The organism is Actinomadura macra NBRC 14102 (assembly GCF_001552215.1).
Classification (GTDB): Bacteria; Actinomycetota; Actinomycetes; order Streptosporangiales; family Streptosporangiaceae; genus Spirillospora; species Spirillospora macra.
On record NZ_BCQT01000011.1, the window covers coordinates 230,687 to 288,357 of the forward strand.

Below are 57,671 nucleotides of genomic sequence, written 5' to 3' on the forward strand. Positions count from 1 at the left end.
ATCCGGGCCAGTCGCTCACGCGGCCGCCGGGGCTCGGGTGGGAGTGCGCGGGCGTCATCTCCGCCGTCGGTCCGCGCGTCCAAGGCCTGGCGGTCGGGGACGAGGTGGTCGCCATCGCCGAAGGCGCCCTCGCCACCGAGGTCCTGGCGAAGGCCGCCCTCGTGGCCCCCAAACCCCGCCGGCTCGGCCCGGCCGAAGCGGTGACCCTGCCGGCGGCGTACCTGACCGCCTACTACGCCCTCTGCCATCTCGGGCGCATCGACGCGGGCGACAAGGTTCTCATCCACACCGCCACCGGCGGCGTCGGGCTGGCCGCGTTGCAGATCGCCCGCTGGAAGAGGGCCCGCGCCTTCGGCACGGCGAGTACCGCCGAGAAGCGCCGGCTGCTCGCCGACCTCGGGATGGAGGCGACCTCCGACTCCCGTTCCCTGTCCTTCGTCGACGACTTCGCCGGGGTCGGGTTCGACCTCGTCCTCAACACCCTGACCGGGCCCGCGGTCGCCGGCAACCTGTCACTGCTCGCCCCCTACGGCCGTTACCTGGAGATCAGCAAACGCGACATCCTCGAAGGCAACCAGGTCTCGCTGGCACCGTTCGCCCGCAACCTCAGCCTGCACGCGATCGACATCGTCGCCATGATGGCCGAGCGTCCCGAGCTGACGGGCCGCCTGCTGCGTGAGGTGTGCGCCTTGGTGGACCAGGGCGCTCTCGATCCGCTTCCGCACACCGTCTACCCGTCCGCGCGGGCGACCGAGGCGTTCCGGCTCATGAGCCAGGCCCGGCAGATCGGCAAGGTCGTCATCTCCTTCGACCAGCCCGCGGCCGTCCCCGCGCCCGCGTCCGTGGACATCGGAGAGGACGGTGTCTACCTGGTCACCGGGGGCCTGGGCGGCATCGGTGCCAAGGTCGCCGGGTGGCTCGCGGACCAGGGCGCCCGGCGGCTCCTCCTGACGGGCAGGAGCCCCGTCGCCGAGGATCACCCGACGCTGACCGCGCTTCGGGCCCAGGGGGCGGAGGTGACCTATGCCGCGCTCGACGTCGCGGATCTGCCGGCGATGAAGGGCCTGCTCTCACGCCACCCCGATCTTCGCGGGGTGTTCCACGCGGCGGGCACCGTGGACTATGCCCCGCTGCGCGACCTCGGTCGCGACGAGCTCTCCGGGCTGTTGAAGGCCAAGGTCCGCGGTTCGATGAACCTTGACCGCCTGGTCGGTGACGGTCTGGACATGTTCGTCCTGTTCTCGTCCGGCTCGGCGCTGGTGGGCTCGCCGTTCCTCGGCGGATACGCCGCCGGCAACGCCTTCCAGGACGCCCTCGCTCACCGACGGCGAGCCAGGGGAGCCGTCGCGACGGTGGTCAACTGGGGCTTCTGGGACGAAGTCGGCATGGTCGCGCGGCAGCAGAGCCAGGAGGGGCGCAGCCTCGTCCCCCAGGGGATGTCCGGCTTCACCCCGGAGGAGGGGCTGGACGTCCTCGGCAGACTCTTGGCGGAGAACGCCACCCAGACGGCCGTCCTTCCTGCTGACTGGGACGTGTGGGCCCGCGCCTATCCCGAGGCCGCCGGAAGTCCGCTGCTGAGTACTCTCATCGGCCGGACGCCCACGCCATCCGGCCCGCGTCACCAGCCGCAGCCGCCCAAGAAGCCCGCCGACGCTGCCACGACGCGTCCCGCAGCGGCTCCTCCAGCATCGCAGCCGGTGCAAGCCGCGCCAGCCATGGTGGTGCCGCCCAGCACCGCTCCCGCCATCGCCGCGCCGGAGGGCCCGGTGCCCGCCGACCCGGCAGAGCCCGTCAGGCACCATGCACCACAGGACAAGCCGGCGGGGGACAAGCCGGCACCATCGGTTCCGCCGACCGCCACGGGGTCTGACTTTCCGGCACCGGCGAGAACCGGCAACGAGAACGATGCCCAGGTCGAGGACCTCTTCGTCGAGAGAGTCGCCGAAGTCCTGGGTCTGAAGGCCGAGCGGATCAACATCCGGCGGCCGCTCAACAAGATGGGGCTCGACTCGCTGATGGCCGTCGAACTGCGCAACCGGCTGGAGCGCGACCTCGGCGTGAAGATCCCCATCGTCAGCATCCTCAAGGGAGGCAGCATCGCCTCCGTCGCGGCGACGATCCGTGATTCTCAAACACAGGGGTAGAAGTGAAGACCACGGGGATACACATCGCGGGGCTGGGTTCGTTCATCCCGCCCATTGTCGATGCGAAGAAGGCCGTGGAGCTGGGGCTCTACGACGCCGAAGACTACGAGTGGTACGGCTGGACGGGGGCGGCGGTCGCGGGAGACACCCCCGCACCCGACATGGCCGTCACCGCGGCGCGGCGGGCGATGGCCCACGCCGGCATCCCAGGCGACGACCTCGACCTGCACATTCACGCCTGCGGCCATGAACAGGGCCCGGAAGGGTGGTCGGCGCAGCACTACATCCTGCACCACATCACCGACCGGGACCTCCCCTCCTTCCGGGTCTGGCAGGCGTGCAGCGCAATGATCGGCTCGATGGAGCTGGCGGCCTGCCATCTCATGGCGAGCCCGGAACGCAAGGCGGCTCTCGTGACGGGCGCCGACAATGTGGGGACGCCGGGTTTCAACCGGTGGGCCTTCGGTATCCAGAACGGCGTCGTGGGCGACGCGGCGAGTGCGGTCGTGCTGTCCACCCGCGGCGGATTCGCGCGGTTGCTCGCCATCACCACCGGCTCCACCGCCGAGGTGGAGGCGCAGTACCGGGGGACGGAGCCGTTGTTCCCGCCGCGTCCGGCGGACGGCGGCCAGGTGGACTTCCGGGAACGGCTCGCCGCGAACGGAGGTCTCGACGAGACCGTCGCCGAGGTCGTGCGGCGTCAGGGGGAGTTGAGGACCGAACTCGCCCTGCGCACCGTCGCCGAGGCCGACATCGACATGACCGACATCAAACGTGTCGCCCATGTCTTCACCGGCCAGGAGAGCTATCTGAAGGTCATCCTGGACCCGATGGGCCTCAGCCCCGCCCAGGGGTTGCTCGAATTCGGCCGCGGGCTCGGCCATCTGACGGTCAACGACCAGATCGTGGGACTGGAGCATCTTGTGTCGACCGGTCAGGTCGGTCCGGGGGACCACGTCCTGATCGTGGCGCACGGCGGCGGCGTCTCCATCACGTGTGCGGTGGTGGTCATTGACGAGCTGCCGGGCTGATCGGAGTGGGTGAGCTTTTCGATGCCGAGCAGGCCGTCACGAGTTTCGGCCTGCTCGGCTTCACTCTGCTGATCTTCGCTGAGTCGGGAATCCTGATCTGCGCGCTGCTGCCGTTCCTGCCCGGCGACTCTCTGCTGTTCACCGCCGGCCTCCTGGCCGCGGACGGCGCGTTCGCGGGAGGCCGGGTCTGGTTGCTGTGCCTGGTCGCCACGGTCGCCGCGGCGGCCGGCGACCAGGTCGGATACATGTTCGGCCGCAGGGTGGGGCCGAGCCTGTTCCGCCGCCCCCGGTCGCGGTTCTTCAAGCCGGAGAACGCCGAGCGCGCCCACGAGTTCTTCGCCCGGCGAGGCGCCCGCGCTCTGATCCTGGCCAGGTTCGTGCCCGTGCTGCGAACCCTCACTCCGATCGTGGCCGGCGTGGGACGCATGGACTACCGGATGTTCACCCTGTACAACCTGCTCGGTGCGGCGCTGTGGGGTAGCGGGTTGGTGATACTCGGTTTCTTCCTGGGCCAGGTGGCCCTTGTCCGTGACAACATCGAAATCGTGCTCATCGGCATTGTGCTGTTGTCCTTCGTGCCCCTGATCGTGGAACGAATACGGCGGCGCCGGCGCCTGGCCAGTGACGAAGGAGTCGAGAAGTGATCGCAGCCGAGGACTTCTGCGCCGGTCTTACCGACCAGGGCTTCACCCTTGCGACCGGTGTTCCCTGCTCCTCGTTCGGCGGGCCGATCGCCTTGCTGGGCGCCCGCGGGGATGCCTACGTGCCGGCCGCCAACGAGGGCGCGGCACTCGCCATCGCGGCCGGAGCGGTGCTGGCCGGCGGCCGGCCGTACGTCATGCTCCAGAACTCGGGTCTGGGCAATCTGGTCAACCCCCTGACCTCCCTCGTCCAGACCTATGGGCTTCCCGTGCTCACGTTCGTGAGCCTGCGCGGCTGGCCCGACCCCTCGACCGACGAGCCGCAGCACGAGGTGATGGGGCCGGCGACACGAGCGGTGCTGGAGGCGCTCGGGGCTCCATGCCAGATCCTGCGGGCCGACTGCACCGACGACGGGTTCCGGGAGATCCTGGCGAACGCGGCCAAGGAACTCGACGCCCGCCGCGCCCCGTTCGTCCTGGTCGAGCGGGGCGCCATCGGTAAGGCCGAACCGCCGGCGGCCGGCCAGGACGCCGGTCTGTCGAGCGCGGAGGCCATCCGGATCGTCGCGGAGACCGCGCCGACCGCCGCGCTCATCGCCACCACCGGCTACACCGGCCGGGAGTTGTTCGCCGTCGCGGACCGGCCGGGCAACTTCTACATGCAGGGATCCATGGGGCACGCGTCCGCGATCGGTCTCGGTGTCGCACTGACCCGCCCGCGTCAGCCGGTGATCGTGCTGGACGGGGACGGCGCGCTGCTGATGCACCTCGGCACGCTCTCCACGATCGGTCACGAGGCTCCGCCCAATCTCCTCCACGTCGTCCTCGACAACCAGGTGCACGAGTCGACCGGCGGCCAGTGCACCACGTCGAGCACCACGTCGTTCTCGGGTGCGGCGACCGCGGCCGGCTACCGTACCGCGGTCGATTGCCGTACCCAGAACGAGGTACGGGCGGCGGTGGCGGATGCGATCGCCGCGCCGGGCCCGCACTTCTGCGCGGTCCGCGTCGGACGTCGCACGGGCGTGATCCCTCCTCGCGCGACCAGTGCCGCGAGCGCGATGGACCTCGGAGACCGTTTCGCTACGACCCTGGCTCAGGGCTGAGCTTGTTCGAGGTCGGTGACCAGTGCGTTGATGCCCTCCGGAGTCAGGGACGCGAGCCCGGCCAGGATCTTCACCGGCTCGATCAGTGCCGTGCAGCAGAGCGTGTAGACGTTGCTGCGCCCGCGTGGCACGGCCTCCACCAGCCCGTGCTCGCGCAGCGGCGCGAGGTGGTGGCTCACCAGGGTCTGGCTGAGTCCCGTGGCCTCTTGCAACTGCTTGACGGTGTGGGGCCCCTGGGCGAGAAGGAGCAGGAGAGTGAGCCGGTTCTCGTCCGCCACCGCGCGGAGCTTGGGGGCGAGGTCCTTCGCGCGGGCGTGCTCTTCGAGCAATTCGCGAGGGACGCCGCTCTCGCCCTCCGGTCTCGACGGCTGTGCCATCGCCGTACCTCCGTCTTCCTGCCTGCGCCGAGTCTATGCGCCGGTGCGGGCCTGTTCGCCATGCAATGATCCTGCGGACGACTCCTCGGTCCGGCTCCGGGGCAGGACCACCGCTGAGAAGGCGGCGCCGACGAGGGTCGTTCCCACAGCGATCAGCGCGGCCCAGCTGAAGCCGTGTGTGAACGCTTCCTTGGCGCCCAGCACGACCTGCTCGGGCAGCTGTCCCGCCAGGCCGGAGGCCCCGGCCACCGATTCGCGGACGGCGTCGGCCGCCGCCGGGGGCAGCGCGCCCAGGTCCGGCAACTCGTCCCGGTAGACGCTGACGCTCACGCTGCCGCTGACCGCGATGCCCAGGGAACCGCCCACCTGCATCGCGGTGTCCGCCACGGCCGACCCCGCGCCCGCCTGGTGCTCGGCCGAGACGACGAGCAGCGCGTCCACGGCCGCGGGCAGGGCGATGCCCATCCCCAGCCCGAACACCGCCAACCCCATCAGCGCACGCCCGTCCGAGCCCACGTCGAGAGCGGCGAGGAATCCGAGCCCCGCGGCGCACAGCAGGAGACCGGAGGTCACCACGGCCCTCAGCCCGGCGCGCTCGACGAGCTTGGGCGACAGCGGCGCACCGATCATCATGGTGCCGATGGCCAGCATGCGCACCCCGGCCGCCAGCGGCGACAGATCCAGCACCGCCTGAAGATGCAGCGTGAGCAGGAAAAGGCCGCTGTACAGGCCGAACGACACGCAGGTGATGATCAGAGTCGATCCGCCGTAGCGTGCGTTCCGCAGCATCCCGACGTCCAGCATGGGGTGCGCGGTGCGGCGCTCGTGCACGATGAACAGGATCAGCAGCAGCAGGCCGAGACCGAGCGACCCCAGCGACAGGGGCGATGCCCAGCCGTAGTGCGGAGCTTCGACGAGGCCATAGACGACGGCCGTGAGTCCCGCGACCGACAGCAGCGCGCCTATCAGATCGAGTCCAGGGTGGTTCGGATCGCGGGACTCGGGGATCAGAGCGGCGCCGGCGATGAGGGCGACCGCGGCCAGCGGCACGTTGATCAGGAACAGCGAACCCCACCAGAACTTCTCCAGCAGCAGCCCGCTCACGACCGGTCCCAGCGGCACGCCGACGGCCGCGGCTCCGGACCAGATACCGATGGCCTTGGCCTGCTCCTCCACCGGGAAGATGTCCTTGATGATCGCCAGGGTGGCGGGCATCATCAGCGCGGCGCCGACGCCCATGAGAGTACGGAACGTGATCATCGCTTCGGCCGACGTGGACAGCGCCGCGCCCAGCGAGAAGAGCGCGAAGGCGCTGACTCCCAGCGCGAGCAGCCGTTTGCGGCCGAACCGGTCCGCCAGCCCGCCGGCCATGAGCAGGAGCCCGCCGAAGGCCAGCGCGTACGCGTCGACCGTCCACTGGAGCTGGCTGGTCGTCGCGTCCAGGTCACGCTGGATGCTCGGCAGCGCGAGGTTGAGGATCAGCGTGTCGAGCCCGATGAGAATCAGGCTCAGGCACAGCACGGCAAGGATCGTCCAGCGTCGCTGGTACGCGGTCGTACGGTCCACTGTGGCTCCCTAGGATGACGGGCCTCTTCCTATTCAGTAGCAGATGCTGTCTTCAACAGCAACAACTGTTGTTAGCAGAGTTGATATGTGTAAGACTGGGTAGAACGTCGGCTTAGACCATGCAGGGGGATGTTTTGACCGTCGCGACCCGGCCCCGTCTCGCCCTCGTCGGCGACCGGGGCAACCACAACGAACCGGCTCACCCGAAAATCGAGCGTCTGCTGTCATCGGAGGAGATCGACGCCGCCTGGGTGCCGACCACCGACGTCCACGATCAGAGCCCGCTCGAAGGCTTCGGCGCGGTCTGGCTGGTGCCTGGTGCGCCCTACAAGAACCAGCGCGGGGTCCACATCGCGGTGCGCTACGCCCGGGAGACGGGGCTGCCGTTCCTCGGCACCTGCGGGGGATTCTTCAGTGCCCTGATCGAGCACGCCCTGAACGTGCAGCGCCTGCCCGAGGTCCAGGGCGTGGACGAGGATCCCGAGAAGCTCCTGCCCCTGGTCATCCCGCTGGTCTGCTCGCTCACCGGGGAGAAGGCGCCGCTGACCATCGATCCTGGCACGCGCATCGCCGAGATCTACGGGGGAGCCACCGAGGCGCAGGAGGTCTTCCACTGCTCCTACGGCCTCGCCGCCGACTTCTTGACCACCGCCGGAGGGCACGAGGGCCTGCGTTTCACCGCCTGGGACGCCGAGGGGTCCCCGCGGGCGCTCGAACTGAGCGATCATCCCTTCTTCCTCGGCACGCTCTTCCAGCCCGAACTCGTCTCCGCGCCGGGAAGCCTGCACCCGATCCTCGCGACCTTCCTCAGTGCCGTACGCGGTCAACGGAGTACGGCCGACGTCCCCGAGGGTGCCTGATCCGGTCCCGGACGGGGAGAGCGGTCATTCATGGGCCCGGCGGTGAACGATGACGTTCCCGCCGGGTGCCACCGGTCAGCGCGGGCCCATGGCACGCATCCAGATGCTCACCGCCGCCGTGCGGGACCGGATGTCATGCCGTCGGAACACCCGTTCCAGGTAGGTGCGCACCGTGGCGGTCGAGAGACCGAGCCTGGCGGCGATCTCCTTGTCGGCCAGGCCCTCGGCGATCAACGCGACGACCTGCTGTTCACGTGGCGTGAAATGCGCGAAACCATCGTCAGAAGACTCTGATCGTGCCAAGTCGGTCACCCGCCGTTCCGCCGATGGCCTTACCTGCCCGACGGCGAACCCGCGCACTCGCCGTCCCGGCTCACGGTCCAGGTTGTATCAACAGGAAATACTGGTGTCAACGACGATCCTTGATTATTATCGGACGCCCTCGTCGCTACCGCGCGGGAGGGGTCAACGTCGGGCATCATCGGATGCTGCGAGCGGGACCGTGGTGTCGCACAGCCGTTCGAGCTGGGACGTGTCGTGGGAGACGACCAGAAAGGTACGGCGTCCGCGCAGGGAGTACAGGGTCTCCTCCACACTCGCCGCCGCCCGCTCGTCCAAGGCACTGGTCGGCTCGTCCAGGAGGATCATCTCCGGGTCGAGCGCAAGGGCCCTGGCCAAGGCCAGCCGCTGGCGCTGCCCGACCGAGAGCTCCGCCGCGGAGGCGCCCAACCGATCCCGCACCTCGTCCCAGAGCCCGACCTCGGCCAGCGCGGCCTCGGCCCGCTCCCGCAGCCGGGCTCGGGAGGCGCGGACCACATGCCGGATCCCGAACAGGACGTTGCCGAGAACGCTGTCGGGGAACACGACGGGGATCTGAGGGACGAGCACGGCGCGGGTGCGCAGGTCCGCCAGGTCCGCAGGCCGGCAAGCGAAGACGTCGGTGTCCAGTAGCCGGACCGTCCCCTCGGCGCTGAGCCCTTCCGGCAGGAGTCCGACCAGCGTTCGCAGTATGGTCGACTTGCCCGCGCCGGACGGACCGAACAGCCCGGTCACCTCACCGAGCGGCACGGTGAACGAAACCGGCCCCACCAGTGAACGCCCGTCCTTCAGCACTCGCAGGTCACGGATCGTGATGGCGTTCAAGGGCGTCTCCTTTCCAGACGTGCGCGGACCGGAACGACCGCGGCGAGAAGCAGCGCGATGAAGAGGACGAGGACGGCGGCTGCGCCCCACGCGGCGCGGATGGCCGTCGGATCCGCAGCGTCCTGAGCCAAGGTGAACACGTGCGTCGGCAGGCTCACCACCGGCGTGTCCACGACTCCGTCTGGAACGCCGCCGGCCCCGGCGAAGACCGTCGCGGTGAACAACAGCGGCGCGGTCTCTCCGGCCGCTCTCGCCAGCCCGAGCAGAAGGCCGGTGACCAGCGCCGGCCGGGCATGGGGCAGCAGCACCGAACGGACCAGCTGCGAGCGCCGCAACCCCAGCGCCCGAGCCGTCTCCAGCCGCTCCCGGGGGAGCCTGGCGAGTTGCGCGGACACCGCCAGCGCGACGATGGGGGTGGCGACGAGCCCGAGCAGCACGGCTCCCGCGAGCCAGCTCTTGCCCCACCCCAGGGTCGAGCCGAAGAACCAGTAGCCGGCCAGCCCGAGAAGGATCGAGGGCACCCCGCCCAACGTGACGACCACGGCCCGCAGCCAGCGTGCGGTGCGCCGCCCGGCGTACTCCTCGATGAGCAACGCGAAGGTCAGGCCGGCGGCCGCGGCGACACCCCCCGCGGACGCGACGAGCAGGAGGGTACCGGTGATCTGATCGCGGACGCCGCCGCCGCTGGCACCGGCCGAGGGGGTCGTCCAGAAGGCCGGATCCAGGGCGGCCGTTCCGCGCACGGCGATTCCGGCGGCGATACCGGCCACCAGAAGGACGGGAGCCGCCAGCGACATCCGCAGGAGCACCATCGCCGTCCTGTCGCGGGCGGCACGGCGGCGGCGTGCTCCGCGGCGGCTCCTCAGCAGCCGGCCGGGCCGGTTCAGCCGGTTCGACTGGGCGAGGACGGTCAGCCCGGCGACGATGAGGAGCAGAACCACCCCCAGTGCGCTCAACGCGGCCCAGTGCGCGCCGCTCGTCCCGGCCAGCAAAGGCTCGGGCCCGCCGAGTTTCGTGGTGAGCGTCTGGCCCGGTCGCAGCACGCTGTGGAGCATCTGCTCTGGACCGGCCGGAAAGGGACCGTCCGCCCGACCGATCACCAGGAAGACCGCGACCGTCTCACCGAGCGCGCGGGCCAGGCCCAGCACGGCCGCCGCCAGCATTCCGCCACGCGCGGCGGGGAACACGGCGGAGGCGACGACCTCGATCCGCGACAGCCCCAGCGCGGCGGCCGTCTCGCGGACCCCGTCGGGAACGTCGGCGAGAGCATCGACCGACACCGACACCACCGTGGGAAGGACCATCACACCGAGCAGGAGCCCGGCGGTCAGGATGCTGTCCCCGCCCGTGATACCGAAGAATTCGGCGATCAGCGGGCGCAGCAGCGCCACCCCCAAAAGCCCGTACACGATGGAGGGCACCGCGGCGAGAAGTTCCACCACCGTCCGCAGCGGTCTGCGCCAGCGGGCCGAGCTCGCCTCGTGGAGGGCCAGTGCGGACGCCCACCCCAGCGGGACGGCGACCGCAAGGGCGATGACGCTGACGATGGCGGTGCCCCACACCATCGAGGCGGCACCGAACAGCCCCCATTGCGGGCTCCACACGTCCGTACCGAACAGACGCCACCAGTCGATGGGCCCCGAACTCACCCCGGCTACGAGGTACACCACGAGGACTATGGCGCTCGCAGCCACCGCCACGCTGCCCGCGGCCACCGAAGCCGTGGCCCACGTGGAACCGCGCGGTCGGGTGCGGCGAACACCGGGCCTGACCCACGGCGCCCGGCGTGCCGAGGCGCTCATCGTTGCCCGAGCCGGGCGAGGTTCAGGTAGCCGTGCCTGGTGACCAGGCTCTGGCCCTGTGTAGAGAGCACGTAGTCGATGAGCTTTCGGGTGTTCCCGGCGGGCTTCCCGTTGGTGATGAGGAACAGCGATCTCGACAGCGGGTAGCGTTTGGCCGCGACGTTCTGCGGAGTGAGTTCGATACCATCCACCCGCACGGTGGCCAGCTCAGGGCGGCCCTCGACGAACGCCGACGAGAGCGGTGCGACCGACCCGGGCGTGGTCAGGAGCTTGGTCCGTGTCTCCTCGTTTCCGCCGACGATGGCGTAGCGGCCGCTGCCGGGTGGCGCGGGCGGAGCCGCCCCGTCCTGGTAGAGGTATTTGTCGAGGACCTCTCTCGTTCCGCGGCCCGGCTCCTTGTCGAAGACATAGACCGGCAGGTCGGGGCCGCCGAACTCTTTCCAGTTGGCCGTTTTTCCTTCGAAGATGCGTTTGAGCTGGTCACGGGAAAGCGATGTCGTCCCGCTCTCGTAGACGTTCCTGCGGATGATGATGCCGACGGCGTCCCGGCCGATCTCGGTGGCGACGAAGTCGACCTTGGGGAAGCGCTTTCGATCGGCGTCGGAGAGCGGCTTGGAACTCATGGCCACGTCGATCTGCCCGGAGCCGAGTTGGGAGATCCCACCCGCGGATCCTCCCTGAGTGTCGACGGAGACTTTGATCCCCTGGCCGCCTAACGCGTGACCCGCGTCGGCCACCACGGGATTCACCGTGGTCGAACCGCTGACGCGAACGGTGTCACCGCCGCCTCCTCCCTTGCCGGCGCAGCCCGCGACGGCGGTGCAGAGCAGGAGGCTTCCTCCGATGGCGGTGAGCTGATACGGACCCGTCCTCTTCCGTTTCGGATGCCGTCGTCTCATGAACTACCTCCGCACGGTACGAGCGGGGCGGAGCAATTCCTCACCGGATCCGCGCCGCCAAGTGATCCACATTTTATTCGCCTAAATATTACCTAGTCTATACCTGGAATTCACGAGATAGACACTTGTTACCCGCGGGAGGCGGTCGAGATTTCTGTGCAGGCCGACTGCGGAAATGATGAGGCGCATATGCGCAGATATCCGTAGGCGGGCATGGGGAATTACCCCTCGCTCGTCGCGAGTGAGGGGCATAACGTCGTCCGCTCACGGAAAACGCGCAGTGTGAATTTGCTCGTCCGGGGTGGAGTGGGCATTCCCGAAAAGGCCCCACCGTCTTCCGTGCAGGTCCGGCCGCAGGCCGTGCGTGACCGCAAACGGAAGCGTCTCACCCGGGAGCCCGGGACATCCTCCTCATCAGCATCGTGGCTTGTCCCCGGATCGCTCCTAGCCGATCAAGGGTGGCGCGGTCATCGTGGCGGGGTGGGGGAGATCGAGCAGGCGCAGCACGGTGGTCCCCACAGAGGGCAGCGCGGGGCGGCGGGGTCCCGAGGGTGCTGTGAGGACGGCGGTCCCCGCAGGCATCAGCAGGCAAGGAACCGGGTTGGTGGTGTGCCCGCCGTAGGCAGCACTGATACCTTCCGCGGCTGCCGCCTGGAGCATCTGTTCACCATTCCCGTGGTCTCCGACCAGCAGCACCCATCGCCCTGCGGTCCGTGCCGCCGCGCGGATCTCGCCCACGGCTCCGTCCACCGCCTCGGTCGCCCGGACCGTCGCCGCGTGGTCGCCCGTATGGCCGACCACGTCGATGTTCGCGAGATTGGCGATCACGAGGTCGACGTCATCCCGACTCGCGGCGGCGATGACCTCGGCGACGACCAGGGGGAGGTTCATCGAGGGCCTGGACCGGTAGTCATCGGTTCCGGACGGTACCTGGATCCGTTCCTCGCCCTTACGGGGCCGGGCGTCGCGCCCGTTGATGAAGAACGTGACATGCTCGAACTTCTCACGCTCGGCGATGCGAACCGAGCGTGCGCCTGCGGCCTCCAGCGCGTCGGCGAGCCCGCCGCCCGCGTCTGCCCGGGGCACCAGCGGCCGGACGTCGGTTCGCGTGTCGTACTGCGCGAGGCTCAGCAGGCGGACCCTCTCGCGCCCGCTACCGGCCAGCCGGTCGGCGATGGCGTCGACGAGCGGCGCCGTTCGATCACTGCGGAAGTTGGCGAACAGGATCACATCGCCGTCCACGACGGTGCCGGTCCCCGGCCGGCCCCAGGTGCCGATCGCCGTCGCGCGGATCCATCCGTCGCCAGAATCGGACTCGTCGGGGACCGCCCTGCGGACGTGGGGTACCGTCCGCTCGGCCTCGCCGTCCAGGATCAGGCGTACCGCCCGGTCGGTCAGAGCGATGTCTCCGCTCTTGTCCATCGCGTAGTTGCGTCCGATGACCGTGGCGTATGCGCCCGTCCCGGCTTCGTCGGCCAGCGTGCCCAGTCGTTCCAGATGGCCCGCGGCCGACCCGTCTGCGACATCCCGCCCATCGGTGATCGCGTGCAGCCGGACCTCGGGCCGGCCGGCTCCCGCTGCGGCGCGCAGCAGTTCGCCCAAGTGCGCGATGTCGGAGTGGATGCGCCCGTCCGAGCACAGTCCGACGAGATGCAGTGTTCCGCCACGGCCCGCGAGCTCGGCGCACACCTGACGCAGCAGCGGATCCTCGCGCAGGGTCCCGTTTCGTACACGCTCCTCGACCAGCAGACTGTCGTAGGTGACGGGGCGCCCCGCGCCGATCACGAGATGACCGATCTCGGAGTTGCCGACGACGCCCTCGGGGAGCCCGACCGCCGTTCCGGACGCGTCCAGGAGCAGCCCGGGATGCGTCTCCTCCAACTCGTCCAGAACCGGTGTACGAGCCGCCGCGATGGCGTTGCCGGGGCCCGGTGCCGTCCTTCCCCACCCGTCGAGGATCAAGAGCACCCCGCCGCGTCCGGCCGATCCCGCCATCACCGGACCCCACGCAGATCATCGAGCCGCTGCCAGAAGGCCGGGAAGGACTTCCGCACGCAACCCGGGTCACGAATCACCGTCCCCGGCGTGCGTAGTCCCGCGATGGCGAAGGCCATGGCGATGCGGTGGTCGTCGTAGGTGTCGATGACGGCGCCGCGCGGCTCGGCGCCTCCCGAGATCGTCATGCTGTCGTCGGTCGTCTCCACCTCCACCCCCATCTTGCGCAATTCGGCGCTGACGGCCTCGATGCGGTCACACTCCTTGAGGCGCAGATTCCCGATGCCGGTGATGTGCGTGACGCCCTGCGCGTACGCCGCGACGACGGCCAGGGTGGGAGCCGTGTCCGGCATGGACTCCATGTCCACCTCGATTCCCCGCAACGGCCCCCCGGTCAGGACGATCGCGTCATCCTCCCGGTCGGGGACGCAGCCCATCCGGGCCAGGACGTCGACGAGCGCGACGTCGCCCTGGACCGAGCCGGCACCGATGCCCGGAATCCGGACCCGGCCGCCGAGGATCGCGGCCGCGGCAAGGAAGTAGGACATGCCGGAGGCGTCGGGCTCGACGGTGATGTCGCCGCCGCCGTAGCGTCCGTGGGCGACGCGGAAACGGGAGTACCCTTCGCGTTCCACCTCCACGCCCGCCTTCGCCATGGCGGCGACCGTGATGTCGACGTAGGGCTTGGAGACCAGGTCGTTCACCACCGTCACCTCGACTCCCTCGGGTGCGGCCGGAGCGCTGATGAGCAGGCTGGTGGTGAACTGGCTGCTGACATCGCCGCGGATCCTCGTAGCGCCGCCCGAGAGCGCCGGTCCCTCGATCGCGACAGGAGGCGATCCGTTGCCGCGTAGCGCCGTCGCCTGCACCCCCAGGAGACCGAGGGCGTCGAGCAGGTCACCCATCGGCCGCTCGCGCATCCGGTCGTTGCCGGTGATGACGGTCCGGCCCTCGGCGAGCGCCGCCATCGTGATCAGTAGCCGCAGGCCCGTTCCGGCGTTGCCCATGAAGATGTCGTCCTCGGGTGCGCGCATCGGCCTCCCGGTTGGAACGATCTCGATGGTGTTCGCGGCCTCGTCGAGAGCGACCTCCACATGGTCGAAGGCGGCGACACCCCTGGCGAGCAGGGTCGTGTCCTGGGCGAGCAGTGCGTTGTGAAGCGTCACCGGCTGTCCCGAGAGCGCGCCGATGGCGATGAACCGATTGGTGTAGCTCTTGGAGCCGAGCACCTCGACGGTGGCGTCGATCTCCTTGAGCGGCGCGATCTCCAGTTCGTCCAGCGAAAGTCTCGGATCCGCAGTGACAGTCAATCTTGCTCCTTTGAGGAACCCGATGCGCTTTTTGCTCACGGTGCCCCAGGCATAGGCGACTGTCCATATCCACCGGCTGTCGAGTACACGAGAAGCGGCGCGTCACTAAGCCGCCATCGTGGCGTCGCTAGCGCGCTGACCGGCGCAATCACGCGCTAACGTTCATCAAAATCCAAAACAGTGCACATTGCGGCAGCTCTGTCAAGTCGGCAAAACCAACTACAACGTGGCACGTTCCCGCGGCCTAGGCTTTTCCCAGGACAGAAGAAGAAGCACGATTTGCGGTCGTGTCCAAGGGGGGATTTCGTGCGAGACGATTCCGGGGTCATCGATTTTCGCGATCAATCCGCCGCGCTGACCCCGGACCGGGTCGTCCGCACCAGTTGCCAGTTCTGCAACGCCAACTGTGGTTTACACGTCGACCTCAAGGCCGGCCGTGTGATCGGTATCCGTGGCGAGCGGCGTGACCGCGTGCAACGGGGGAACATCTGCGTCAAAGCCGACATGATGGCTGATCTCGCCTACAGCCCGCATCGTCTGACCCGGCCACTCCGGCGCACCTCAGGGGCCAAGGGGTCCGCGGACTCGGTGTTCGAGGCGATCTCCTGGGACTCGGCTCTGGACCTTATCGCCGAACGCCTGCTCGGATTGCGGGACGAGGGGAACGCGCACACGATCGCCAACAGGACCACCGGCCGGCTCCCTCGGGGAGTCGACGCGCTGGTCGGTCGGTTGTTCGCCCTTCTGGGCAGTCCCAACAACACCGATGTCGGGCCCGTGTGCAATGACGCGGGTGCGGACGCGCTGCGGGCGACATTCGGTCTGGGCAACTTCACCAACGGCTACGGCCGGGACGAGGCGACCGGAAAGGAAGATCTCGGCTCGTCCCGTTACCTGCTGTTCTTTGGCACCAACCAGGCCGAGACGCATCCGGTCACCTTCGACTATCTGCTGCGGGCCCGCGAGAGGACGGGAGCCCGACTGGTCGTCGTCGACCCGCGTCTCACCCCTACCGGGGCCGAGGCCGACCAATGGATCGCGCCCAAGCCCCACACCGATCTGGCCCTCGTCCTTGGCATGCTTCACCACATCCTGGCCGAAAACCTCTACGATCACGCGTTCGTCGAGCGCTGGGTCCTGGGATTCCGAGAGCTGAGGGAACACGTTCGGGAACAGGGGTACGACCCGGGCTGGGCCGCCGCCGTCACAGGAGTGCCCGAAGCGGAGATCAGACGGATCGCAGTCGACTACGCCACCATGAAACCGGCGGCCATCTTCTGCAACGCAGGCGTGTCGCACCAGCTGTCGGCCTTCGACACCTACCGGGTCATCTGCTTCCTGGCAGCGGTCACGGGCAACATCGGCAGGCTGGGCGGCGGCTGCAACTTCATGCACAACACCTGGCCCGGCGAACTGAGATTGCCACAGTTGACAGGCCCGCTCCCCGAGCGGCCACTCGCCCTTCCCGTGGGTCCTGATTCCTTCGCGTCATCGATCCTGACCGGGGAGCCGTACCGGCTCAGAGCCGTCATCACCGAGGGCAATCCCCTGTTGGCGTCGGCCAATACCGAGCGCGTCAAGGGGGCGTTCGCCGAGCTCGACTTCTTCGTCTACACCGGCCTGTTCATGGAGGAGGCCGCCTACTACGCCGACGTCATCCTCCCGGTCTGCAGCGGGCTGGAACTCGACGGCGTCTACATGCGGCGGGACGACCGCGCCATACGCTGGCAGGAGCGAGCGCTGGCCCCAGTCGGGGACTCCCGCCCCGACTGGCAGATCTGGATCGATCTGGCCCATGCGCTGGCTCGCGCCGACCAGCACAGACCGTCCACCTATTGGACCGATGCCTTTCCCGAGGAGTGGAAGGAGTACCGGACACTTTGGTCCCAGTTCGTAGCCCACACACCTGGAATGGCGGGGATGTCCGCCGAACGCATGAAAGCGCGCACCGAACCTCTGCGCTGGCCATGTCCGTCGCCACGACATCCTGGCGTCAGCGCGCTTTTCCTTGATCATCAATCGTGGTACGAAGCCGCGGCTTCTCTGGGACATCCCAGGAAGCGATTTCTCACCCCGAGCGGCAAGGTGGAGATTCACACCGAGACCCTGGATCGGGAACTCGCCTCAGCGGGGCACGCCGCGCTCCCGGTCTTCTATACCCATCCCGAGGTCACCGGCTCGAATCCGACAATAGCCTACGAACCAGGTTTCATCCCCAACCCGTTGCACCCCGGTGCTGTCACGCGAAAGGTCCGCATCGGTGTCCCTTCGGATGCGGAGGTGCATGACCGCTACCCCCTCATGGGAATGACGGGCCGTCCTAGCGTCGTGCACTTCGCCTCGGTCACCCACTGGACCGACGCGGGAAAGAGGATCAACGGTATCCGTTTCGTCCAGATTCACCCCACGCTCGCCCGTCGCCTGAACATCGCGGACCACGATCCGGTCCTTGTCGAGACGCCGCGTGGCGCCATCACGGGGACGGCCCTCCTGTGGGAGGGGATCAGAGAAGACACGATCTTCATTCCCCACGGTTTCGGTCCCGCCCAGGTCGTGGGAGATGTCACCCGGGCTCCCCGCTACAAGGCTACAAACACGCTTTCGGATGACCGCTATTACGACAACCTTTCCGGTCAGCTAGCCTACAAATGCTTTGCCTGTCGCGTCAGCAGAGCGACCTGATCACAACAGCGAGCCCAGAGGTGCAGATGTCGACGTCCATCCCAATACCGCGCGAACGCGGAAAATCGGGCTCCCTCGCTCCCGATCGACTCGCCGAGCCGCGCAATCCCTTCTTCGCAACAGCATTCGCCACCGGCTCCCAGGCGCTCTCGGTGGATATCGGGCCCGGCCTGTGCGGTGTGGTGCGGTCAAGCCCGTCCGGTGACAGGCATGTCCTGTGCGTCAGCAACACCGCTGACGAAGCTCAGACCTTCCAGCCGGTCGCCTACCTTCCAGCCGAGAACACCGACGAACTGGTCTTCCTCACCGGGAACATGGAGACCCTCGCATCTACCTCTGGCGATCTCCTGGTCCGGCTTCCGGCAGGGCAGTTCGCATGGCTCGGCTGGCCCGCTCGCTGAGCTCGGCCTGCCAGATCACCCGCAGAACCCGCTTCTACCGCTCGCCGGGGAAGACGGGGCAGGTGTCGCCGCAGCCCATCGTGACGCGCACGTCGCTGGCCCAGACGGCGTCGTCGGTCAGGACGTTGGGGATTTCAGCGGAGATGTCTCATGGATTCGGGTCGATGCCAAGGGCGCGCAGCATGGTCTGGAGTTCGGCGGAGGTCTCGGCGAGCTCGCCGTCCGGGGTGGAATCGGCGACGACGTCGGCTCCGGCGTAGATGCGGGTCTCCGATGGCGAGACCTCGGCACACCGGAACGTCATGGCCCATTCGCCGTCGCCTGAGACGTCGCACCAGCCGACGGCCCCGCTGTAGAAGCCGCGGTTGAGCTTCTCGATCCGCTTTATCAGAGCGCGGGCCTCCGCCGCTGGGGTGCCGCAGACGGCCGGGGCCGGATGCAGCGCCGCGAACAGGTGCAGCGAGGAGATCTCGGGCGAGGCGAGCCTTCCGGTGATCTGTGTGCTCAGGTGCCACATCGTGGCGGTCTTCACCAGTGCCGGCCTGTCCGGAATGGTCAGCTCCGCGCAGTAGGGATTCAGCCCGCCCGCGACCGCCTCCACCACGACGGCGTGCTCGCGCAGGTCCTTGTCCGAGTTGAGCAGTGCCTGGCCGGACTCGGTGTCCCGGGCCGGATCGGGGTGGCGGGGCGCCGATCCCGCCAGCGGACGAGCCGAGACCAGCGCTCCGGACCGCCGGACGAGCAGTTCGGGGCTGGTCCCGATCAGCACCCGCCCGGCCAGCAGGTCCACGGCGAAGACATAGGCGTCGGGATCGTCGTGCGCTAAATGCCGCAGTAGCCTTCCGGGGTCAGCGCCCATCACGTTGTTCAGCCGTACCGAGCGTGCCAACATCACCTTTTCCAGGTGTCCGTTGCGCAGTTCTTCCAAAGCGGCGGTAACAGCCTGCTTGTATTCGTGGGGTGAAGGAATCTGTTCAATGTTGGAATAGGACGGTGTTATGGGTCCGGCGACCGGGGACACGCTGCCCGAACGGGTCCACTGGACCGCGGAAGGAACGGTCAGCCGTGCCGGGATGTCCGCGCGAAAGGGGATCGCACCCACCAGCATCGGTCGCGGGTGGTCGTCGGCCACCCGATCCAGCGTGGTCCGCATCCGCATCAGCATCGTGGCGGGGTCGCGGGCGTTGCAGCTCGGCAGCGTCTCCAGCACGCCCTGTGCGAGCAAAGTGTGCCGGGGTGAGCGGAAGAAGAACGAGCGACCCGGCCGGTACCCGTCCAGCGGGTCGATGCCACGAGGAGCGTGCGTCAGGTTGCTCAATGCTCTTCCGTTCCGTGAGTGACTCGGGACGCAACGCCGCCGCTGTCGAGGCGGTCGTGCTTGGCGGCTTGGCTTCGGCCGGCGACGGGCAACCTGTCAGTTCCACACGCGGCAGTGGGAGAGGGCGAGTGCGACGAGGGTCCGGGCGGTGGTGCCCACCTCGCTGAGGGCCACGCACTCGTCGGGGGCGTGCATGCGGGCGATGTCGCCTGGGCCGTACTGGACCGTGGGGATGCCGCCGAGACCGGTGAGAAGGCGTAGATCGCTGCCGTATGGGGCACCCCAGACAGCCGGGCTGGTGCCGGTGCCGGTGGCGTGTGCCTCGGTGAGCCGTTTCAGCAGGTCGCCGTCCGCGCCGGGGAGGCGCCCAGAGGCGAACCGACCGCCCCACCACTCGACCTCCACAGGGTGGCGGCACAGCCAGGCGTCGGAGGCGCAGACATTGGCCACCGTTTCCTCCAGTGCTCGCCGTGCGGCCTGTTCGGATTCGCCCAGGGCGACGCCGATGCGGCCCTCGGCGACCAGGTCACCCGGGACCGTGGACGACCAGTCGCCCGCGTGGACGGTTCCGATCTCGATCGCGTATGGGAGGTCCCACCGTTTCATCAGGGGGTCGACGTCGGTGTTACGGCGGTGTTCCAGGGCTCGCAGCGCGGTGAAGACCGGGAGGAACTTCTCTATCGCGCTTACTCCGTCGGAACGCCGGGCGGCGTGGGCTGCGCGGCCGCGTATCCGGAGTCGGAACGTCAGCGCGCCCGCGTTGGCGGGGACGACGTCCAGCCCGGTGGGCTCGGGGATGACACAGGCATCGGCCCGCCAGCCACGCTTGAGAAGGGCATAGGTTCCCATGCCACCGTCCTCCTCACCGGGCACGCAGGCGATCAGCACGTCGCCGCGGAGCGGCCTGCGGCGAAGCGCGCGCATCGCGAGCAGCGAGGCCACCAGGCCGCCCTTCATGTCGCAGGCGCCGCGTCCGTACAGCAGGTCGCCGTCAACACGGCCGCTGAACGGGTCGTCGCTCCAGGCGGACGGGTCACCGGCTGGGACGACATCGACGTGGCAGTTCAACATGAGCGAGGGGCCGCCACCGGTGCCGGGCAGACGGCCGACGAGCCCCCAGGCCCGGGTTCTGGCGACCTCCATGCCGGGGAAGTCGATCTCGGTGGTGACCTGGCCCAGGGGGATGGGCCAGTGGTCGACCTCCAGGCCCTCGGCTCGCAGCCACGTGGCGAGGCGGTCCTGGATCTGTGCTTCCGCGGGCGATCCGCCGGTGCTGGGGATGCGAACCAGCTCGGAAAGGAGCTCGGCCATGCCCGCGACATCATCCTGCGTGCCGCCGGTGGCGAAGGTCACGGGCGGTCAATGAGGTAGCCGCCCATGGTCTGGAAGAACTCGGTGGCGGGCAGGTCGGTGTCGTCGTCGGTGCGAACCCTCTCGATGACGAGGCCGTGGTTGCGTCCGCGGTGAGCGTCCGCCCCGGCGACGATGACAACGCCGTCGCCCTCGCGGATGAAGACGCGTCCCGGCGTGCCGCCGTAGACGCCCTTGGAGACCGACGCCTTCAGCACTCGGACACGCTGCCCCTTGTAGTGGGTGAAGGCGTTGGGATACGGGTCGGACTGCGCGCGGACCAGACGTTCGATGCCCTCGGCGGGCCAGGACCAGTCGATGCGGCTGTCCTCGATGGAACGTTTGTGGAAGAAGCTGGCCCTGGTGCGGTCCTGCGGGGTGAAGTCGGTACGGCCGGAGGCGAGCAGGTCGAGCGCCTCGCTGACGATCGGGCCGAGCAGGTCGACGGTGCGGTGGAACAGGTCGGTGGCGGTGTCGGTGGGGCCGACCGGGACCGCGCGCTGGACGACGACATCACCGGCGTCCAGCTCGTCGTTCATCATGTGGGCGGTGACCCCGACCTCCTGCTCGCCGTTGATGAGCGCCCAGACGATCGGGGAGAAGCCCGCGTAGGCGGGGAGCAGCGAGTCGTGGATGTTGAGGGTGCCGCGCGACGGGAGGTTGAAGATCTGCGGCGGGATCCAGGTCCGCCAGTTGTTGGCGACGATGAGGTCGGGGTCGGCGTCCTTGAGCCGGCCCATCAGTTCTTCGTCGTCGGGCCGGTTGCGCAGCAGTACCGGTACGCCGTGCTCGGCGGCCAGGTCGGCGACCGAGTCGTCCCAGATCTTCTCGTAGGCGTGGTCGCTCTTGGGGTGCGTCACGACAAGTGCGACCTCGTGTCCCGACTCCAGAAGCGCCTGGAGTGTCCGGTGCCCCCATGTCTGGTAGCCGAACATCACGACCCGCATGCGGCCTCCTTGTGCGGACAAACAGCGGAGGTTAGGCTCACCTCCGTTAGGTGAGGCTAACCTAATCTAAATATCGCACTGTGGGAAGCCTGCAGGTGTGCGCGATCTGCCTGGAACGCGCCGCGTACACCGGCCTCGCTCCGCCCGGAACGCATGACTCCCGACCCAGGTGTCCGCCCTCTGGAAAGGCTCTTCCATGCCCCCCTCGGACATGCCCGTACACGATCTCGTCGGCATCGGCTTCGGCCCCTCCAACCTCGCCCTGGCCATCGCCTTGCGGGAGCGGCAGGCGCGAACCGGCGACGCGGTCGACGCGGTGTTCCTCGAGAAGCAGCCGGCGTTCGGCTGGCACCGCGGAATGCTCATCGAGGGCACGACCATGCAGGTGTCCTTCCTGAAGGATCTGGTCACCATGCGCAACCCGGCGAGCGGCTTCGGCTTCCTCAGCTACCTGCATGACCGTGGTCGGATGGCCGACTTCATCAACCACAAGACGATGTTCCCCTCACGGGCGGAGTTCCACGACTACCTGGAATGGGCTGCGGCCGCGTTCGACGAGCAGGTCGAGTACGGCTCGGAGGTCGTCGGGGTGACCCCGATCGTCGTCGACGGTGTCGTCGAGTACGTCGACGTCGTGGTGCGGCAGGGCGACCGCTCCGATGAGCTGACCACGCGGCGCGCTCGGAACCTGGTCATCGCCGCCGGGCTGGAGCCGGTGCTGCCCGAGGGGACCGCTGACAGCGAACGGATCTGGCACACCGAGGAACTGCTCGACCGCGTGACCGGCCTGCGCGACCCGCGGCGGCTGCTGGTGGTGGGCGCTGGGCAGAGCGCCGCCGAGGCGACCGACTACCTGCACCGCACCTTCCCCGACGCCGAGGTCTGTGCGGTCTTCACCAAGTACGGCTACACGCCTGCCGACGACAGTTCCTTCGCCAACCGTGTCTTCGACCCGGAGGCGGTCGACCACTTCTTCACGGCCCCCGACGAGGTGAAGCGGATGCTGATGGACTACCACGGCTCCACCAACTACTCGGTGGTCGACCTGGAGCTCATCGACGAGCTTTACCGGCGGCACTATCAGGAGAAGGTGGCGGGCAAGGAGCGGCTGCGGATCCTCAACGCCTCGCGCATCGTCGACGTCGTGTCCGAGGGCGCCGGCCTGCGGTCCACGGTGGAGTTCCTGCCGACCGGCGGACGCACCACGCTGGCCGCCGACGTTCTCGTCTACGCGACCGGCTACCGGCCGCGCAACCCGCTGACCCTGCTCGGCGGGGTGGGGGAGTACTGCCTGCGACACTCCGTCGGCGCCGTACGTGTTGAACGTGATTACCGCATCGCCACAAGCGGGGCGATGAGGTGCGGTATCTACCTGCAGGGCGCCACCGAGCACACGCACGGTATCGGCTCCACGCTGCTGTCCAACACGGCCGTCCGCGCCGGTGAGATCGCCGATTCGATCAGCGAACGCCTGGGTTCCATCGACCGGGACCCCTACGCCGTGGGCCGCTGACCCGCAGACGAACCCCCCGGCCGCCCGCGTCGAGCCTCCCGTCCGCAGACCCCCGCCCCGCGCCGGAACTCCGTGACGCGGGGCGGAACGGCGGCGCCCCGGGTCAGGGGGCGGCGACTTCGTCGTGCGGCCGTCCGTGGTGGCGTCCGATGGGGATGATCAGAGGCGTGCCGCTGACCGGGTCGGCGGTGACCTGGCAGCGCAGCCCGAAGACGTCCTCGACCAGGACCTCGGTGACCACCTCGCCGGGGGGTCCCTCGGCCACGATCGCACCCGACTTCATCACGATGACGTGGTCGGCGTACCGGCACGCCTGGTTCAGGTCGTGCAGCACCATGACCACGGTGCGGTGCTCGCGCCGGTTCAGGTCGACGACCAGGTCGAGCACGTCGATCTGGTGGGCGAGGTCCAGGTAGGTCGTCGGCTCGTCCAGCAGAAGGATCGGCGTGCCCTGCGCGACGGCCATCGCGATCCAGGCGCGCTGCCGCTGCCCACCCGACAGGTCGTCCACGGGCCGCGTGGCGTGCTCCAGCATCCCGGTCGAGCGCAGCGCCGCGGTCACCGCGTCCTGGTCGGCGGACGACCACTGTCGCCACCACGTCTGATGGGGGGCGCGGCCCTGCCCGACCAGATCCATGACCGTGAGGCCTTCGGGGGCGACCGGCGCCTGCGGCAGGATGCCCAGGCGCCGCGCGACCTGTTTCGTCGGAATGGCATGGATGGCTTGGCCGTCGAGGTGTACGGCGCCGCCGCGCGGTGTCAGCAGCCGGGCCAGCGCGCGCAGCAGGGTGGACTTCCCGCACGCGTTCGCGCCGATGATGACGCTGATCCGCCTGGGCGGGACGACCAGGTCGAGGTCCTGGACCACCACACGGTCGTCGTAGGCCAGCCGCAGACCGTCCGCCCGCAGGTCCGGTTCGGCCGCGGTGTCGTCGTGGGTGCCGTCGACGGGGGCGGAGATGTGGGAGGACGACGTGGACGTCACGGGTTCAGCCTCCAGAACCGATGCGGTTGGCGCGGGCGAGCAACCAGAGCAGGAAGGGCGCGCCGAGCACGCCGGTGATGACACCGACCGGCAACTCCAGGTCGGAGAACAGCTGTTGGGCGAGCAGGTCGCAGCCGAGGACGGTGAGCGCGCCGGTGAGTGCGGACGCGGTCAGCGGCGGACAGGCGGTCCCGGCCAGCCGTAGCGCGATCTGCGGCGCGGCCAGCGCCACGAACGCGACCGGCCCCGCTGCGGCGGTGGCGAACGCGACCAGGCCGACGGCCGCGCACAGCAGCGCCAGCCGCGCCCGCTGCACCGGGACGCCCAGGCCGCCGGCGACCTGGTCGCCGAACTGCAGCGCGCGCAGCCAGGGGCTGAGCAGCAGCGCGAGCGGAAGCAAGACGGCCAGCGCCAGGGCGAGCGGTCGGGCGCTCTCCCAGCCCCTGCCGTTCAGATTGCCGACCAGCCAGCCCACGGCCTGCTGTGCCTGGAAGACCTTCGCCTTGACGATGAGGTACTGCGTGGCGCTGACGCACAGCCAGTTGACACCGATGCCGACGAGCACGATCCGGAACCCGGTGGTGCCGCGCTTCCAGGCGAGCAGATAGACGATCAGGGCGGTGAGCAGTGCCCCGCCCAGCCCGAGCGTCTGGGTGCCCAGTCCGGAGCCGATGCCGAACACGATCCCGCCGACCACGGCGGTGCCCGCTCCCGCGGTGATGCCGATGACGTCCGGGCTGGCCAGCGGGTTGCGGGTCAGGGTCTGGAAGATCGCGCCGGACAGGCCGAGCGCGGCGCCCGCCAGGATGCCCACCAGTGCCCGCGGCAGCCGCAGATCCTGGACGATGAAACGGGTCCCCGGGTCACCCGAACCCCACAACGCCGGGACGGCCTCCGACAGGGGCAGCGGGAAGTCGCCGGTGGTCAGGCCCACGCACAGGACGGCGAAGGTCGTGGCGGCCAGCGCCAGGCAGGTCACCAGCGACCGGGGTCGCACGACGCCCGAGATTGGCGGCCGGGTGAGCCGTATCGCGACGCGCCCGGTGCCGCGGGTGACTTCGATGACGCTCATCTCGCCTCCACTCACAACTCGGCGAGGCGGCGACGGCGGACGAGCGCGATGAAGACCGGCACGCCGATGAACGCCGCCACGATGCCCACGTCGAGCTCCTGGGGGCGTACCACGACTCGCGCGGCGATGTCGGCGCCCAGCAACAGACAGGGGGCCAGTACGGCGGTCAGCGGCAGGAGCCACCGCTGGTCCGGCCCGCTGATCGCGCGCACGGCGTGCGGGACCACCAGCCCGATGAAGACGATCGGGCCCGCGACGGCGACGGCCGCGCCGGTCAGCAGCACCACCGCGACGGCGCCCTGCAGGCGGATGAGCCGCAGCCGCCGGCCCAGCGAGGTGGCCACGTCGTCGCCGAGCGCGATGTTGTTCAGCGCGGGCGCGATGCTCAGCGCCAGCACCGCGCCGACCGCGAGGAACGGCAGCACCTGCACGATGAGTGCGGTGTTCTGGCCGGCCAGCGACCCGGCCGACCAGAAGCGGTACCGGTTGAGCACCTGCGGGTCGATCAGCGAGACCCCGCGGGTCACCGACTCCAGCAGGAACGTGACGGCGATCCCGGCGAGCGCCAGCTTGACCGGTGTCTGCCCGCCGCGGCCGAGCCCGCCCAGCACGTAGACCGCGACGCTGGCGACCAGCGCTCCAGCGAAGGCAAACCAGACGTAACCATACAGAGAGGTCATGCCTCCCAGTCCTACGGCGAGCATCAGCGCGAAGGCGGCGCCCGCACTGACGCCCAGGAGTCCTGGATCGGCCAGCGGGTTGCGGGTCAACGCCTGCATGACCGCGCCGCCGAGCCCCAGCGCGGCCCCGGCGAGCACGCCGAGAACGGTCCGCGGTACGCGCACGTCCCACACGATGGTGGCGGTCGCTGTGTCGTGCGGGCCGGTGAGCGCCCGTACGACCTGGTCGAGGGGGATCTGCCTGCTGCCGACCGCGATCGACAGCAGGCACAGAAAGCCGAGGAGCGCGAGCGTTCCCGCCAGCATCGCGGGACGCCGCACCTGAAGACGTCCAACTCGGGGGCCGGAGGGAAGGGCTTCTTCCGCCACATGCATCACAACCTGTCGGGTGCGAGGTGCCCGGCCACGAGTCGGCGAGTTAGGCAAGTCATACCTTATAGGACCGGTTGGTTTTGTGATTAGGTAAGGCTTACCTTAGCATCGCGCCGACGCCAAGCTTCGGAGGTTGGCCCGCCTTGCCCGATGCCGTCCCATGCCTTGCCCCACACAACACGATCCCTGAAGGGGAGCTGATGTCCCCAACATCGCATTCGATCGCAGGCCAGCCGTCCGCCAGAAAGTTCACCGTTCTGCTCGTCGCCGCACTGCTCTTGACACTGGGCCTGGCCGCTTGTGGCGAGAGCGAGAAGACGGACTCAGGCGGCGGGCAGGCCGCGCCCGGCGTCGGCTTCCCGGTCAGCATCCAGCACAAGTACGGGACGACCGAGATCAAGGCTTCTCCCCGGCGGGTGGTGACCGTCGGGATGACCGACCAGGACGCGGTGCTGGCGCTTGGCGTCAAGCCCGTGGGCGCCGTGGAGTTCTCAGGACTCGGTCTGGCCATCGACAAGTTCCCATGGAGCGCGGCAAAGTGGGGCGGCGCCCCGCCCAAGATCGTCGGGGCACGCGAGGACCTCAAGTTCGAGCAGATCGCGGCGCTGCGACCCGACCTCATCATCGGCCTTTACACGGGCATGAAGAAGGAGCAGTACGACAAGCTCGCCAAGATCGCCCCCACCGTCGCGCAGTCGGGCAAGTACGCCGACTACGCGATGCCATGGAAGGACATGACCCTGGTCACCGGGCAGGCGCTCGGTAAGGAGGCGCAGGCCAAGGGCCTCGTTGCCGCCGTCGAACAGCGGTTCGCCCAGGCGCGCCAGCAGAACCCGCAGCTCGTGGGGAAGACCTTCGCCATCGCCGACCCGTTCAAGCCCGGCCAGTACGCGGTGTTCGGCCCCACCGACCCCAAGGTGGAGATCCTGCGGAGCCTGGGCCTGACCGTCCCGAACGGGATTGCCCAGGCGGCGGGCAAGGAGCAGGCTGCCGTGATCGGCTCGGAGCGGCTGGACATGGTGGACGTGGACCGGCTGGTCTTCCTCAGTTCCCTCCCCAACGCCCAGAAGATGGTCGAGGGCGACAAGGTGTACGCCGGGCTGAAAGTGGCCAAGGAGAACCGCGCGGTGTTCGTGCCGTACAACCCGACCGGCGCGGCGATCTCCTTCAACACGGTGCTGAGTGTCCCCTACGCCATCGACCAGATCGTGCCGCTGCTGACCAGATCAGGCTGACCCTGACCCGCGGGTGGTCGGTCCGGTGCCGGCCTCGCCCGGCCACCTGATGCGCGCGCAGGTGTTCTCAGATCGTGTCGGAGGTGCGGTTGTGACTCAGGAGATCCACGTGGGGCAGGGCGCGGAGCCGTCGCCCGCCGGGCCGTCCCCGGAAGAACGGCACCGCATGCTCGTGGAGTGGAACGACACCGAATGCCGGGTGCCGCCGACGACGCTGCCCGCGAAGTTCGAGGCACGGGTGCGCGAGAATCCGGACGCGGTGGCGCTGGTCTTCGACGACATCGAACTGACCTACGCGCAGGTGAACGCGCGCGCGAACAAGCTGGCACACGTCCTCATCGAGCGCGGTGTCGGTCCGGAGCGGTTCGTGGCGCTGGCGCTGGCGCGTACGCCGGAGATGATCGTCGCCGAGCTGGCCGTGCTCAAGGCGGGCGGTGCCTACCTCCCGCTCGACCCGGACTACCCCGCCGAACGTCTCGCCTTCATGCTGGGCGACGCGAAGCCGGTCTGCCTGGTCACCACGCACGCCTTGGCGGAGGCCGTCCCGGACGTCGCGGAGACGTCGCGGGTGCTGCTGGACGATCCGCGGATCGCCGCCGGGCTCGACGCCAGCCCCGCAACCGACCCGCAGGTCGCGCTACAGGTGCGGAACGCGGCGTACGTGATCTATACGTCCGGGTCCACCGGGCGGCCCAAGGGCGTCGTGGTCACGCACTCCGGCGTCGCGAAGCTGGTGGCCACCCAGACCGAGCGGTTCGGAGTCGGGCCGCACAGCAGGGTCCTGCAGTTCGCCTCGCCCAGCTTCGACGTCGCCTTCTGGGACCTGTGCCTGGGCCTGCTCTCGGGCGGCCGCCTGGTGATCGTCCCGTCCGAACGCCGGGTACCGGGACCGGAGCTGTCCGAATACGCCCACGCGCATGGCGTCGACTTCATGATTCTGCCTCCCGCGCTGCTCACCACGATGCCGGAGGACTGCACGCTTCCGGAGAACGCCACGCTCCTGGCCGGGACGGAGCGGGTGTCCGCGGAGCTGGTCGCCCGCTGGTCGCCGGGACGGCGCATGTTCAACGCCTACGGGCCGACCGAGGCCACGGTGAACTCGACGCTGGGGGAGTGCCCGGACGACCCGCCGCCGGGATCGGCGGTGCCGATCGGGCGGCCGGACCCGGGCACGCGCGCCTACGTGCTGGACGACGCGCTGCGTCCCGCACCCGTCGGCGTGACGGGAGAGCTGTACCTCGGCGGCTCGGGACTGGCCCGCGGCTACCTCAACCGGCCCGGGCAGACCTCGGAGCGGTTCGTGGCCGATCCGTTCGGGGAACCGGGCGAACGGCTGTACCGCACCGGAGACGTGGTGCGCTGGCGATCCGACGGCCAGTTGGAGTTCGTCGGACGCGCCGACGACCAGGTGAAGATCCGCGGCTTCCGCGTCGAAACCGGCGAGATCGAGGCCGCGCTCGGCGCGCATCCGTCCGTCGCCCAGACGGCGGTCACCGTCCGCGAGGACCGGCCCGGCGATCGGCGCCTGGTCGCCTATGTCGTCCCGGCCACCGGATCGGGTCCACGCCGGGACGAGCGCCGTGAGCGTAGCCAGGTCGACGACTGGAAGAGGCTGCACGAACTGCTCTACTCCGCCGTGCGGACCGAGAAGGGCGGCCTCAGGGAGAGCTTCACCGGCTGGAACAGCACCTACGACGGCCGGCCCATCCCGCTGGAGGAGATGCGGGAATGGCGGGACGCGACGATCGACCGGATCATGTCGCTGCGTCCGCGCCGGGTCCTGGAGATCGGCGTCGGGAGCGGGCTGATCCTGTCGCGGGTCGCGCCGCACTGCGAGTCCTATTGGGGCACAGATCTGTCCGAGGAGGCGATCACCGCCCTGCGCGGCCAGGTGGACGCGGTCGCCGACCTCGCCGGACGGGTGGAGCTGCGGGCCCAGCCCGCGCACGATTTCGACGGCCTACCCCGCGCGCACTTCGACACGGTCGTCATCAACTCGGTGGTGCAGTACTTCCCGAGCGCCGACTACCTCGTCCAGGTGCTGCGCTCAGCCGTGGACCTTCTCGCCCCTGGCGGGAGCGTGTTCGTGGGGGACGTGCGCAACCTGCGGCTGTTGCGCTGCCTCCGTTCGGCCGTGGAGGTGCACCGCGCCGCCGAAGACGCGGCCCTGCCGGACCTGCGCGCGGCGGCCGAGCAGGCGGTGCGCTGGGAGGGCGAGCTGCTGCTCGACCCCGACTTCTTTCCCGCGCTGGCGTGCGGCGTCGATGGCGTTCGCGGCGTGGACGTGCGCGTCAAGCGCGCCCGGCACCACAACGAACTGAGCCGGTACCGCTACGACGTGGTGCTGCGTACCGGTCCGGGGCCGGAACCGTCACGAGCCGTGGAGATGCGCTGGGGGACGGACGTCGCCGATCCGGCTGCCCTGAGGGATCGGCTGGCCGAGCGGCCGCCGATGCTGCGGGTCAGCGGCGTGCCGAATGCCCGTCTGGCCGAGGATTTGGCGGCGGTGCGGACGCTGTGGCCCGACGAGGGAGTTTCCGGGGGGATCGACCCGGAGGCACTGTGGGGCCTCGGCGAGGAATTCGGCTACACCACGGCCGTGACGTGGTCGGGCACCGGGACGGACGGGGCGATCGACGTGGTCTTCGCCGACGCCGATGCGGAGCCGGGTGAGATCTACCGCCCCGCCGGCGATGGCGACCTGGCCGCGCCGGCCGCGTACGCCAACACGCCGTCGGGCTTCCGCGACGTGGGTGCGCTGGTCCATTCCCTGCGCGCGCACCTTCGGAGCCGGCTGCCCGCCTACATGGTGCCCGCCGCGTTCGTGCCGCTCGTGGAGCTTCCGGTGCTGCCCAGCGGCAAGCTCGACCGTGAGGCACTGCCCGCCCCCGACTACGGCGCGCTTGCCTCCTCCCGCCGCGAGGCCGGCGCCGCCGTCTCGATCGACGGCGAGACCCGGCAGGTCAAGGATGAGGACCGCCGGGCACGCGAGGAGATCCTGCGCGGCGTGTACGCCGAGGTGCTCGCCGCGCCGGAGGTCGGCGTCGAGGACGACTTCATCGAGCTGGGCGGGGACAGCATCCTGGCGATCCAGGTGCTCATCCGCGCTCGCGCGGCCGGTCTGAGCCTGTCCGCCGGTGACGTCTTCCGGAACCGCACCGTCGCCGCGCTCGCATTGGCGGCATCGGCCGGGCCCGGCCCCGCCGCAGGTTCCTCGCGAGACGACGAGGAGCCGCTCGTCAGGCTCGGGGGGGAGGACGTCCGAGAGCTCACCCGGCTGGCCGGGGACATCGACGAGGTGCTTCCCCTCACCCCGCTCCAGGAGGGCTTCCTCTTCCACACGCTGGTCGACGGGAGGTCCGGCAACGTCTACGTCGTCCAGCACGTCATCGACCTGCGCGGCCCCGTGGACGGTTCGGCGCTGCGCCGGGCGGCGCAGGCCGTGCTCGACCGCCATGCCCCGCTCCGCGCCGGGTTCGGCAGGCTGGCCGACGGCCGCGTGGTCCAGTTCATCCCGAAGAACCCGGCCACCCTGCCATGGCGGGAGGTCGATCTGAGCGACCTCGACCCGGACGAGCGGGACGTGCGCGCGGCGGCCGTCGTGGCCGAGGAGAACGCCCTCGGATTCGACCTCGAACGCCCGCCGCTCCTGCGCTGCACGCTGGTGCGGCACGACCCCGACCACCATTCGCTGGTGCTGATGTTCCACCACATCGTGGCGGACGGCTGGTCAGTGCAGATCATGCTCCGCGAGCTGCTCGAATCCTACGACGCGTCCGAGGATGGAGAACCACGCCGGCTTCCTGCGGTCACCCCCTACCGGAATTACCTCGCCTGGCTGGCGCGGCGTGACCGCGAGGCGGGGCTGGCCGCCTGGCGGAAGGCGCTCGACGATCTACCGGGCCCGACCAGGCTGGCCGAGGTCCTGCCGATCCCGCCCGGCGAGGACGCGGAGGGCCGTCGCAGGGCCGAGGTCCGCCTGGAGCTGTCCGAGGAGACCACCGCCGCCCTCACTGCCTGCGCACGGCGGTACGGGTTCACGCTCGGCACCCTCGTGCAGGGTGCGTGGGGCCTGCTCCTCGGCCGGATGACCGGCCGCGGTGACGTGGTGTTCGGCACGGCCGTCTCCGGCCGCGCCGCCGACCTGGACGGCATCGAGTCGATGGTCGGTATGTTCGTCAACACGCTGCCGGTACGGATGTGGTGGCGTCCCGGACAGCCGCTCGCGGAAGCGTTGACCCTCCTGCAGAGCGAGCAGTCCGCCCTGCTCGACCACCAGTATCTCGGGCTGGCGCCCATCCAGCGGCTCACCGGGTCAGGCGACCTTTTCGACACCCTCGTCGTGCTGGAGAACTACCCCGGCGAGCACGATCTGACCGACCCCTCGGGCACCATCGCGATCACCGGTATCGACTTCACCAACGTGGAGCAGTACCCGCTCGCCCTGATCGTCCTGCCGGGCCGCAGGCTGGCGCTGCGAATCGACCACGACGCCGCCAGGCTCGCCCGCGCCACCGCCCAGCGGATCGCCGAGCGCCTGACCGCGGTCTTGGCGGTCATGGCCACGGATCCCGGCCGTCCGGTCGCTCGGGTCGAGCCGCCGAAGCCGGACGAGGGAACCCACGCCGCGCTCCTCACGGAACCACGCGCGGTGCCCGCCCCCACGCTGGACGCGGTGATCGCCGCGCAGGCCGCCAGAACCCCGGCGGCGACGGCGGTCATCGGTGACGCAGGCCAGGGGACGGCGACACTGACCTATGCCGAACTGGACCGGCAGGCGCAGGCCCTCGCACAGCGGCTACGCGCGCGGGGGACGCGGCCGGGCGAGATCGTCGCGGTCGCGTTGCCCCGCTCGACCGACCTGGTGGTCGCCCTGCTCGGAGTGCTGAAGGCGGGCGCGGCCTACCTTCCGCTCGACATCGACCAGCCGGTGAACCGGCTGGCGTACATGATCGAAGACTCGGGCGCCCGCACCGTCCTCACGTCCCGGGAGGCCGCCGCGCGGCTCCCGAACCCCGACGGCGTGTCGCCGTTCTTCCTCGACGACGGAGATGTTCCGGACGGATCGAGCAAAGCCGCGGACGCGGGACACGGCCCGGACCACCCCGCCTATCTCATCTACACCTCGGGGTCCACGGGTCTGCCCAAGGGCGTGCTCGTCCCGCACCGCGCCATCGTGAGCCAGCTCACCTGGTTGACGGAGCGGGTCTCGCTCGGGGCCGACGACCGGGTGCTGCACCATCTGTCGGCGAGCTTCGACGCCTCACTGCTGGAGCTCTTCTGGCCGCTGTGCGCGGGGGCGGGGATCGTGCCGGCCCGTCCGGGGGGCCAGCGCGACGCCGCCTACCTCGCGGGCCTCATCCGCGAGCACCGCGTCACCACGATGGCGATGGTGCCGTCGCTGCTGGCGGCGTTCCTGCAGTCCGCCGAGGACGCGGACGATCTGGAAGGGACCCGGAGCCTGCGCCGTGTCTTCAGCGGCGGCGAGGCGCTCACCGCCGAGTTCGCCGAACGGTGGCGCGAAGCGACCGGCGTGCCGATGTACAACGTGTACGGGCCCACCGAGACGACCGTCCAGGTCAGCTACTGGAAGCACGACGGCGCCGTCCAGGCCGGGCCGGTGCCGATCGGGCGGCCGGTCGCGGGCACCCGCCTGTACGTCCTGGACGAGGCACTGCGTCCCGTGCCGCCGGGCGCGGCGGGCGAACTCTACGTCGCCGGGATCCAGGTCGCCCACGGCTACCAGGGGCGCTGCCGCATGACGGCGGAGCGGTTCGTCGCCGACCCGTTCGGGACACCGGGCGAGCGCATGTACCGCACCGGCGACCTCGTGCGCCGCCACGTGCGGGACGACGGTGACGGGTACCTCACCTACGTCGGCCGGGTGGACCGGCAGGTCAAGGTGCGCGGCAACCGGATCGAGCTGGGCGAGGTCGAGGCGGGGGTCGCCGCGGAGCGGGGCGTCCGGCGCGCCGCGGTGGTCGACCGGCGCGACGGGCCGGGTGGCGTGCGGCTGGTCGCCTATGTGGTGCCGTCGCCCGACGTTTCCCTGGACCCCGAAGTGCTGCGGGAGTCCCTGGCCCGGACGCTGCCGGAGCCGATGGTCCCGGCGGCGGTCGTCGTGCTCGGCGAGCTTCCGCTGACCCCGGGCGGCAAGATCGACCGGGCGGCGCTGCCCGCGCCGGAGCCGGTGGCGGGGCGGGAGGCGGCACGCGCGCCGCGCAACGCCCGCGAGCGCCTGCTCTGCGAGATCTTCGCCGAGGTGCTGCAGACCGGCGAGGTCGGCATCGACGACGACTTCTTCTCGCTGGGCGGCGACAGCATTCTGTCCATCGTGCTCTCCGGCCGGGCACACCGCGCCGGGCTGGCCATCGCTCCGCAGCAGGTGTTCGAGCACCGTACCCCCTCGGACCTGGCCACCTCGGCGACGCTGATCGCCGAGGTGGCCAGGTCCGGCCCGCAGGAACCCCTGATCTCCCTGACGGACGAGGAGAGGGAACGGCTGGCGGAGCTGAGCCCGGTGCCGGTCGAAGAGGTCTGGCCGCTCTCTCCCCTCCAGGAAGGCCTGTTCTTCCATTCCAGCTATGACACCGGCGCGCTTGACGTCTACACCGCCCAGGTCACCTTCGACTTCCCTCACCGCGTCGACGCCGCTCGTCTGCGCACCGCGTGCGAGGCGGTGCTGGCCCGCCACACCGCGCTGCGCGCCGGGTACACGGGCGATGGGCTCCGGCAACCGGTGCAGTTCATCGGCGCCGAACCCGGAGCGCCGCTGGAGGAGATCGACCTGTCCGGGCTGGGGCCCGGACAGCGGCAGGAGGCGATCGACCGCATCCTGGCCGAGGACCGCAGGCGGCGGTTCGACCTGGCCCGGCCGCCGCTGTTCCGGCTGCTGCTGATCCGGCTCGGTGACGGCACCGACCGGCTCGTGATCACCCACCACCTGATCCTGTGGGACGGGTGGTCGGCGTGGCTGTTCTTCGAGCAGCTCATCGCCCTCTACGAGCGCCGCGGCGACTCCTCCGGCCTGCCCCCGACCGGCTCATACCGGGACTACCTGGCCTGGCTGAACGAGCAGGACTCCGGCGGCGCCGCGGCCGCATGGCGGCAGGCGCTGACGGGCCTGGAGGAACCGACGCTGGTGGGCCCGGTGGACCGGGCACTGGAGCCGGTCATCCCGGATCGCCGCCGGGCCGAGCTGTCCGAGCCGCTCACCGAGCGGCTGTACGCGGCGGTGCGCCGCCACGGGCTGACTCTGAACACGGTGTTCAGCACGGCGTGGGCGCTGGTGCTGTCCAACGCCACGGGCCGCGGCGACGTGGTGTTCGGGACGGCCGTTGCCGGGAGGCCGGGGGACGTGCCCCACGTGGAGAGCGTCATCGGGATGTTCCTCAACACCGTCCCCGTCCGCGTCGCGTTGGACCCGCGCGAAACGGTCCCGGACCTGCTGCGGCGGGCCCAGCGCGAGCGGGCCGCGCTCATGCCGCACGACTATCTGGGCCTGAGGGACATCCAGCAGGCGGCCGGGCACGCCCGGCTCTTCGACACCCTCTACGTGCTGCAGAACCTCGGCGACGAGGACGACATGGCCGAACTTCAGCGGCGCCACGGCATCGTGGAGGCCGAGGGCCTGGACGCCACGCACTACCCGATCACCCTCGTCGTGACGCCCGGGCTCCCGGTGCGGATGAAGCTGGACCACCGTCCCGACGTGATCGACCGCAGGTTCGCCGAGTCCCTGCTCCGGCGCTTCACGACCGTGATCGAACGGCTGGTGGACGGCCTGGGCGAAGAGGCGCCCTCGCGTATCGGCTCGATCGACCTGCTCCAGCCGCGGGAGTGGCAGGCCCTGGCAGCCGAATGGGACGCCACTCGCCGCCCCGTGCCCAACGAGACCGTCTCGGAGATGCTGGCGGCACAGGCCGCACGCACTCCCGGCGAGGTGGCCGTCCTCGCGAAGGAAGAGACGCTCACCTACGCGGAGCTGGACGCCCGCGTCAACCGGCTGGCCCGGCTGCTGCTGTCGAGCGGCGCCGCCCCCGAACGGGTGGTGGCGCTGGGGCTGCCGCGCTCGGCCGACATGGTCGCGGCACTGTTCGCGGTGCTGCGTACCGGTGCCGCGTACCTGCCGCTGGAGCTGGACCACCCGGCCGAGCGTCTTGCGGACATGCTCACCGACGCCGAGCCCGTCTGCGTCCTGACGACGACGGCCGTCGCCGCGTCCGTCCTGGGCGGCGTGCCGCACCCGAAGATCGCGCTGGACGACCCGGCGGTCGCCGCGGAACTCGCGTCCCTCTCCGGCGACGAGATCAACGACGCCGAGCGGCCGGGCTTCGAGCGCACCCGCCCAGACCGTCTGGAGCACCCGGCGTACGTCATCTACACCTCCGGTTCCACCGGCCGCCCGAAGGGCGTGGTCACGCCGTACCGCGGGCTGACCAACATGCAGCTGAACCACCGGGAGGCGATCTTCGATCCGGCGATCGCCTCGGTCGCCGGGCGGCCGGACGGGGCCGGTCGGTCGGGTGAGGCACGGCGGCGGCTGCGGATCGCGCACACGGTGTCGTTCGCCTTCGACATGTCGTGGGAGGAACTCCTCTGGCTGGTCGAGGGGCACGAGGTCCACATCTGCGACGAGGATCTGCGCCGCGACGCCGAAGCGCTGGTGGCGTACTGCGACCGGCATCAGGTGGACGTCGTCAACGTCACGCCGACGTACGCGCACCACCTCATCGAGGAAGGACTCCTCGACCACGACCCCGATGCCGGGCGGCACCGCCCGGTACTGGTGCTGCTGGGCGGCGAGGCGGTCACCGAGACGGTCTGGGCCCGGCTCCGCGACACCGAGGGCACGTTCGGCTACAACCTGTACGGCCCGACCGAGTACACGATTAACACGCTCGGCGGCGGAACCCGCGACAGCGACACCCCGACCGTGGGCCGTCCGATCTGGAACACCCGCGCGTACGTGCTGGACGCGGCGCTGCGCCCGGTGCCGGACGGGGCGCCCGGCGAGCTCTACATCGCGGGCATCGGCCTGGCCCGCGGCTACCACCGCCGCCCCGGGCTGACCGCGGAGAGGTTCGTGGCCGACGTGTTCGGCGCGCCCGGCGACCGGATGTACCGCACCGGAGACCTGGTACGCCGCGCACCCGACGGCACTATCGAATTCTTCGGCCGTGTGGACGACCAGGTGAAGATCCGTGGCTACCGGGTGGAGCCGGCGGAGATCGAGGCCGTCCTGGACGAGGACCCCGGTGTCGCGCACGCCGCGGTCATCGCTGACGCGTCCGGGCCGGGCGAGGGCAAGCGCCTCGTCGGCTACGTCGTCCCCGAGACCTGGCCGGTGGACGCCGAGACCTTCACGCCGGCACTTCGCGCGCATCTCAAGACGCGGCTGCCGGATTACATGGTCCCGGCGGCGTTGGTGCCGGTGGAGCGGCTGCCGCTGACCGTCAACGGCAAGCTCGACGTCAAGGCGCTGCCCGCACCGGCCGTCACCGGCGCCGCCGAGAGCCGCCCGCCGCGCACACCCGCCGAGGGGATCCTGTGCGGGCTGTTCGCCGACCTGCTGGGGCTGGAGCGGATCGGCATCGACGACGACTTCTTCGATCTGGGCGGTCACTCGCTGCTGGCCACCCGGCTGGTCGGCCGCGCCCGCGCCGCGCTCGGCGCGGAGCTGGCGATCCGCGACCTGTTCGAGGCCCCGACGGTCGCCGAGCTCGCCGAGCGTGCCGCCGTCGCGTCCTCGGACGGGCGCCCGGAGCTGGTGCCGGTCGCGCGGCGGCCCGAGGAGCCGCCGCTGTCGTCCGCCCAGCAGCGGCTCTGGATGATCGAGCAACTGGTTCCCTCGGCCGCCTACAACTTCCCGCTGGTGATGCGGCTGCGCGGGGCGCTCGACGTCACCGTGTTCGAGGTCGCGCTGACCGACGTCATGGCGCGGCACGAGTCGCTGCGCACGCTGATCGTGGAGCATGAGGGCCGCCCGTTCCAGCGCGTCGTACCGGCCGACGACGCGCGTCCCGAGGTCCAGGTGGTCGAGGCCGACGAGGATCAGCTCGACGCGTTGCTGTCCGTCGCGCTCGGGCGCGGCTTCGACCTGTCGGCCGAACCGCCCCTCCGCGCGACGATCGTCAGGCTGGGCGAGGACCAGTACGTGGTCGCGCTCCTGCTGCACCACATCACCACCGACGAGTGGTCGGACGGCCCCTTTCTACGCGATATGTCCACCGCCTACGCGGCGCGCGTCGCCGGGCAGGCCCCCCGTTGGGAGCCGCTGCCGGTTCAGTACGTGGACTTCACGCTCTGGCAGCGGGACCTGCTCGGCGACCGTTCCGAGCCCGGTAGCCTCGCCGCCCGCCAGCTCGCGTACTGGCGCGCGACCCTGGACGGTGCGCCGGAACGGCTCGAACTGCCGACCGATCGTCCGCACCCCGCCCGGCCGAGCGTCCTCGGCGGCGAGCTGACCGTCGAGCTGGACCCCGCCGATTGCGCGGCTCTGCGGCGGATGGCCCAGAGCAGCGGCGCGAGCATGTTCATGGTGTGCCACGCGGTGGTCGCCGCGCTGCTGCACCGGCTCGGTGCCGGGGACGACCTCCCGCTGGGCGCGCCCATCTCCGGCCGCACCGACGGGGCGCTGGACGACCTGGTCGGCTTCTTCGTCAACACGCTGGTGCTGCGCACCGACGTGTCCGGCGACCCGACGTTCGCTGAGCTGGTCACGCGGGTCCGGGAGACCGACCTGGCCGCCTTCTCCCACCAGGACGTGCCGTTCGAGGCCGTGGTGGAGGAGCTGAACCCGGTCCGCTCGCCCGACCGCAATCCGCTCTTCCAGGTCATGGTCGGCTTCCGCAATAGCGCCGACGGCGACTTCGAGCTCGCCGGCCTCAAGGTCGCGCCGCAGCCGGTGGAGGCCCGCACGGCCAAGTTCGATCTGGTCTTCAGCTTCGCCGAGGACGCGGCCACCGGACGGATCGCGTGCGTGCTGGAGTACAGCTCGGACGTGTTCGACAGGTCCACGGTCGCGACGCTGGGGGAGCGGCTGACCCGGCTCGTCGGCGCGGTCGCCGCCGACCCGCGACTGCGCGTCGGCGACATCGATGTGCTGATCGGTGACGAGCGAGCCCAGGTCCTCACCGGCTTCAACCAGACCGCGCGTGCCGTGGCGGAGGACACCCTGACCGGAATGTTCCGGCGCTGCGTGGCCGAGCGTGCCGACGCCGTCGCGGTGGTGGACGGGGCGCGCACCGTCACCTACGCCGAACTGGACGTGCTGTCGGATCGCATGGCGTGGTTGCTGGCCCGGTACGGCGTGCGGTCCGAGAGCGTGGTCGGCCTGGCCGTGCCGCGTTCGGTGGAGATGGTCGCGGTGATGCTCGGCGTCAACAAGCTCGGCGCCGCGTTCCTGCCCCTCGATCTGGCCCACCCGGCCGACCGCCTCGCGTACATGCTCGACGACTCCTCGGCCACGGCGGTCGTCGTGACCGAGCAGGTCGCGGGCAAGGTCCCCGAGGTCGACGGGGTCCGTTCGGTGATACTGGACGCTCCGGACGTCGCCACCGAGTTCGCGGGGATCGAGCCGGGCGGTGCCTTTCCGGAGGTCGCGCTCGACCAGGCCGCGTACGTCATCTACACCTCGGGCTCGACAGGGCGCCCCAAGGGCGTCGTCGTCCCGCACGAGGGCATCGGCAGCCTGGTCGCCACCGCCGTCGACCGGATGGGGCTGACAGCCGACAGCCGCGTGCTGCAGTTCGCGTCCATCGGCTTCGATGTGACGATCTTCGAGCTGACGATGGCGCTGTGCCACGGCGGCCGCCTGATCCTCGTCCCGGACACCGCGCGGGTACCCGGCCCCGAGCTGACCGGCTTCATGAACGAGCAGGGCATCACGCATGCGATCCTGCCCCCGTCGCTGGTCGCCGCGCTCCCCGGCGGCTGCGTCCTGCCCGAAGGCGCCACCGTGCTGGTCGGAACGGAGACCGTGCCACCGGGCGTGATCGGGCGCTGGGCGGGCCACCTGCGGCTGCTGGCCGCCTACGGACTGACGGAGGCCACGGTCAATTCCACCCTGTGGCCCGCCGAACAGGGCTGGACGGGAGCCGTGCCCATCGGCGTCCCCGACCCCAACTCCCGGGTGTACGTACTGGACGAACGCCTGCGGCCGGTGCCGCCGGGCGTGGCCGGAGAACTGTACGTCGCCGGGCGCGGCCTCGCGCGCGGCTACCTGGGACGGCCGGACCTCACCGCGGAACGGTTCGTGGCATGTCCATTCGGGCGGCCCGGGTCTCGCATGTACCGCACCGGCGACCGTGCCCGCTGGCGCGACGACGGGAACCTGGACTTCCTCGGCCGGGTCGACGACCAGATCAAGGTCCGCGGCTTCCGTATCGAGCCGGGAGAGATCGTCGGGGCGATGACCCGGCATGCCGATGTCCGCCAGGCGGCCGTGGTCGCCGACCGGAGCGGCCAGGACACCAGGCTCATCGGCTACGCCGTCGCAGAGCCGGACTCCGGCCTCCTCGACCCGGCCGAAGTGCGCGCCCACGCCGCGACCCTCCTGCCGGACTACATGGTCCCGGCGGCGGTGGTGGTACTCGACGGGCCGCTGCCACTCACGTCCAACGGCAAACTCGACCGCCGCGCGCTGCCCGCCCCCGACTGGGCGGCGATGACCGGCTCCGCGCGGCCCGTCACCGCCCTGCAGCGGACGCTGTCCGCCCTGTTCGCCGAAGTCCTCGATCTGCCTGAGGCCGGCCTGCACGACAACTTCTTCGAGCTGGGCGGCCACTCGATGTCCGCGATGCGGCTCCTGGGCCGCATCCGCACGACGCTGGACGCCGGGCTGGCCCTGCGCGATGTGTTCGACGCTCCCACGGTCGCCGCACTCGCCGAACGGCTCGACGCGGACGGGACGTCCAGCGGGGGGCCGCGACTGGTTCCCGGTCCCGAGCGTCCGGAGATCCTGCCACTGGCGCCATCCCAGGAATGGCAGTGGACCCGCTACCGACAGGGAGCGTGGCAGTCGTACAGCATGGCGTTCGCGCTGCGCTCGCCGGGCCCTCTGGACGGCGAGGCCATCGCCGCCGCGCTCGCCGACATCGCCGGGCGCCACGAACCGCTGCGCACCCGCTTCACCGACGGGCGTCAGGAGCCCGCCGAGCTCACGCTGGAACACCTCCAGGTCACCGGCCTGGACGAGGCGTTGAGCGCACTCGCCCGCGAACCGGCCGACCTGACCGGGCATCCGCCGCTGCGGGCCCGCCTGCTCACGGACGCGCACGGCGCGCAGGCGCTGCTGCTGACGATGCATCCCCTCGGTGTGGACGATTGGTCCGCCGTGCCGCTGAGCCGCGACTTCGCGACCGCTCTCGCGGCCCGGCGACGCGGGCGGGAGCCGCACTGGGAGCCGTTGTCGATCTCCTACACCGACTACACGCTGTGGGCGCATCAGGTGGTCGGCGAGGTAGGGAAACGGCAGCTCTCCTACTGGCGTGAGGCGCTGGACGGACTACCCGTCCGGATCGCGCTGCCCTACGATCGGCGGCCGGTCACGGACCGCCGGGGTCCCGGGCAGTACGTGGAGTTCCAGATCGACGGCGACCTGCACCGGGCGATCGACGCGCTCGCCGCGGGCACCGGGACGAGCATGTTCATGGTGTTGCAGGCCGCGCTGGCGACCCTGCTCACCCGGCACGGCTCCGGCACGGACCTGCCGATCGCCTCCCCGGTCGCGGGCCGCACTGAGGAGCAGCTCACCGACCTGGTCGGATGCTTCTCCAACACCATCGTCCTGCGTACCTCCACCGCCGGCGACCCTGGCTTCGCCGAGCTGCTCAGCCGGGTGCGGGAGACCGACCTGGCCGCCTTCGACCGGCAGGACGTCCCGTTCGACCGGGTCGTCTCCGCGCTCGGACTGGCCGCGCCCCAGGTGATGCTGGTCCACCATGAACAGGCCGGGCTGTCGAAGATCCCGGACGACGACGCCGCCTTCGAGCTCGTCCCGACCGGGGCCCTGCCCGCCGAGCTGACGCTCAGCTTCTACGAACCGCGCGGGGACGGCCCCGTCGACTGCCTGCTGCTGTACGACGCGGGGCTGTTCGACCGGGCCACCATTCGCGGTCTGACCGACGAACTGCTCGACATCCTGAGGAGGAACACCCGATGAGCACCAACCCGTTCGATGATCTCGATGGTCGCTTCCTCGTCCTGGTCAACGACGAGGGCCAGCACTCGCTGTGGCCCTCGTTCGCCGACGTTCCGGCGGGCTGGACGGTCGCCTTCGGCGAGGATTCCCGCGAGGCGTGCTTGCAATACGTGACAGAGAACTGGACCGACCTGCGCCCCCGCAGCCTCGTGGAGACGATGAACGCTACCGCGGACTAGCTCTGGCGGCCGTCCGACCAGGCGGCCCAGAGCGTCGCGTACCGGTTCCCGGCACCCACGAGCTCCTCGTGGGTGCCGGTCTCGGCCACGCGCCCACCATCGAGCACCACGATCCGGTCGGCCGTCGCCGCCTGGGTGAGGCGGTGCGCGACCACCAGGGCGGACCGCCCCTCGATCGCCGCGGCCGCCGAGGTCTCCAACTCCCGGGCCCCCGCACTTCCGGCCTCGGCCGTGGCCTCGTCGAGGACCACCACGGGCGGGTCGGCCAGGACGACCCGGGCGAGGGCGAGCTGCTGCGCCTGCGCGGCCGTGAGGCGGTGCCCGCTCTCACCGACCACCGTGTGCAGCCCGTCCGGCATGGCCTGCGCCCATCCCAGCGCGCCCACCCGGTCGAGCGCCGCGCGCAGCTCGTCGTCGGTCGCATCCGGACGGGCCAGCCGGAGGTCGTCGGCCAGCGAGCCGGCGAACACGTGCACCTCCTGGGTGACCAGCGCGACGCCCTCGCGGACGAGGATCGCACCGTCGTCCGGGTGGTGGATGCCCACGATCAGCTTGGCCAACGTGGTCTTGCCCGCGCCGCTGGCGCCGACCACCGCCACCCTCTCCTTCTCGGCGATGCGCAGGTCGATGTCGTGCAGCACCGGATGACCGGGCCGGTAGGAGTAGCTGACGCCGCGGACCTCGACCGAGCCGCCGGTCGGGACGGCATGCTGGGGAAGGGAGACGGGTGACGGCACCGTCTCGGCCACGCCGACCAGCCGGGCCAGGCCCGCGACGGCGCTCTGCGCGTCGTCCACCAGGCTGAGCACGATATTGATCGGGTTGAACAGATAGTGGAAGTACAGTGCCGCGGCGCTGGCCGTGCCGATGCTGACCGCGTCGTTACGGACGAGCAGGAAACCGGCGACCAGCACCGCCGACAGGCCCACGAACTCGGCGAGGTTGAGGCGGGAGTAGAACCGGGTCATCAGGCGCACGCCGCGCAGCGCGAGGTCCACTGCCGCCTGCGACCTGCTCCTGACCCGCTCGGCGTGCTCGTCCTCCAGCCGGAACGCCCGCACGGTGGACGCTCCGCCGATCGAGCCGAGCAGTTCCTGTTGCTGGGCGCCGATCGCGATCCGCTGGGCCGCGTACAGCGGAACGGCCCGGCGCACGTACCACCGCACGGTATGCACCTGGAAGGGCACGGCCAGCAGCGCCACCAGCAGGAACCGCCAATCCAGGATCGCCATCGCGACCAGGGTCAGCACAATGGTCAGCAACGATCGCGCCAGGGCCGGGACGGCCTCCCGGACCACTCTGGTGATCACTGAGACGTCGTTGGTGACCCGGGAGGTCAGGTCGCCCGAGCCCGCCCGCTCGACCTGTTCCAGCGGCAGTCGCAGGGCCCGGTCCACGAACCGCTCGCGCAGCGTGGCCAGCATGCCCTCTCCGGCGCGGGCGACCGAGCCGAGCCCGTACACGGTCAACAACCCCTGGGCCACCGCGATCGCCACGAGCCAGCCGGCGGGCTCGTTGAGCGCCGAGGCGGGACGCCCCTGCACGACCAGGTCGATGACGTGTCCCAGCACCGGCGCGGTGAGCAATCCGACCCCCGTGGCGGCGACCAGGGCCAGCGACCCGCCCACGACCGTGCGCCGGTGCGGGCGCGCCAGCTCACGGACCGCGGCGCGCGTGCGCGCCGCGGATGCCGTGGGCAACAGTTCGCGCTCCTCGTCGGCGCGGTCGGAGCGCTCGTCGGTCACCCGCTCGTCGATGGTCATCAGGGAGCCCTTCTCCACTCGCTACAACACGGCTGCGCGGTAGGCCGAGTGCCCATGGACGAGGTCGGCGTGCGCGCCCTCGGCGACCACCGCCCCGCCGTCCACCATCGCGACCCGATCGGCCATCGCCAGCAACGCGGGGCTGGTCGCCACCACGATCGTCGTGCGCTGGCCGCGCGTTTCACGGACGCACGCCGCGATCCGCGCCTCGGTGACCGCGTCCACCGCGGTGGTCGGATCATGCAGGACCAGCACCGGGGCGTCGACGGCCAGCGCGCGGGCGAGCGCGACGCGCTGCCGCTGCCCGCCGGACAGAGAGCGTCCGCGTTCGGTGAGCGGCGTCGCCGTGCCATGCGGCAGGTTGGAGGCGACCTCGTCCACCGCGGCGGCCGCCATCGCCGGCTTCGTCTTTCCCCAGGCGGCCGCGGCGGTGACGTTCTCCAGCAGAGTCCCCTCGAAGAGGTCGGCGTCGTGCTCGGCGACCACGACCGCCCGGCGCACCTCGGCGGGATCAAGGGTGGTCAGCGGCACCCCGTCCAGCTCGACCGTGCCCGAGTCGGGGTCGGCGCTGCGGCCCAGCAGGCGCAGCAGCGAGGTCGCGACGGCGGGATCGGTGGTCACCACCCCCACCATCTCGCCCGGCGCGACCACGAGGCTCAGCCCGCGCAGCGCGTCCCCGTACCGGACGTCACGAAGCCGCACCTCGCCCCGCAGCGGCTGCGACGGGCTGCCGTCCCCCTTCGCCGCGGCGTACGGCGTGGCGAGCACGGAGGCCACGCGCGCGGCCGAGGCGCGTCCCTGCGCGAACTCGCGGTTCGCCCATGCCATGATCGACAGTGGTGTCAGCAGGAACTGCGCGAGCCCCACCGCCATCACCAACTGGCCGATGGTGATGTCACCCGAGGCGGCCAGCCGCCCGCCCACCAGCGCGATGATCGCGATGAACACCCCGGTCAGCATCAGCATCCCGCCGTCATGCGCGGCCTGCGCCCGGGCCGCCCGCACGGTCGCGGCGAGGGAGTCGCGGCTGGTGCGCCGGTACCGGTCGACCGCTGCGCGCTCGGCCCCGATGCCCTTGAGCACCCGCAGGCCGGCGATCAGGTCCGCGGCCACGCCGGACGCCCGCGCGGCACGCTCCTGCTCCGTGCCGCTGCGCCGCTCGAGCGGCTTGCCGAGTAGGTGAGCAAGCCCGAGCAGGGGCGGGATGCCCAGCAGGACGAGCAGCCCCAGCGGCACCGACACGACCAGCAGAGCGACGCCCCCCGCCACCAGCCCCGCCAGCGCCGCCGTTCCGCCCGCCAGTGCCACGTGCACGGCGCCGACACGCTTGGCGTCACCGGTCGCGACGTTGACCAGCTCGCCCGGCAGCCGCCCGGCCTCCGCGCCGCCTCGCGGGTCCAGGGTCCGCCGGGTCAGCTCCAGCCGCAGCCTGTGCGCGGCCCGCTCGGACGCCCGTTCGGCGAACCGGAAGCTGAACCGGTAGCTGTACGACAGCCCGGCGAAGACCGCGGCCAGCACGGCGATCCACCGTAGGAGCATGTCCGCGTCCCCGGTGGAGATCGCCTCGTCGATGACCACACCGATGACCACGGGCACCAGCACCTCGCCCGTCTGGTGCCCGGCGGCGAGCACGGCCCCGCCGGCGGCGAGCCGCCACTGCCCCACGATCGCCCGCCGCAACACGTCACGCCCCTGCACCGGTGTTCCTCCGCTCGGTCACACAGCAGGTCGGGCAGGCGTCCCCGCCCGGCAGGGTCACCCACAGGCAGCAGGTGCGCCGTCGCAGAGCCGGCAGGTCGACCAGGTCGGCCACCGGTTCGCCGATCGACTCCAGCAGCGTCCGGGCCGCCGCGCCGGGATCGTCGAGGATGTCGCCGGCGAATGAGAACAGCGGATCGGCCAACGCCTCAGCAACCGACCCCCACAGGCCGCGCCGCCCGGTCATGGTGAGCGCGTGCAGGGCGTCGATCAGCGGTGCGTGCAGGTCGCGAAGGAGTGTGGCGCCGATGATGGTGCCCAGTTCGTCGACGTCTCCGGTGGCGACGCGCAGCTCGCTTATCGCGATCTGCATCCGGGGCTCGGCCGCCGGCGTGCGCAGCATCGTGGTTTCCGCGGTCAGCACCGGCAGCCGCCGGTTGAGCGCCCAGCCCATCGCGACGGGCAGCACGGTCCAATAGGAGAAGTGTTTCCACCACAGCGCCGCCGCGACGTGCGGCGGCGCCTCCCAGCGTCGTCCCGCCTCCGCGATCAGCACGCCAAGCCGCTCGTGGGGCGCGGTCGCCAGTTCGGCCGCCGTGGACCAGCCGTCCCCGGTCGCCCGCAGGCCGGGGGCCACTCCCAGGGGGCCGTCGCTGTCGGCGGCCGTGCGCATCCACCTGAACAACGGCTCCAGCGCGTCCTCGGCGGCGACCTTCCCTACCAGAGTCGCGTTCACGGCCCCTCCACATCGGTAAAGTAAGGCAAGGCTAACCTAAAGCATTCGTCCTGCCGAGAGTGTCCCGGGCCTGAGACGACCTACCAGGTCGTGTGGTGCGTGCGCTGGCTCTTGCGACCGCGCGGCTGGAGGCATGGCAGGGATGGCAGGGCGGGGCGGGCCCGGTCCTTCGGCGATTCCAGGACGTGAGCGACCGGCGAGTGAGCCCATCGGAGCGGGTAACGGGACGCACGGTCGATGAACGAGCCCGGCTCAGGCTCCGGCCCCCCGGCGCTGCGCGATCCCGGTGGGCGGATAGGCGCGTATCAACGCGCTTCTTGTTCTTCGCCTTAAATCAAAGTGAAGCCTATTGACAATCCCGCGCCATCGATAATCTCTAACAGTTTAGGCTAGCCTAACCTAATTTAGGAAAGGCTGACCTAAATAAGTTTGGCTAGGTAATTCAGAGCCTCTCTGAGATCCATTCACATGACATCGGGAGGACCATTTGCATGATCATTTAGAGGTTCTGGTGCTGTGACCTTGGACAACGTCCACTGTCGCAGGGGGGGAGCCGCGGAATTCCAAATGAATTAGAAAGCTGTTCGCGTTGTTAAACCGGGTTGCGGTAGCTGTCGCTCTGCTGGACGACTGGAGGGTGTCGCGCGGCCGATCGCGGCTTCAGTGTCGTGAACTGCGGTCTTGCTGCGACTCCGCCATCCCTTCCGTGTATCTGGCGGCCTTCCTGTTGAGAATCTCAGCCCTATCGATTCTGGCTGTGTCGAGCGGGAGTGAGTCCTCCAATGCCGCAGTCCAGGCCATGAATTCTTCTTACGGCGGATGTTCAAGTCGAATTTTCTAAGGTGGCCAAGGTTGGTCGACCGTGCCAGCATCGGCCTCATGGAAGGTGACAGCCGAATCATCGAGCTGCTCAACGAGCAGCTCACCGCGGAACTCACGGCCATCAACCAGTTCCTCCTGCACGCCAAGATGCAGCAGGACTGGGGCTACGTGCGGCTTGCCAAGCACTCGCGTAAGGAAGCACACGAGGAGCAGGAGCACGCCGCGCGCCTCACCGAACGAATCCTTTTCCTGGAGGGAGCCCCGAACTACCAGAAGCTCAACGCACTGCGGATCGGGCAGAACGTCCCCGAGCAGCTCCAGGGCGACCTCGCCCTGGAGATGGAGAACGTGACCCGGCTGCGTCCCGCGGTCGCGCTGATGCGCGAGCGGGGTGACATCACCTCGGCCCGGATCTTCGAGGAGATCCTCGCGGACGAGGAAGAGCACGTCGACTACCTGGAGACCGAACTAGGCCTCGTCGACTCCCTCGGCGAGCACAACTACCTGCAGCGCCTCACCGATGCGCCCGGAGAGGACTTCACCGAGCCCGTCTAGAGCCCTGCGCCGATCCGCGGGCCCGCGCTGACGCGGGTGTTGCGGCCTTGTACCCGCTCGCACCCGGGCGCTGAGGATCAGCTCGACCCCGACCTGACTCGATCCGAGGCCGGGACCGGGATGACCTCGGCGGCCGGGTGCACGTCCACCCGCCACCGTGTCCCGACCCGCCGGCGGCCGCGGCGAGGGCTCAGCCGCCCTAGCGCAGACCGCCCGACCGATTCGGCGGCTTCTGCACGGTGCCCACGCGACACCAGGCGGCCGACCGCTCGACCGGAGCCGGCGGTTCCCGTGACCCCACTGGCCGGGTCCCCGTCGTCTCCCATGTGGAGATTGCCGCTGCTCGTCCGGGACGGAACGGTGAGGTCGCGGTGAGGCGCTGGACGTTCCACACAAGGCCGCCGCATCGGCCGCCCCAACCTCCGTACCGGCCGGGTGCGTGCAGACCCAGCACGGGACCGGATGCCCGAGCCCGCCCGAACGACTGACCGCCGGTTACCGGTCGTTCCCCACAGCGGATCCATCGAGAAGGAGCACGATCGTGACCCAGACCCACCCCGCCCACGACACGGACACCCGTGGCGACCCCCCGGGCGAACGGCTGGTGCTGCAACTGTGGCGAACCCCCGTCTACCAGGCCGACTGCACCAGCGCCGTCCAGCACCTCCCATCCCTGCGTGAGCTGATCCTCGATGCGGACAAGACCGACGACCCGCCCGGTGCGGTCAACGCGGTCAAGTCATCCCAGACCATGTTGACCTGGGAGCATCCCTCCATCGACTGGCTGAGTCATCAGATCTCCGTCGCCGGCCGGACGCTGGCCCGCGCGGTGCTGGGCGAGGCCGCCGACGCGATCGACGAACACCACATCGTCACGGAGGCGTGGGCGGTGATCTGTCGGCCCGGCGAACCGCTGCGCCCGCACACCCGCCACGACTCGGCCTGGTCGGGCCTGCTGTCCGTCGCCGCCGACCCCGACGGTGACCCCGACGGCGACGGCGGACGCCTGCACATGCTCGATCCCCGACCCGCCGCCGTCACCCGCGCCGCGTCCCCCGGGGCAGTCCGCTACTGCCCGGTCCCCGGCCGGATGATCGCCTTCCCCGGCTGGCAAGCCCACTGGATGAAGGCGACCACGAACCACTCCCGGCTGCGGATCGCGATCGCCTGGAACATCACCTACCACCAAGACCGAGGCTGGACGCCATGACCCTCACGACCCCCGCCCCTGCCCCCGTTCCGTCCTCCAGCCACCACCGGCGCGGCTGCGGCGACGCCGCACCCGCCATCCGGCAGCACTGGGGCACTCCGGTCGCCTTCGCCACACTCGACCCCGCCGGGCTGCTGACCCCCTCCGCGGCCCGCATCAGCGCCGAAGGCCCCGCGATGGAGACCGTGCCGCCCGGCGAGATGATCGCCGACCTCGACGCGGTCGCCGCCCAGTTCCACCTCTCCTTCGACGAACTCGTCGCCGCTCATCACCCCGACCTCGCACCCCCGATCAGCGGCGTCGCCATCGAGGTGCACATCTGGCGGCACGGCCACCACCTGCCCCCCGCCGCACACCCCGCCGATCTCATCGCATGGTGGGTCCTGCACTCCGCTCCCACTCCCGCTCCCAGCGACTCAGGCGCGATCGCTCTCGCAGACCCCCGCACCGGCTCCCCCTTCGCCCCTCTCCCCGGACGACCCTGGGGACGCCACCTGCTGATCCGCCCCATCCCCGGCGCGCACGTCGCCGTCCCCGGCTGGCTCACCACCTCGGTCACCCCCCTGGCACCCGGCCAGCACGTCCTGGTCGCCGTCGCCTCCACCATCCGGTGACCCGGTGGGCCGGGGCGCCTCGCGAAAGCGTCCAGACGGCCCAGGACGTCTCGGTGTGGGCACGCGGGACAGGAATGAAAGGCGGCGGACAAGAGACCGCGGGCCCCACATGACGACCATTCCGCCGAGCGGTACCCGGCGCGTCGCCGAGTCCCGTGGCGGGTGCCCTCGACCGATTCGACGCGGCAAAGCACGTCCGCGCCAGGTTCGAGGGCACAGCCGTCTGCTACCGGTAGACACCCCCAAGGCAATGGTCGGAACCAGATCCGCAGCGGCCCGCGCCCCGGAACTCACGGAACCCCTTCAGGTTTCCCGAGAAAGCCAAAGAGTCGCTCTTTCGCCACGATCTCAGCCCTCTCACCCGTCCCGAAACGCACAAGCTGATCCAGCGGCTTCAAGGACTGGTGGACTTCAACCCAAGACGATTCTGGTTCCGCCGCAACCACCTGGCGCCGATCCCCGGGTCAGCTTCCCTCCCTTTGGCTTTGGCATCGATGACTTCAGTGAACCCTTGCCCGAGGTCGACCACGCTGTCCCGGCGGACCGTCAAATCGGCCTCGACACGCTCGAGGGGCCCTGGCATTCGGGTGAGCGCACTTGTGAGCGGGCCGAGTACGCACTCGCCCAGTTGGCCGACCGCCGGCTGGACGGCTGTACGAGCGGGAGCGTTGTCCGCCGATCATCCGCTGTCACCGGCCGCCCTACCGCAGACAGTCCAAGAATGAGATCGTCCGCTGTCTCAAGCGCCGCGCGAGTTCACACCGTTCAGAGCCTGGTCGATCGGTGTCTGGCCGCCGACCAGCACGTAGGCGCGGCCGGCGGTGTCCGACCGGTCGAGGAGCGCGACGAGTACGGCGGCCACATCGTCTCTGGAGACCGGGTCGAACCTGGCGACCGTGCTGCCGGCCGGTTGACCGGCGGTGAGCTGGACGGTGCCGGAGCCGGGTTCGTCGGTGAGCACGCCGGGCCTCAGCACCGTCCAGTCGAGCCCGTCACGGGCCAGGATGTGCTGTTCGGCGGCGCGCTTGGCCCGCAAGTAGGTGGCGTACCCTTCGCCGATATCAGGGTTGTCGGCACTGCCCACATTGATGGAGCTGACGTGCAGGAACCGTCGCACGCCTGCCTGTTCCGCCGCGTCCATGAGCAGCACAGGGGCGGCCCGGTCCACCGCGTCCCTTAGTCGCGGAGCTGGTCGTCGTTGGTGAAGGCGCCGGTCCACAAAGGTTCGGCGGCCGCGTGCTGTTGGGGGGTGCCGCGTTCGGCGAGGATCTGCTGGGCGCGGGAGATGAAGCGGCCGCTGGCGGCGGTGACGACAGGGATCAGGTGGGACAGGTGCTGGTTGTAGCGGGTGGCGTAGGTGAGGGCGACCATGCCTCCGTAGGAGACGCCCAGGATGCCGATCTTGTCCAGGCCCAGGTGGCGGCGCATGGCTTCGAGGTCTTCGACGTTGTTGTCGAGGGTGTAGGTGTCGTGGGGGCCGCGGGCCGAGCGGCCGCTGCCCCGTTGGTCGAGGTAGATGATCTGTGCTTGAGGCCCGTGTGCTCACCACCGGGTCCGCCGTGCAGTGCGAACAGGACGGGTTTTCTCCCACGTCCCGTGCCGGTCATCGTCGACCAGTCCCGCGCCGTCGACGTCGAAGTACAGCGTGGTGTCACGAACGTTCGCGTACACCGGCCCTCCTCATCACGATCAGCTGCTCGGTACTCCAGTTGTAGAGTCTGGGCAGCCACCGTGTCGGCGCCTGGCCTGGCAACCCGACTTCAACACTGAGAGCCCTATTCTGCACTGCGCGCTCGACAGGTGACCGCGTGCCAAAATGGAATAGCCGGTTGCCCGCGGTTGAAACACCTTGGTCTCCTTACTCCATGGCTGGAGTCCACCGGGCTCGTTGGACTCCACTGTGCGGATGGGCAAGGAGGTATCCTGACGGAGTTCGTCGGACGATCGCTTTCAGCCGGGCTGGCGAGCAGCGTGCGCGCGCAGGATATGCCGGTTTTGAAGGTGGCGGCGCCCGCTCGCCCATTCCCCGGGTTCTGGCGTGGGGTTGAACAAGTTTCTTGCGTTTGCCGAGCTTTGGTCTCTTGGGGCGCCGACAGGGTAACTGACCGGCACTGCACTTGACGTGACGAACACGTTCGCGGTCCTTCGTCTCCTTCCGATGGCCAATCGGGAGAAGGACGCCGAGATCTTGGTGCTGCGACATCAGATTATGGTGCGGAGACGTCAACTGGGCGGGAAGCGGGTGTGGTTCACCGCGCCGGACCGGGCGCTGCTCGCGGCGTTGCTGTACCGACCTCCTTCGAGCGCGTTGCGGCGGATGCGCTTGCTGATGCGTCCGGACACGGTGCTGCACCGTCACCGTGACCTGCCGGCGAGCCGACACGCTACCCGATCCGAGCCGAAGCGCCTGGACAGGTCACTGACCGTGCGTTGCGTCCGCGTGCTCTTCCTGCGTCTGGTCCGGGAGAACCCGGGCTGGGGGCTACCGGAGGGTGCGCGGTGGGCTGCTGGCGCTCGGCGTCGAAGTCGGGGGTCCACGGTCTGGGCGATCCCCAACGGCGCCGGAATCGATCCGGCGCCCGGGCGCTCCTGGACCACGTGGGCTAGCTGTCTGCGCTCGCAGGCATGTCGCGGGCGAGGCGCTGCTGGCGTGTGACTTCCTGGAGACCGTCACGCTCGCGGGCAACTGGATACAGCTCGCACAACTCCTCGGGCACCAGCATTAACTGCTACCGCGTCGCTCGAAACGAGATGTCGTTTGCTTGGTTGGTCGTACATGAATATCCCCGGCCGTCCTGAGGTGAGCGTTGACATTGGTCAAGACGACCGGGGCCGGCCGGGGGTCAGGGCTTGTTGTATCGCAGGGTGAAAGCGCCTGAGCCGTCGTAGGCGTGGACCTGGTACCGGTAGGTGCCGGGGGTGCCGTCGAAGGTGAGGGTCTCGTCGGGCTCGGGGTTCGTCGAGGTCGCGACCGTCGTCCAGGTGCTGCCGTTCTTCTTCTGCAGGTAAAGGTCGAAGTCGACGCCGTCGAAGCCGTTGAGGCAGGCGGAGTGCGGGCCGGAAGCGGTGGTGGTGAACCCGCCGTCGGGTTCGTTTGTGTCGGAGCCTGAAGAGACATTGCCGGACGCCTTCGTCCGGTAGCCGTCGCAGGCGCGGTCCGGGCCTGAACGGTGCCCGTTTCCGGTGACGAGCTTGCGGCCGTCACGGGCGACGAGCTGCAGGACCTCATCAACGGGCTGGAAGAAGACCTCGTCGCCCTCGCCTTGCCCGTCCTTGCAGGAGCCGGAGCCGCCGGACGTGATGCCCTGGGCCTGGCCGCCGGTTTCCGTGATGAGGGCGCCGCCGGAGTCACCCGGGTCGGCGCAGATGTCGGTGCGGATCAGCCCGGAGACCGTTCCTTGCTCGTACTGAACGGAGGCGTTGCGCTCCTTGATCTTTCCGCACCAGAGTTGGGTGTTGGTGGTGCCACCGGAGCGGCAGACGGCAGAGCCGATCGGGGCTTCGGTGGCCCCTTGGACGGTCTCGTAGGAGCCGTTCCAGCGCGTGAGCTTCGGTGTCGGCGTCCACTGGGCGTTGGTGTCGACCCACGCGTAGTCGTCACCGGGGAACGAGGAGCCTTTGAAGGTGCCCTGGTCCACCTGGTTGGAGCCCCGGGTCTTCTCGCCGACGCCCCCGCAGTGCCCGGCGCTGATGAATCCTCCGGTCACGGAGAACGCGATCGAGCAGCCGTACTTCGACGTCCAGTAGCGTTCGCCGCCGATGAGATCGTGCAGAAGGCGGGGCCTCACCGTCGAGTGGACGATCGTCACGGCGTTGGCGTCCACCTCGCTCGCGGTGGCGAACCGCTTGGCCGCCACCACTGAGGACGCCTTGATGACGACCGTGTTGTGCTGGACGTCGACGTACCACGAGGTCACCGCCTTGGGAGCGGACCTGGAGTGCCGGTTCAGCCTCGTCTGGACCGAGTCGAGGGTGCGTTCGGCATACCGCACGACCTTGGGCTGCGCACCAGCCGCCTTGATGGCCGCGGCGGCGGACGCGTCAGTGGTCGCGACGACGAGGTTCGCGCCGCTGGTGACCCATGCGCCGCCAAACGTACCGCCGAGTGACATCCGCATCTGCTTCTGGAGACGGGCGGCGTGCGTGACAGCGGGATCGGGGGCGAGGGGGGCGGTCCGCGGATGCTGGACGGGCGTGTAGGCCTGACTCGTATGTGCCGGTACCGTCAGTGCCACCACGAGGCCGGTTCCAGCGGTGATGCCCAACAACACCTGTTTTCGGGCCATGTCATTCTCCTGAGGGTGGGGTGGGAGCGACGAATTCAGAGGCGTTTGCGGACGTGTTCGTCACCGGGAGGAGCGCCGCAGCACGCCAGCCCTTGTTCTGCCCTAAGCGGTATCGATCGCTGGCACGATCTGGGGCACCGAGCTCTTACGACGTACGCGACGCGTCCAGTCCATTTGATCGTCCGGGCTCGACTCGTCAGTCCATGGTCCAATACGCGACCGCGCGGCGGGTAATTCCAATCGGTCATAGCGTCTTCGGTCCGGCAGGGGAAGACGGTACCTGTAACGGCTTTCTCGGGTAGTGGCTCGTCCGTCCCCGATCGAGGGATTGCGGCCTTGAGAGAAGGAAGCGGCCTCCCGGATGGTCAGTGGTGCCGCAGTGAATCGCCGAGCAGCGCGGGCGGAGCTGGTCCTGTGCTTGCCGTAAGCCTCGTCTGCGCAGGTGAGACGTGTGAGTAAGAAGCGTGGAGGGGGGCGGGCTGCGGTGCGGGGTTTGATCGGACGCAGGGACAGGCCGCGGCGAGGCGGTCGCCGCGCGATGATGGGCGCTTGTGCCGTGGCGGCTGGCCTGCTTGACCGTGACCAATGCGTTCGCGGTGCTGGGTCTGCTCGCGATGACGTTTCCTGGCTGCCCGGCTACCGCAGACTCAACCACCGCGCTATGAACGCAATCCCCGCCATCCTCGAACCTCGGGTTCGGGGGGATCTCGGCACCTTCCGCCCCAGCTTGCAACGTCCCTGTACCGGGGAATGCTTGTGCCCGCTGCTGTGAGACTCGACTCGGGCGGCGCCGCCGGGCCGCGCGGCGGTGCGAGCGGCGCCGCCCCTTGATCTCAAATGGCCAAAATCGGCAACCGTCTGACGCTGATGCTCGTGCTTCGGGAGAATCGAGCCGTGGCAGCGGCGAGAAGAACACGACGAGACAGGAAAGTTGTCGGCGGTTGGCTAACCTCCCGATTGGTTTCACCTGACGTCATGCGCTCAGCCCTTGAAGCCTTGCTAAGTGGATCACGTCGTTGAGTTGACGATATCCAGAAAATGGTTTGCAGTAGAATGGTAGAAGGTCAAGATATCCATGAGCTCCCGTCGTCTCAGTGGGGCGAGCTGAGTCCTGACTTGGTTGGAACCGTCGTCGGGGTAAGGATCGTGTGTGTCCATGCCTTCGGAGTCGGGGTCGAACTGACAAGTCAAAGGGCCTACGGGCACGTCAATTCACCACGTGTGACGGACGGTCGATTCACAGTCGAAGAGACATCAAGACATATTGGCGAAGCTCGAGATGCGCTCGTGCTGGCCGTAACCCCGGGTAGGCAGCCGACTTTGACCTTGCGCCCGTCCGAAGTTTCGGTTGTCTAACGTGCACCGGCCACTCCCTGAAAGGAGGTAGCTGGAGCCTCACAGTCCGAGTTCGGACATTATCGATGCGAGGACCGTGTCGTCGGATCTTGCTTTGCGACCTGTGCCGGATGAGTTGTGGGAGCGCGGGTCTGTATCCATCTGTGGTCGCCTCGGACGGCCCCACAAGAAGAGCTTTTCGAGGGGCCGTCGCTTGGTTCAGCGTGTGCCGCTGGTGGGTGGGCTGGGATCACCCGCCGGCTGATCAGTGAGTTCGTCGCCCGGCCACCGGACGTGCTGGCCGCGGCTGGAATGGAGTCGCTGACCAACAGGGAACGTGAAGTCGTCACCTTGGTCGCCCACGGACTGAACAACGACGAAATAGCCGAAACCATGGTGCTCAGCCGAACCACGGCCAAGACCCACGTCAGCAGGGCGATGACCAAGCTCGGCGCACGCGACCGCGCCCAGCTCGTCGTGTTCGCCTACCAGAGCGGCCTGGTAAGCCACCGCGGGAGACAGCAGGGCGTCCCCGCGCTCGGCTGCCCGTAGCGCCTGGAGCAACTCGGCGGGGTGGGTGTCCTTGAGCAGGAAGCCGCTCGCCCCCGCCCGCAGTGCGCGGAAGATGTACTCGTCCAGCCCGTAGTTGGTGAGGATGACGACGCGGACGCCGGCCAGCCGCGGGTCGGCGACGATCTGCCGGGTCGCCTCGATGCCGTCGAGCACCGGCATCTGGATGTCGACCAGCGCGATGTCCGGGCGGTGCTCCACGGCCAAAGCGATCGCCTGCTGCCCGTCGGCGGCCTCGGCGACCACTTCGATCTCGTCCTCGGAGTCGAGCAGCGCATCAGAAGCCAGTCCCGGAAGGTGTGGGACGAGGCTATGGACGTTCCGGTCAGCGACCGCCCCGCAGCGTTCGACAAGCTGTTCGCCCCCTACAGCATGGATGGAAAGATAGTCCCTCCTCGACGATGTAGGCGAGGCTGAGCGCGACGAACGCGTCAGCTCCGCCATAGCAATGCAGGTTGACAAGGCTTGACGGTCGACCTAGGCGTGGAAGTAGGCGAGGACGGCGCGGACCCGGCGATGGTCTTCGGTGCTGTCGGCGGGCAGGTCGAGTTTGGTGAAGATGGCGTTGATGTGCTTGCCGATCACCTTTTCGCTGACCGTCAGCTGTTTGGCGATCGCCGCGTTGGAGCGTCCCTCGGCCATCAGGGAGAGGACCTCTCGTTCGCGGGGGGTCAGGCGGCCGAGGGGGTCGTTGCGGCGCGTGATCAGCTGGCGGACCACCTCCGGTTCGATGACGCAGCCGCCGCCCGCGACTCGTTCGACTCCTTCCACGAAATCGCCGATGTCGAGGACGCGGTCCTTGAGCAGGTAGCCGACTCCGCCTGCGTCGGTCGACTCCAGCAGCTTGGCCGCGTACGCGGGTGCCACGTACTGGCTGAGGACGAGCACTGGCAGGCCGGGCCGCTCGGCGCGCAGGGCGACGGCGGCACGTAGTCCCTCGTCGGTGAAGGTCGGCGGCATCCGCACGTCGGTGATGACGACGTCGGGCTGGTGGTCGGCGACGGCGGCGGCCAGGGTCGCCGCTTCGCCCACCGACGCCACGACCCGGTGGCCGAAGGCCTCGAGCAGGGCGACCAGGCCCTCGCGGGGAAGGACCGCGTCGTCGGCGAGCACTATCCGGAGCACGGCAGTTCCAGTCGTACGGTGGTCGGCCCTCCCTGGGGGCTGGTCAGGGTCAGGGTGCCGTCGAGCGCGTCGACGCGATCGGCGAGCCCGGTCAGGCCAGTGCCCCTGGTGGGGTCCGCGCCGCCGGTCCCGTCGTCGTGGATCTCGATGCGCAGGAGCCGGCCGGTCACCGTCCCGGTGATCTCGACGCGGGACGCCCGGGCGTGTTTGGCCGCGTTCGTCAGGGCCTCGGCGATGACGAAGTACGCCGCCGACTCGACGGCGGCGGACTGTCGGCCGGGCAGGTCCAGTTCGGCGGTCACCGGTAGTGGCGACCTGTCGGCCAGTTCGGCGACGGCAGCCGGGAGGCCGAGGTCTGTGAGCACCCGCGGATGAATGCCACGTACCAGTTCGCGCAAATCGGTGAGTGCGGCCTTGGCCTCACCGGTGGCCTCGGTGATCAGGGATCTGGCGGCCTCGGGTTGGGTCTCGAACGCCATCTGGGCTCTGACGAGGGTGAGGCCGAGTTGGAGCAGGCGCTGCTGGGCGCCATCGTGGAGATCACGTTCGATTCGCCTGCGTTCGACTTCGAAGGCGTCGATGAGCCGGGCCCGCGAGCGGGTCAGCGTGCGGATCCTCGCGTCGTCGGCGGACAGCAGCTGGCTTGCCAGCTCTGCCTGGAGCGCCGCGGCCGCGGCCGTGGCGTAGCCGAGGAGGATCACCGTCGCCGCGATGGCCAGGGCTGCGCCCCCGGCGATGAAGGGCGCCCCGGTGCCCGCGGTGGTTCCCCCCGATGCCTGCGTGTCGTCCGCTCCCGACTCGACGACGCTGACCGCGCCGCTGGCGAAGATCAGCGCCGGGGCGAGCCCGATCACCAGCGCCATCACGTTGGTCACGAGCAGGAGGCTGCCGTTCAACACCAGGTAGGCCAGTTCCCTCCAGATGACGGCCTCGGTGTGCCGGCCGCGTGGCCGCCAGGTGAAGCCGCGCCGCTCCGGCGGGCGGTGCGGGGCCAGTAGAGCCGGGACGCGGAGCAACGTTACTCGTCGCCGCTCGATGGCCACCAGCGGCCGGATGAGCGGGGGAGTGAGGACCACCCCTCCGGCCAGCAGGGCGAGCGGCAGCCAGACCACGGTGACCAGGCCGGTCAGGACGCCCGAGACGGTG

Annotated in this window: 38 protein-coding genes and 2 pseudogenes (2 of these 40 running past the window's edge); 15 read left to right on the forward strand and 25 right to left on the reverse strand. The window is 69.8% G+C overall.

Features of this window, described 5'->3' with window-relative positions; translation table 11 throughout:
- The 4 genes in view from AMA02S_RS20805 to aepY are tightly spaced (at most 5 nt apart) and all read left to right on the forward strand, a layout consistent with a single transcriptional unit that may run on beyond the window.
- Window positions 1–2,144: the end of a type I polyketide synthase gene (locus AMA02S_RS20805; protein WP_218005066.1), read on the forward strand. The gene continues 4,456 nt to the left of window position 1, outside the view; the window shows 2,144 of its 6,600 coding nt (coding positions 4,457–6,600); its start codon lies beyond the left edge, outside the window; its stop codon occupies window positions 2,142–2,144.
- Between the two features lie 2 nt (window positions 2,145–2,146).
- Window positions 2,147–3,175, forward strand: coding sequence for a ketoacyl-ACP synthase III family protein (locus AMA02S_RS20810; RefSeq protein WP_067461030.1), 1,029 nt, complete (start codon window positions 2,147–2,149; stop codon window positions 3,173–3,175).
- A 5-nt stretch (window positions 3,176–3,180) separates the two neighbouring features.
- Window positions 3,181–3,819 carry a DedA family protein gene (locus AMA02S_RS20815; RefSeq protein WP_067461031.1) on the forward strand — a complete coding sequence of 213 codons (639 nt, stop codon included), beginning with the start codon at window positions 3,181–3,183 and terminating at the stop codon, window positions 3,817–3,819.
- Window positions 3,816–4,922 carry a phosphonopyruvate decarboxylase gene (gene aepY / locus AMA02S_RS20820; RefSeq protein WP_067461032.1) on the forward strand — a complete coding sequence of 369 codons (1,107 nt, stop codon included), beginning with the start codon at window positions 3,816–3,818 and terminating at the stop codon, window positions 4,920–4,922. Before AMA02S_RS20815 ends, aepY begins: the two co-directional genes overlap by 4 nt.
- On the opposite strand, the gene AMA02S_RS43280 is transcribed toward aepY, so the two are convergent.
- Together AMA02S_RS43280 and AMA02S_RS20830 are read right to left on the reverse strand one after the other, a co-directional pair.
- Window positions 4,913–5,299: an ArsR/SmtB family transcription factor gene (locus AMA02S_RS43280; protein ID WP_067461033.1), complete on the reverse strand. Its 387-nt coding sequence runs from the start codon at window positions 5,297–5,299 to the stop codon at window positions 4,913–4,915. The genes aepY and AMA02S_RS43280 overlap by 10 nt on opposite strands.
- A gap of 33 nt (window positions 5,300–5,332) precedes the next feature.
- Window positions 5,333–6,865, reverse strand: a complete 1,533-nt coding sequence (locus tag AMA02S_RS20830; protein WP_067461034.1) for an MFS transporter — start codon at window positions 6,863–6,865, stop codon at window positions 5,333–5,335.
- A gap of 119 nt (window positions 6,866–6,984) precedes the next feature.
- On the opposite strand from AMA02S_RS20830, the gene AMA02S_RS20835 reads away from it, so the two are divergent.
- Entirely contained in the window at window positions 6,985–7,725 is a 741-nt protein-coding gene (locus AMA02S_RS20835; RefSeq protein WP_067461035.1) for a CTP synthase, read from the forward strand.
- A 75-nt stretch (window positions 7,726–7,800) separates the two neighbouring features.
- Here the strand turns inward: AMA02S_RS20835 and AMA02S_RS20840 are convergent, their stop codons facing one another.
- From AMA02S_RS20840 to aroA, 6 genes are all read right to left on the reverse strand, one after another.
- Window positions 7,801–8,037: a response regulator transcription factor gene (locus AMA02S_RS20840; protein WP_067461036.1), complete on the reverse strand. Its 237-nt coding sequence runs from the start codon at window positions 8,035–8,037 to the stop codon at window positions 7,801–7,803.
- 153 nt (window positions 8,038–8,190) lie between these two features.
- A complete protein-coding gene (locus AMA02S_RS20845) occupies window positions 8,191–8,868 on the reverse strand; it encodes an ATP-binding cassette domain-containing protein (RefSeq protein WP_067461037.1) in 678 nt (225 codons plus the stop codon).
- Window positions 8,865–10,535, reverse strand: a complete 1,671-nt coding sequence (locus AMA02S_RS20850; protein WP_218005067.1) for a phosphate ABC transporter permease — start codon at window positions 10,533–10,535, stop codon at window positions 8,865–8,867. Before AMA02S_RS20850 ends, AMA02S_RS20845 begins: the two co-directional genes overlap by 4 nt.
- A 131-nt stretch (window positions 10,536–10,666) precedes the next feature.
- Window positions 10,667–11,569 carry a phosphate ABC transporter substrate-binding protein gene (locus tag AMA02S_RS20855; protein WP_084265418.1) on the reverse strand — a complete coding sequence of 301 codons (903 nt, stop codon included), beginning with the start codon at window positions 11,567–11,569 and terminating at the stop codon, window positions 10,667–10,669.
- 444 nt (window positions 11,570–12,013) lie between these two features.
- Window positions 12,014–13,564 carry a 2,3-bisphosphoglycerate-independent phosphoglycerate mutase gene (gene gpmI / locus AMA02S_RS20860; RefSeq protein WP_067461039.1) on the reverse strand — a complete coding sequence of 517 codons (1,551 nt, stop codon included), beginning with the start codon at window positions 13,562–13,564 and terminating at the stop codon, window positions 12,014–12,016.
- Window positions 13,564–14,874: a 3-phosphoshikimate 1-carboxyvinyltransferase gene (aroA, locus tag AMA02S_RS20865; protein WP_067461040.1), complete on the reverse strand. Its 1,311-nt coding sequence runs from the start codon at window positions 14,872–14,874 to the stop codon at window positions 13,564–13,566. The genes gpmI and aroA overlap by 1 nt, the downstream gene beginning before the upstream one ends.
- Before the next feature lie 306 nt (window positions 14,875–15,180).
- On the opposite strand from aroA, the gene AMA02S_RS20870 reads away from it, so the two are divergent.
- Together AMA02S_RS20870 and AMA02S_RS42020 are read left to right on the forward strand one after the other, a co-directional pair.
- Window positions 15,181–17,556, forward strand: coding sequence for a molybdopterin-containing oxidoreductase family protein (locus AMA02S_RS20870; RefSeq protein ID WP_218005068.1), 2,376 nt, complete (start codon window positions 15,181–15,183; stop codon window positions 17,554–17,556).
- Window positions 17,557–17,582: 26 nt separating this feature from the next.
- Window positions 17,583–17,957, forward strand: a complete 375-nt coding sequence (locus AMA02S_RS42020; protein ID WP_157430748.1) for a hypothetical protein — start codon at window positions 17,583–17,585, stop codon at window positions 17,955–17,957.
- Window positions 17,958–17,994: 37 nt separating this feature from the next.
- Here AMA02S_RS42020 and AMA02S_RS45295 read toward each other — a convergent pair.
- From AMA02S_RS45295 to AMA02S_RS20890, 4 genes and pseudogenes are all read right to left on the reverse strand, one after another.
- Window positions 17,995–18,105: pseudogene (locus AMA02S_RS45295) on the reverse strand (heat-shock protein HtpX); the annotation flags it as partial.
- On the reverse strand, window positions 18,106–19,275 hold the full coding sequence (locus AMA02S_RS20880) for an isochorismate synthase (RefSeq protein ID WP_067461042.1): 1,170 nt from the start codon (window positions 19,273–19,275) through the stop codon (window positions 18,106–18,108).
- Window positions 19,276–19,371: 96 nt separating this feature from the next.
- Complete coding sequence (locus AMA02S_RS20885; protein WP_245667683.1) at window positions 19,372–20,628, reverse strand: ArgE/DapE family deacylase; 1,257 nt, start codon at window positions 20,626–20,628, stop codon at window positions 19,372–19,374.
- Entirely contained in the window at window positions 20,625–21,572 is a 948-nt protein-coding gene (locus AMA02S_RS20890) for a methionyl-tRNA formyltransferase (protein WP_067461043.1), read from the reverse strand. Before AMA02S_RS20890 ends, AMA02S_RS20885 begins: the two co-directional genes overlap by 4 nt.
- A 196-nt stretch (window positions 21,573–21,768) precedes the next feature.
- Here AMA02S_RS20890 and AMA02S_RS20895 point away from each other — a divergent pair, with 196 nt between their 5' ends.
- Entirely contained in the window at window positions 21,769–23,085 is a 1,317-nt protein-coding gene (locus AMA02S_RS20895) for a lysine N(6)-hydroxylase/L-ornithine N(5)-oxygenase family protein (RefSeq protein ID WP_067461044.1), read from the forward strand.
- Between the two features lie 103 nt (window positions 23,086–23,188).
- Here AMA02S_RS20895 and AMA02S_RS20900 read toward each other — a convergent pair whose 3' ends face one another.
- Genes AMA02S_RS20900 through AMA02S_RS20910 form a run of 3 tightly spaced genes read right to left on the reverse strand, consistent with a single transcriptional unit; the run spans window position 23,189 to window position 26,143 of the window.
- Complete coding sequence (locus AMA02S_RS20900) at window positions 23,189–24,046, reverse strand: ABC transporter ATP-binding protein (protein WP_439951602.1); 858 nt, start codon at window positions 24,044–24,046, stop codon at window positions 23,189–23,191.
- A gap of 28 nt (window positions 24,047–24,074) precedes the next feature.
- On the reverse strand, window positions 24,075–25,142 hold the full coding sequence (locus AMA02S_RS20905; RefSeq protein WP_067461045.1) for a FecCD family ABC transporter permease: 1,068 nt from the start codon (window positions 25,140–25,142) through the stop codon (window positions 24,075–24,077).
- 11 nt (window positions 25,143–25,153) lie between these two features.
- Complete coding sequence (locus tag AMA02S_RS20910) at window positions 25,154–26,143, reverse strand: FecCD family ABC transporter permease (RefSeq protein WP_245667684.1); 990 nt, start codon at window positions 26,141–26,143, stop codon at window positions 25,154–25,156.
- A gap of 251 nt (window positions 26,144–26,394) precedes the next feature.
- Between AMA02S_RS20910 and AMA02S_RS20915 the strand changes: the two genes are divergently transcribed.
- From AMA02S_RS20915 to AMA02S_RS20925, 3 genes are all read left to right on the forward strand, one after another.
- Window positions 26,395–27,429, forward strand: a complete 1,035-nt coding sequence (locus tag AMA02S_RS20915) for an iron-siderophore ABC transporter substrate-binding protein (protein ID WP_067461047.1) — start codon at window positions 26,395–26,397, stop codon at window positions 27,427–27,429.
- A gap of 91 nt (window positions 27,430–27,520) precedes the next feature.
- Window positions 27,521–41,593, forward strand: coding sequence for a non-ribosomal peptide synthetase (locus AMA02S_RS20920; RefSeq protein WP_245667685.1), 14,073 nt, complete (start codon window positions 27,521–27,523; stop codon window positions 41,591–41,593).
- A complete protein-coding gene (locus AMA02S_RS20925; protein WP_067461049.1) occupies window positions 41,590–41,811 on the forward strand; it encodes an MbtH family protein in 222 nt (73 codons plus the stop codon). Before AMA02S_RS20920 ends, AMA02S_RS20925 begins: the two co-directional genes overlap by 4 nt.
- On the opposite strand, the gene AMA02S_RS20930 is transcribed toward AMA02S_RS20925, so the two are convergent.
- From AMA02S_RS20930 to AMA02S_RS20940, 3 genes are read right to left on the reverse strand one after another with little or no spacing between them, the layout of a single operon-like run.
- Entirely contained in the window at window positions 41,808–43,574 is a 1,767-nt protein-coding gene (locus tag AMA02S_RS20930; protein ID WP_067461317.1) for an ABC transporter ATP-binding protein, read from the reverse strand. The two genes, AMA02S_RS20925 and AMA02S_RS20930, sit on opposite strands and share 4 nt — an antisense overlap.
- A 21-nt stretch (window positions 43,575–43,595) precedes the next feature.
- Window positions 43,596–45,272 (reverse strand): ABC transporter ATP-binding protein, encoded by a 1,677-nt coding sequence (locus AMA02S_RS20935; protein WP_067461050.1) that lies wholly within the window; start codon window positions 45,270–45,272, stop codon window positions 43,596–43,598.
- The gene (locus AMA02S_RS20940; RefSeq protein WP_067461051.1) at window positions 45,259–46,008 is read right to left on the reverse strand and encodes a (2Fe-2S)-binding protein; all 750 of its coding nucleotides are present in this window, start codon (window positions 46,006–46,008) and stop codon (window positions 45,259–45,261) included. Before AMA02S_RS20940 ends, AMA02S_RS20935 begins: the two co-directional genes overlap by 14 nt.
- An 879-nt stretch (window positions 46,009–46,887) precedes the next feature.
- Here AMA02S_RS20940 and bfr point away from each other — a divergent pair.
- The 3 genes from bfr to AMA02S_RS20955 all read left to right on the forward strand — a co-directional run bounded on the left by bfr (window position 46,888) and on the right by AMA02S_RS20955 (window position 49,209).
- Entirely contained in the window at window positions 46,888–47,385 is a 498-nt protein-coding gene (gene bfr, locus AMA02S_RS20945) for a bacterioferritin (RefSeq protein ID WP_067461318.1), read from the forward strand.
- Between the two features lie 541 nt (window positions 47,386–47,926).
- On the forward strand, window positions 47,927–48,595 hold the full coding sequence (locus AMA02S_RS20950; protein WP_067461052.1) for a putative 2OG-Fe(II) oxygenase: 669 nt from the start codon (window positions 47,927–47,929) through the stop codon (window positions 48,593–48,595).
- On the forward strand, window positions 48,592–49,209 hold the full coding sequence (locus AMA02S_RS20955; RefSeq protein WP_067461053.1) for a hypothetical protein: 618 nt from the start codon (window positions 48,592–48,594) through the stop codon (window positions 49,207–49,209). The genes AMA02S_RS20950 and AMA02S_RS20955 overlap by 4 nt, the downstream gene beginning before the upstream one ends.
- Before the next feature lie 739 nt (window positions 49,210–49,948).
- Here the strand turns inward: AMA02S_RS20955 and AMA02S_RS20960 are convergent.
- From AMA02S_RS20960 to AMA02S_RS20970, 4 genes are all read right to left on the reverse strand, one after another.
- On the reverse strand, window positions 49,949–50,377 hold the full coding sequence (locus tag AMA02S_RS20960; protein ID WP_218005070.1) for an NAD(P)H-binding protein: 429 nt from the start codon (window positions 50,375–50,377) through the stop codon (window positions 49,949–49,951).
- An 8-nt stretch (window positions 50,378–50,385) separates the two neighbouring features.
- On the reverse strand, window positions 50,386–50,730 hold the full coding sequence (locus AMA02S_RS20965; protein ID WP_084265420.1) for an alpha/beta fold hydrolase: 345 nt from the start codon (window positions 50,728–50,730) through the stop codon (window positions 50,386–50,388).
- A 21-nt stretch (window positions 50,731–50,751) separates the two neighbouring features.
- Window positions 50,752–50,880 carry a hypothetical protein gene (locus tag AMA02S_RS44735; protein ID WP_281181901.1) on the reverse strand — a complete coding sequence of 43 codons (129 nt, stop codon included), beginning with the start codon at window positions 50,878–50,880 and terminating at the stop codon, window positions 50,752–50,754.
- Window positions 50,881–52,052: 1,172 nt separating this feature from the next.
- On the reverse strand, window positions 52,053–53,495 hold the full coding sequence (locus AMA02S_RS20970) for a S1 family peptidase (protein WP_067461055.1): 1,443 nt from the start codon (window positions 53,493–53,495) through the stop codon (window positions 52,053–52,055).
- Window positions 53,496–55,142: 1,647 nt separating this feature from the next.
- Here AMA02S_RS20970 and AMA02S_RS20975 point away from each other — a divergent pair.
- Window positions 55,143–55,382 (forward strand): response regulator transcription factor, encoded by a 240-nt coding sequence (locus AMA02S_RS20975; protein ID WP_218005086.1) that lies wholly within the window; start codon window positions 55,143–55,145, stop codon window positions 55,380–55,382.
- Here the strand turns inward: AMA02S_RS20975 and AMA02S_RS20980 are convergent.
- The 3 genes and pseudogenes from AMA02S_RS20980 to AMA02S_RS20990 form a co-directional block, all read right to left on the reverse strand.
- Window positions 55,338–55,844: pseudogene (locus AMA02S_RS20980) on the reverse strand (response regulator); the annotation flags it as partial. The gene AMA02S_RS20975 and the pseudogene AMA02S_RS20980 sit on opposite strands and share 45 nt — an antisense overlap.
- Before the next feature lie 33 nt (window positions 55,845–55,877).
- Entirely contained in the window at window positions 55,878–56,525 is a 648-nt protein-coding gene (locus AMA02S_RS20985; RefSeq protein ID WP_218005071.1) for a response regulator transcription factor, read from the reverse strand.
- Window positions 56,513–57,671, reverse strand: partial view of a sensor histidine kinase gene (locus AMA02S_RS20990; RefSeq protein WP_084265421.1) — the 3' portion only. It continues 104 nt past the right edge of the window; 1,159 of the gene's 1,263 nt are visible here — the last part of the coding sequence; the start codon falls outside the window, past its right edge; the stop codon is at window positions 56,513–56,515. The genes AMA02S_RS20985 and AMA02S_RS20990 overlap by 13 nt, the downstream gene beginning before the upstream one ends.

Coding starts and splice junctions, on each gene's coding strand:
- AMA02S_RS43280 (WP_067461033.1), bottom strand. CDS start 5,299: ATGGCACAGCCGTCGAGACCGGAGGGCGAGAGCGGCGTCCCTCGCGAA.
- AMA02S_RS20835 (WP_067461035.1), top strand. CDS start 6,985: ATGCAGGGGGATGTTTTGACCGTCGCGACCCGGCCCCGTCTCGCCCTC.
- AMA02S_RS20855 (WP_084265418.1), bottom strand. CDS start 11,569: ATGAGACGACGGCATCCGAAACGGAAGAGGACGGGTCCGTATCAGCTC.
- gpmI (WP_067461039.1), bottom strand. CDS start 13,564: ATGGCGGGATCGGCCGGACGCGGCGGGGTGCTCTTGATCCTCGACGGG.
- AMA02S_RS42020 (WP_157430748.1), top strand. CDS start 17,583: ATGTCGACGTCCATCCCAATACCGCGCGAACGCGGAAAATCGGGCTCC.
- AMA02S_RS20890 (WP_067461043.1), bottom strand. CDS start 21,572: ATGCGGGTCGTGATGTTCGGCTACCAGACATGGGGGCACCGGACACTC.
- AMA02S_RS20895 (WP_067461044.1), top strand. CDS start 21,769: ATGCCCCCCTCGGACATGCCCGTACACGATCTCGTCGGCATCGGCTTC.
- AMA02S_RS20905 (WP_067461045.1), bottom strand. CDS start 25,142: ATGAGCGTCATCGAAGTCACCCGCGGCACCGGGCGCGTCGCGATACGG.
- AMA02S_RS20915 (WP_067461047.1), top strand. CDS start 26,395: ATGTCCCCAACATCGCATTCGATCGCAGGCCAGCCGTCCGCCAGAAAG.
- AMA02S_RS20925 (WP_067461049.1), top strand. CDS start 41,590: ATGAGCACCAACCCGTTCGATGATCTCGATGGTCGCTTCCTCGTCCTG.
- AMA02S_RS20930 (WP_067461317.1), bottom strand. CDS start 43,574: ATGACCATCGACGAGCGGGTGACCGACGAGCGCTCCGACCGCGCCGAC.
- bfr (WP_067461318.1), top strand. CDS start 46,888: ATGGAAGGTGACAGCCGAATCATCGAGCTGCTCAACGAGCAGCTCACC.
- AMA02S_RS20955 (WP_067461053.1), top strand. CDS start 48,592: ATGACCCTCACGACCCCCGCCCCTGCCCCCGTTCCGTCCTCCAGCCAC.
- AMA02S_RS20970 (WP_067461055.1), bottom strand. CDS start 53,495: ATGGCCCGAAAACAGGTGTTGTTGGGCATCACCGCTGGAACCGGCCTC.
- AMA02S_RS20975 (WP_218005086.1), top strand. CDS start 55,143: ATGGAGTCGCTGACCAACAGGGAACGTGAAGTCGTCACCTTGGTCGCC.